Below are 57671 nucleotides of genomic sequence, written 5' to 3' on the forward strand. Positions count from 1 at the left end.
TCGTCACCCACGGCGGCTTCAACAGCATCCGGGAGGCCATGCGCACCGGCACGCCGCTGGCGGTCCTGCCGCACTTCGGGGACCAGCCCGCCAACGCGGAGCGCGTGGAGGAACTCGGCATGGGCCGTCACATCACGGACCGCAGCGCGACGGGCATCGCCGACGTGTGCCGCAAGCTCCTCGCCGATCCCGAGCCCCGGGCGCGGGCCCGCTCGGCCCAGCTGGCGATGCTGACACTGCCGGAGATCGGTCAGGCGGTCGAGGACCTGGCCGGCATCGCCGGCTAGCCGCCTCGGCGCGTGCGCGGAACGCACCGGGGTTCCCGGGCGGCCCGCGCCCGCGCGCCGTACCCGCCCCCCACCCCGAGGACGACACGTGACCTTCTCCGACACCCGCGAACCGGGCGCGGCCGGGGACATGCCCCCGCGGCTCAGTCACCGGCAGATCACCACCGTGATGTCCGGGCTGGTGCTCGGCATGTTCCTGGGCGCGCTGGACCAGACGGTGGTCTCGTCCGCGCTGCGCACCATCGCCGACGACCTGCACGGGCTGACCGCCCAGGCGTGGGTGACCACCGCGTACCTCATCACCGCCACCATCGCCACGCCGCTGTACGGCAAACTCTCCGACCTGCACGGCCGCAGGCCCGTCTACCTCGCCGCGATCGTCCTGTTCACCGTCGGCTCGCTGCTGTGCGGATGCGCCACCTCGATCTACGAACTCGCGGCGTTCCGCGCCGTGCAGGGGCTCGGCGGCGGCGGCCTGATGTCGCTGGCGATGACCATCGTCGCCGACATCACCACGCCACGTGAACGGGGCCGCTACCAGGGTTACTTCATGGCCGTGTTCGGCGGCGCCAGCATCGTGGGCCCGCTCGTGGGCGGTGCCTTCGCGGACCGGGCCGAGCTGCTGGGCATCGCCGGCTGGCGCTGGATCTTCCTGATCAACGTGCCGCTCGCCGCCGCGGCAGCGGTGGCGATCATGCGGGTGCTCCGCTTCCCGCACCGGCGGGTGCGGCACCGGCTCGACTACGCGGGGGCCCTCACCCTGGCCGTGGGGCTGGTGCCGCTGCTGACGGTCGCCGAGCAGGGCCGGGTCTGGGGGTGGGACTCGCCCCGGGCCCTGGTGATGTACGCGATCGGCGTGGCGGGACTGGCCGGGTTCGTCCTGGTGGAGCGCCGTTCCGGTGACGCCGCGCTGCTGCCGCCGCGCCTGTTCCGCATCCGGAGCTTCCGGCTGGGCGTCGGGCTGCACTTCGTCGTCGGCATCGGCATGTTCGGCGCGATGACGACGCTGCCGCTCTACCTCCAGCTCGTGCGCGGCATGAGCCCCATCGCGGCGGGCCTGGCGACCCTGCCCACGGTCGCCGCGAACCTCGCGGTGACCTTGCTGACGGGCCGGATGATCGCCCGGACCGGCCGGTTCAAGGTCCATCTCGTCGCCGGTGTCGGCTCGTTCACCGCCGCGATGCTCGTGTTCGCGACGCTGCGCGTGGACAGTCCGCTGTGGCACCCGGCGCTCGGCATGGCCCTGATGGGCGCGGGACTCGGCGCGTCGATGCAGACGCTCACCACGCTCGCGCAGTGCGAGGTGCCCCGTACGGACATGGGAGCGGCGACGGCGTCCGTCAACTTCTTCCGCTCCAACGGCGGTACGGTCGGCACCGCGGCGTTCCTGTCGATCCTGTTCACCACGGCGGCCGGCAGCATCGCCGAGCGGCTGGCCGAGGCCCGCCACGACCCGGCCTACCGCCGGCTCCTGGCCCAGCCCGACAACGCGCACGCCCTGACCGGTGTCCTCCGCCCCGGCGGCGGGGTCGACCTGGAGGATTCCGCCTTCCTGCACGCCCTCGACCCGGGCGTGGCGCTGCCGTTCCTGGAGGGTTACGTCGCCTCGATGCGCCTCGTCTTCCTCACCGGCGCCGCGGTGTCCCTGCTCGCCTTCGTGCTGGCGGCCTGGCGGGTTCCCGACCTCACGCTGTCCGACGAGTAGCGTCGGCACGGCGTCAGTCCGCCGTCTGTGCCGGGCCCGCCGTCACCTTCCGCAGCAGCGGCTTGCTGCCGGCGATCGCGGCGAACATGGCGAGCGCGCCGACGGCCACGCAGATCGCCAGTTGCACGGCACCGGAGGTGTTGATGGTGGTGCCGGCCGCCTTGTTGAGCTGCGTGGCGCCGAAGACACCCATCGCGGTGGTACCGCCGGCCAGGACCGTCAACGGGATGACCGTCTCGCGGATCCGAGCCCGGTCCAGCACCTGGAGCGGGGTGCCGGCCAGCCGCAGCAGGCCGTAGACCCGGCGCCGGTCGAGGACGTTCGCGGCGGCCGTGAGTCCGGCGGAGGCGGCCGCTACGAGGAAGCTCAGCACCAGGGTGGCGGTGCTGACGGTGGCGATGCGGTCGAGAGCGGTGTCGTCCGAGGCGGACACGTACTCCTGCGTGATCGGGTACCTGCCCGAGCCGAGGGGCGTCAGGGCGGTGACGGCGGTGTCGATCTGCTCCTGCCCGCCGGTGACCTGGGCGGTCACGCCGTTGATCCCGCCGAGCAGGCTCTCGTAGTCGTCCTCGCTCGTGACGGCGACGGTCGCCGTGACGCCCGCCTCGCGCAGGAGCGTGCGGGCCTCGGACGCGGTGTGCCGGGCGTCGGCGGCGTTCGCGGTGATCACCGCCACCTGGCCCTCATGGCGGGGGCCTTCGGAGCCGAGGGAGCTGACGGAGAAAAACCCGGCCACGAAGCCGGCGAGGACCAGGCCGCTGACGGTGCGCCAGGCGCCGCGCGGGTCGTCGCTGAGGCGGCGCGCGGCCAGCAGCGTGGCCGGGCGCTTGGCACGGCGGCCCACGATCCGTCCCAGCCGGTCCACGACCCACGGGCCGAGCAGCCAGAACGCGCCGTAGAAGAGCGCGAGCAGGGCCAGCAGTTGACGGGGCTTCAGCTGGCCGCCGCCCGTGGTCGACCAGATGTAGACCAGGACCGCGACGAACAGCAGCAGACGGATCAGGCGGGTCCGGCGGGGGTCGGCCTGCTGGGCGACGCCGAGGGGCGAGGTGGCCACCTGGCGGAGCAACGTCACCGCGCTGACGGTGATCAGTGCCGTGACGGCCAGCACCACCGCGGCGAGCCACGCGGGCCCCACCCACAGCTGACCGGTGTACCAGGCGCCGACGCCGTACGGGACTTCGGCGAGCGCGGGCAGCAGTGCCGTGTAGGCGAGCGCGCCCGCGAGCGCCCCGGCCGCGCCGACGGCGGCCGCCTCGACGGCGGTCATGGCGAGGATCTGGCGTGGGGTCGCCCCGGCCAGCCGCAGTGCGGCGAGCCGCTGCTCGCGCCGGGCCGCGCCGAGCCGTCCGGCGGCCGAGGCCGGCACGACGACCGGCATGACGAGGAGTACCACCCCCAGGAGCACGGTCCCCTGGTCGGTGCCGGTGAACACGCTCGCCTCGGTGCCGGAGAAACCGGCGATCGGGGCGCGCTCCGTCAGGTTCTCGTCGTAGTAGTTCTGCTCTCCGGCGGCCTTGGAGACGGCCGCGTCGCCGGGCGCCCGTCCGACCACCGCGACCAGTTCGTCGGGAGAGGCGAGACCGGCGGCGCCGATCGTGCCGTAGGACCTCACCTCCGGGAAGCGGCCGGCGAGTCGGTCCGCGGGCAGCTCGCGCAGGAGGTCGGCCAGGGCCGGGGAGACGTACACCTGGCCCTGCTTCGGGAAGCCGCTCAGGCCGGGCGGTGCGGGCGTCGGCCCCCGGCCGGGCAGCCGGGCCAGGTTCACGACGGTCACCGGTTCGTGGCGGACGTACGTCGTGGTCGTGGCCTGGACGGCCGTGGCCTTCCCGGCCGGAACGGCGTCGGGGGTGCGCCATGTGGTGTGGTCGGCGCGGGTGCCCGCGCCGAGGGAGGCGGCGATCATCAGCAGCAGGAGGAACGAGCCGACGGCGGCGGCCCCGGCGGCGAGCAGTTGGGAGTGCAGGCCGCGGCGGCCGGAGGACTTGGCGAGGTGCCAGGTCAGGGGCAGGACGGGGGAACGCATGGGGACTCCGGTGGGCTTCGGGCGAGGCGGCTCAGGCGACGGTGAACTGGCTGTGATCGCTGATGCGGCCGTCGCGGACGTGGAGGACGCGGTCGCAGTGGGCGGCGACGTCGGCGTCGTGGGTGACCATGACCAGGGCGGCTCCGGTCTCCCGGGTGGCGAAGGTCAGCAGCTGGACGACCTCCGTGCTGGTGCGCTGGTCCAGGGCCCCGGTCGGCTCGTCGGCGAAGACCACGTCCGGCTCGACGACCAGGGCGCGGGCGATGGCGACGCGCTGTGCCTGTCCGCCGGAGAGCTGGCCGGGGCGGCGCTGCTCCAGTCCCTCCAGGCCGAGCGGTGCGAACCAGTGGCGGGCCCGGGCGACGGCCTCCTTCCGCGGCACGCCTTCCAGCATCAGCGGCAGGGCGACGTTCTCCTCCGCGGGCAGTTCCGGCAGCAGCTGGCCGAACTGGAAGACGAAGCCGAAGCGCTTGCGGCGCAGCGCGCTCAGCCGGTTCTCGCCGAGGTCGTCGATGCGCCCCCAGCCTTCGGCCGGGGGGACCCCCATCTCGCTTCGCTCGCCGCGCAGCAGCACCTGACCGCCGTCGGGGCGGATGATCCCGGCGAGGGTGTGCAGCAGGGTCGACTTGCCGGACCCCGACGGGCCCATGATCGCCAGCGAGTCGCGCGCATGGACCGCCACGTCCACGCCGGCCAGGGCGGTGGTGGAGCCGTACTTCTTGACGAGGCCGTGTCCGGCCAGGACGGTGCTCATGGGGTGTCGTGGCTCCTTCTCAGCGCTCGAACGTCCAGGTGACGCTCTGGGCGCCGGCCTTGGTCACGCGGACGGGGATCTCGACGGTCGTGCCGTCGCTCTTCTTGCCGGTGCAGGTGAGGGCGGCTCCGGTCACGGCCTTGAGACCGGTCGGGCAGGAGACGCCGGAGAGCTTGTCGCCGACCCAGGGAAGCGGGTGGTACTTGCTCTGGGTGCGGCCCGCGACGATGTTCGCGGAGAGCGCCTTGTGGCCGTCGACCGACACCGTGCTGTACCCGTCCAGGCGGCTGGTCGACTCGGTGCCCGAGAGCAGATAGGTGCCGAGGCCGCCCAGCGCGACGACGGCGGTCGCGCCGCCGACGGCACCGATGAGGAACGTGCTGCGCTGCATCGCGTACTCCTGATGTCCGTGGTGAGGATGCGGCTCCACCCTCGCCCGCCGGCCCGCACGCGCGCCTCGGCCGAACGGTCGGCATCACGCGCCGCGTTCCGCGGGCCCCTCGACCGTTCGGCCGATCCCGCTGCCGGGGCCCCGACCTACGGTGATCGGCATGAAGCGTGTTTCCGCCCGGAGCCGGCCCCGTGGCCTCGCCGTGGGTGCCCTGCCGGCCACGTGTGTCGTCGACGTCCTCTTCGCCGGTGCCGACGGAACGAGTGTCCTGCCGCTGGCGGACCCCGTCTGGCCGACCCTGGCCGTGTTGCTCGTGGGGCTGGCCGCCGTGCTGTGGCCGGCCGGGCGGCGACCCGAGTGGCTGACCCGCTGGCGCGCACCGCCGTGCCCGCCGCCGTGTCGGTCCTCCTCACCTTCACGTCGCTGCTGATCCGGGGCCGGTCGTGTTCGGCCCGGGCGAGGTCGTGATCCCGCTGTGCCTGCTCTTCATCGCGGTGCGGCACTGCCCGCCGCGCTGGGCCATCGGGTGGGGCGTCCTCGACGCGGGCGCCCTGCGCGTCCTGCCGGTACGCGGCGACGTGACGCCGAGCAGCGACGCGGTGGGCCTGGAGGTGATCGCTCCGCTGCTGGTCGGCCTCGTCGCCGGACTCGCGGGCCATCTGCGCTCGTTGGACTACCGCCGGGCCGTCGCCGTCACGGAGTCCCGCCGCGGCGAACAATGATGGCGCGGTCCCGGCCGCAGGACCTCGACCCGGTCCTGGCCGGCATCGAACGCACCGCGACCGAGGCCCTCGCCTCGATGCGCCGCACGGTCGGCGTGCTGCGCGACACCGGAGAGGAGGCGGCCGACCGCCGCCCGATCGGTGACCTCGCGGGCATCACCGAACTGATCGACGGGTTCGCGACGCCGGGTCAGCAGGTCGTCCTGCGGCGCGATCCCGCCCTGTCCCCCGACGCCCTCCCCCACGAGGTGCAGGCCGCCGCCTTCCGGGTCGTGCAGGAACCCCTCACGAACATCCGCCGTCACGCGGCCGACGCCGCACACGTCGAGGTCCCGCTGCGCGACGACTCCGGCCGCCTGGAGGTGACGGTCGCGGACGACGGCCGCGGGGGCACCCGGGCGGGCTCGCGGATGCCGGACCGGGCCCGCCGCCTTGACGGCGGGCCCGGCGGGTGGGGAGGCCGGTGCCCCGGTGCCTCGTTGGATCAGTTGATGCGGACGATCTTCCAGAGCTGGTCGTCGACGTCGACGCTGTTCCACTGGACGACGGCCGCGCCGTCGGCGGTGGAGGACTGGGCGACCCCGGCGACGAGGGTGCTGTTCACGTTCCGGAGCCGGTAGTAGCCTTCGCCCGCGTCGACGAGGGTCCACTTCTGGGAGTCGGCGCCGGAGGCGGTGTTCTGGACGACGGCCGCGCCCGCGGTACCGGCGGAGTCGCGGATGTCCAGGTTGAGATTGCTGTTGACGTTCCTGATGTTCCAGGCTCCGTTGCCGGCGGACTGGAACGTGAACAGCTGGCAGCGGCAGGCGGAGTTGCGCCACTGGTTGGCCGCGGTGCCCGCGGTGGTGGAGGCCTGGGGGATGTCGAGGTACTTGCCCCTGTTCTTGTTGACCAGGACGTACTGACCGGTGCCCAGCGGCGGCAGAGCGGTCTGCGCGAAGTTCCAGCGCTGGCAGGCGCAGTCGGTGCCGCTCCACTGCACCGCGGTGGTGCCGACGGTGGTGGAGGCGTTCGGGATCTCGAGGTACTTGCCGGTCACGCGGTTGGTGATCGTGTAGCCACCGGCCTGGTGCGGTGCGACGGCCCATTCGTGGTCGAGGGTGCCGTTGTCGTCCCACTGAAGGATCCTGGCGCCGTTGGCGGTGGACTGGTTCTCCACACCGAGGACCTTGCCACTGGCCACGTTGAAGATCTTGAAGTAGCCGGAAGGCTGCTGTACGAAGCGCCACTGCTGGTCGGTGGCGGGCAGTGGGTGGACGACAGCGCCACGGGCAGCTGGAACCTCGTCAAGACCGCCGACGGGTTCTACAAGCTGCAGTCCGTCAAGAACCCGAGCCTGTACCTGACCGGCGCGTCCGCCGGGGCGCAACTGACCTTGCAGAACGCGCTCACGGACGGCTCCCAGGACTGGGAGCTCGTTCAGTAGGCACGGCGGCCGGGGCCTGACGGGCCCGGCGGCCGGGGCCCGGGCGAGGGAGCCGGGCCCCGGCCACTTCGCCGGAGCAGGTTGACCTGCCAGTAACCTAGTGGCGCGAAGACGCCCCCGGCGACGCGCCCAGCGGCCGGACGCAGCACGAAGGACCACCATGACAGTCGACGTACCTCCCCCCGGGGCGGAGGATGACCGGTTCTGGCAGGAACGCCGGATCTGCTTCCTCGTCACCCACCGCCCGGACGGCAGTCCGCATCTCGTCCCGGTGGGTGTCACCTTCGATCCCGAGACCGGCATCGCACGCATCATCAGCAGCGCGGGAAGCAAGAAGGTCCGCAACGTCCGGGCGGCCGGACCCGGCGCGAAAGTAGCGGTCAGCCAGGTCGAGGGACGCCGATGGTGCACCCTGGAAGGCGTCGCGCTGATCAAGGACGATCCGCAGTCCGTCGCCGAGGCCGAACGGCGCTACGCCGAGCGCTACCGGCCGCCCCGCCCCAACCCCGAGCGCGTGGTCATCGAGATCACCGTGACCCGCGTGATGGGCACGGTGCGCCCGCCTGGTTGGTGACGCGGCACGTCACTGGCGTTCCATGGTCCCGGCGCGCGGCGGAATGGATGGGCCGGCCAGGCTGGGGAGGTCGCCGGTCACCACGACCGTGTCCGCCTTCTCGGCGGTCAGCGTCTGACTGTCCACGGCGGGCAGCGCACGCTCGACGGCCGCCTCGGCCGACTTCATGAGTGACGTCGAACAGACGGCGGTCCAGCCGCCCGCTCGCCAGGGCGCACTGCGTCCGTGCGCAGTGTCGCCGGGGGTGGGGTGGGCGAATCCGGGTGGGCGAATCGCCCGCGGACACAGCAGATCGGCATGCGTTGTGGCCGTTGTGACATGGGGAAGGTGACAGGCGGAGAAGCGAGGCTCTGAGCAGCCGCACCGTGAAGGCGGCGGACTGTGAAGGAGCGATCTCATGGGCCGATACGATCTCGCCCTCATCGGATTCGGCGGCGTCAACCGCGCGCTGGCCGAGCTGATATCCCACAGCGGGGAGCGCCTGGCCAAGGAGCTGGGCTTCGCCCTGCGGGTGGTGGCGATCACCGATCTGCGGGCCGGTTCCCTGGTGGACACCGACGGCATCGATCTGGCGCCGCTGCTGGCCGCCGAGCCCGGGGAGCTGAGCTTCGCGGGCCTGGCCGGCGGCAGCGCGGATCCGCGCAACGAGTGGGTGATCCGCGAGGTCCCGGCCGACATCGTCGTGGAGGCGACGTTCACCAACCCCACCGACGGCGAGCCCGCCCTGTCCCATGTGCGCTGGGCCCTGGAATCGGGCAAGCACGTGTGCACCACCAACAAGGGACCGGTCGCCCTCGCCGGCCGCGCGCTGAAGCGGCTGGCCGCCGAGCGCGGCGTCAGCTTCGAGTTCGAGGGCTCGGTACTCAGCGGCACACCCGTCCTGCGCACCGCCGAGCGCATGTTCGGCGGCCTGGAGATCACCGGCGTCCAGGGCGTCATGAACGGCACCTCGAACTACATCCTGGGCCGCCTCGAAGAGGGCATCGAGCTGTCGGCGGCCATCGCCGAAGCCCAGGAGCTCGGGTACGCCGAAGCCGATCCCACCGCGGACATCGAGGGCCACGACGTCCAGCTCAAGGTCATGATCCTGGCCAACGAGGTCCTCGGCGCCGACCTGCGCCGCGAGGACGTCTTCTGCGAGGGAATATCGGCGATCACACCGAACGAGATGCGGGACGCGGCCTCGAAGGGGCTGCGCTGGAAGCTGGTCGGCTCCGCCACCCGCCACGAGGACGGCAGCGTCGACGCGCGCGTCGCCCCGCTCGCCCTGCCCGCCCAGCACCCGCTCGCCGGGATATCCGGTCCCCTCAACGCGGTCGCCTTCCACACCGACATCCTCGGCACCGTCACGGTGTCCGGGCCGGGCGCCGGCCGCATCGAGACCGCCTACGCCCTGCTGTCGGACATCATCGCCATCCACCAGCGCCACGCGGACGACGACACCGCCCCCACGCGCCCCGTTCTCCTGGAGACTCACCGTGTCTGACACCGACGTGCCCCCCGGCATCGAACTCGGCACCGACACCACGCCCGTGCACAACCCCTACACCGGCGAGGTCATCGCCTCGGTGCCCACCGTCGACGCGGGCGCCGTCGGCGGCATCCTGCAGCAGGCCAGGTGCGGGCGCCGCACCGCGGCCGCGCTGTCCCGTGCCTCCCGGGCCGCGGTCCTGGAACGCGCCGCCCGTCTGATCGAGCGGCGCGCCGAGTCCTTCGCCCAGCTGATCGTCAGCGAGGCCGGCAAGACCATCACCCAGGCCCGCAAGGAAGTCGCCCGCGCGGTCAACACCCTGTCCCTGTCCGGAGCCGAGGCACGGCGCAACGCCGGCGAGGTCATCCCCTTCGACTCCTATGAGGGCTCGGAGAAACGCCAGGGCTGGTTCACCCGCGAACCGCTGGGCATCATCGCCGCCATCACCCCGTTCAACGACCCCCTCAACCTGGTCGCCCACAAGCTCGGCCCGGCCATCGCCGGCGGCAACGCGGTCATCCTCAAACCGTCCGCCCTGACACCGCTGTCCGCGCTGCGCCTGGTCGACACCCTCATCGAGGCCGGCCTGCCCGAGGAGATCGTCACCGTCGTCAACGGCGACGCCGACATCGCCGCCGCGATCGTGGCCGCCCCCGACGTGCGCATGGTGTCCTTCACCGGCGGATTCGCCACCGGCGAGGCCATCTCCCGCACGGCCGGCTTGAAGAAACTCGCCATGGACCTGGGCGGCAACGCCCCGGTCATCGTCATGGACGACGCCGACCTCGACGAGGCCGTCGCCTCCTGTGTCTCCGGCGCGTTCTGGGCCGCGGGCCAGAACTGCATCGGCACCCAGCGCATCCTGATCGCCCACGAGGTCTACGACCGCTTCCGCGACGCCTTCGTCGCCCGCACCAAGGGGCTGCGCGTCGGTGACCCGCTCGACGAGCGCACCGACGTCGGCCCCATGATCACCCATCAGGCCGCGGCCGCCACCCGCGCCAAGGTCGACGCGGCGGTGGCCCAGGGCGCCGTGCTGCTGTGCGGCAACGACATCACCGGCGCCCTGTACACGCCGGCCGTCCTGGAAGACGTCCCGGCGACCTGCTCGATCTGGCAGGAGGAGGTGTTCGCCCCGGTCGTCGTGCTGCAGCCGTTCACGTCCTTCGAGGACGCCATCGAGCAGGCCAACGCCATCGAATACAGTCTCCACGCGGGCATCTTCACCTCGCGCCTGGACCGCGCCCTGAACGCGGCCCGGCTGCTGGAAGCCGGCGGAGTCATGATCAACGACTCGTCCGACTACCGCTTCGACGCCATGCCCTTCGGCGGGTTCAAGTACGGCAGCATGGGCCGCGAAGGCGTGCGCTTCGCCTTCGAGGAGATGACCCAGCCCAAGGTCGTCTGCGTCAACCACATCACCGACGTGGTGCAATGACCGCCTTCCGCGCCGAGCACGACTCCCTGGGCAGGCCGCGACCTGCCGGAGCATGTGTCCCGTACGTCCGGCATCTGGGCGATGGCTTCCCAGATGCCGGGCGTACCTGTTCCAGAACGGGCAACACCAACTCCACGCCGTCGAGCCACTGATCGGGCACCTGGTACTGACCTCGGTCCAGGGCTCACATGCGGCTGCGCTGCTCACCCCGGTGCCGTTGCGCTCCGCCCTCCTCGCGGGCGGTTGACGATGCTGGACAGGGTGAGCGCGGTGACCGTGTCCCGTACGCCGGGCATCTGGGCGATGTCCTCCCAGATGACTCGTACGCGTTCCAGCGAGGCAGCCTCCAGGCGCACCATGATGTCGAAGTCGCCGCTGAGGATCTCGCAGATGACGACCTCGGGGATGCGTTTGAGCGCGGCCAGGACGTCGCCGCCGCGCATGCGGTCCTGGCGGTAGACGAGGACCAGCGCCGAGACGACATCGCCGGTGTCGTCGCCCGCGCGGACGATGGTGTAGCCGGCGATGTGGCCCTGCCGCTCCAGCCGTTCGATGCGCTGGCGCACCGCGTTGCGGGAGAGCAGCACCTTGTCGGCCAGTTCGGAGTGCGAGATGCGGGCGTTGCGGGTCAGCTCGGCGATGATCTTCTCGTCGGTGGCGTCCACGGTAGACCGTCTCCTTCATGAAGTCGTTGGAGATGGCAGCACCCACGGCACGCGGATCGCGGGTGCCGTGGGTTCCTGCGGAGCATGGTGCGTGGTGGTTGCTGATCAGGCTCAGGATGTGCCCGGATCGGGATCATAGGCGGCAGCGCAAACGCGCGTGTCGGGCCTCTGGACGTCGAAAGCATCGTCCAAGGCGGTCCAGACCCGCGACATCAGGCTGCCAGAGGCTTTCGCGGCCACCAAGGTGAACCCAGCCGCGCTGCTGGTGGCCGTCGCCGAACGCCTCGTCACCACCGCCGCTCACCAGGACGCGGGCGAGCCCTGCGCCCGTGTGCTTGCTCAGCTGTGGAAGCCGGGCAGGGACAGGTACTTGAGCTGCTGGTACTCGTGGAGGCCCTCGGGTCCGCCCTCGCGACCCAGGCCGGACTGCTTGACGCCGCCGAAGGGTGCCGCGACCTCGGAGACCAGCCCGCGGTTGATGCCGACCATTCCGGCCTGCAGACGGGCGGCGACCCGGCGGGCACGGTCGATGTGGGACGTCATCACGTACGACGCGAGGCCGTGCTCGGTGTTGTTGGCCACCGCGATGGCCTCGGTCTCGGTGGAGAAGCGGTGGATGGCGGCGACGGGTCCGAAGACCTCCTCGTGCATGATCGCGGCGTCGGCGGGGACGTGGTCCAGCACGGTCGGGGCGGCCCAGTGGCCCGGCCCGTCAGGGACGTCCGCCTGGCCGATGACGACGGCACCACGGGCCACGGCGTCCTCGACGAGGCGGCGGACCTTGTCCACCGCACGGTGGTCGGCCAGCGGGCCGAGCTCGGTGTCCTCCCGGTCCGGGGCGCCCACCCGAATGGCGGCCATGCGTTCGCCCAGCGCAGCGGCGAACGCGTCGGCGACTCCCTCCTGGACCAGGAACCGGTTGGCGCCGACGCAGGACTGACCGCCCAGCCGCATCTTCGCGATCATCGCTTCGCGGACCGCGAGGTCGAGGTCGGCGTCGTCGAAGACCAGGAACGGCGCGTTGCCCCCAGCTCCATCGAGGTGCGCAGCACCCGGGCACCGCTCTGCTGAAGCAGCAGCCTCCCGACCGGGGTGGACCCGGTGAAGGACAGCTTGCGCAGCCGGGGGTCGGCCAGCAGAGCCGTGGTGACCGCTGCCGCGTCACTGCTGGTGATCACGGTCAGGACACCCGCGGGCGCGTCGGCCTCACGCGCCAACTCGCCCAGCAGCAGGGAGGACAGCGGGGTGAGCTCGGCCGGTTTGAGCACGGCGGTGCAGCCCGCGGCGAGGGCGGCGGCGGCCTTGCGGGCGGCCATGGCCAGCGGCACGTTCCACGGAGTGATCAGCAGGCAGGGCCCGACCGGTTCGGCGACGGTGACGATATGGCTCCTGCCGTCCGGGGAGGGCGTGCTGCGCGCGTGCGGGCGAACCGCCTCCTCGGCGTACCAGCGGAAATAGGCCGCGGCGTAGTCGACCTCGCCCCGGGCTTCGGCGATCGTCTTGCCGATCTCCAGGGTGATGATCCGGGCCAACCGCTCACGGTGCTCGATCAGGGCGTCGGTGAGCCGGTGCAGGACGGCCGCGCGGTCCCGCGGGCTGGTGAGGGCCCACTGGTCGGCGGCCCCGGCCGCCGCGTCCAGTGCTCGCAACGCGTCCTGTGGGCCGCAGTCGGCGACGGTGGCGATGACTTCTTCGGTCGCGGGGTTGCGCACCTCGAAGGTGCGCCCGCCGGTGGCGGGTTGCCAGTCGTGGGCCAGGAAGCCACGGGGGACGGATTCCAGGACTGCCGACTGCCATGAGGGAGCGGTGAGCGTGTCAGTCATGCGCGTGGCTCTTTCGCTGATCGCAGGGTGGTGTGTCGAGGGAACACGATCGGTGGCTGGTCACACGGCCTCGCCTCCGGGGTTGGCGACGCCGACCGTGTTCTCGACCGAGAGCAGGGAGTCCTGTCGTCCGGAGCCGAGCCAGCGCACCAGGGCCACCAGGCCGAGGGCGAGGATGGCGAAGGCGGTGAGGAGCGCGCTGACGGCGGTGACGCTGGGGTCGATCTCGAAGGTGAGCGAGTTGTAGACCTGCACGGGCAGGGTGACGGTGTCGACCGAGGAGAGGAACTGGGAGATGTAGAACTCGTCGAAGCTGGTGATGAAGGAGAAAATCGCCGCCGCGATCATGCCGGGTGCGGCGAGGGGGAAGGTGATCTTCCGGGCGATCGTGAGCCGGCCCGCGCCCATGCTCGCGGCGGCGTCCTCGAGGCGTTCGTCGATCCCGCGCAGGGTCGCGATCAGGATCAGCACCGCGATCGGTGAGGCCAGCACGGTGTGGCCGAGGGCGATGGCGATAGGGCTGCCCAGCATCGCGGCGGGCTCGAACAGCAGGAACAGGCCGAGCGCGGTGACGATCTGCGGGATGACCAGAGGGCCGAGGACCAGGGCGAAGACCGCTGAGCGCAGCGGGAGTTCGCTGCGGACCAGCGCGGTCGCCGCGGTCACCCCGATGATCAGGGAGAACACGGTACTCAGCGCGGCGACCAGGGCGCTCAGGGAGAGCGCGGCAGGCCATTTGCTGCCGTCGGCGAACAGGGCCTTGTACCAGTTCAGCGTCCACGCCTCGGGCGGGAAGGCGGCGAAGGCGTTGTTGCTGAAGGAGGTGACGAGGATGACGACGATCGGCAGCGCCAGGAACAGCAGGATCACAGTGGCGACCGCGGTCAGGGCGATGCGTCCGGTGAGGGACTTGCGCAGTTCCATCATGACGCACTCCTCTTTTTACGGCTGGCGCCCAGTGAGGTCACGGCCTTGACCAGGAGGAGTCCGGCCAGGGTGAGGACCAGCAGGATGACGCCTTGCGCGGCGGCGCCGTTCCACTGGTTCTCCTTGGTGACCTGCTGGTTGATGAGGGTGGCGATCATCGTCTGGTCGGGTCCGCCCATCAGGGCCGGGGTGATGTAGTAGCCCAGCGAGAGGATGAAGCTGAGCAGTCCGGCGCTGGCCAGGCCGGGGGCGACCAGCGGCAGGTAGACCCTGCGGAAGATGGTCACGCGTCCGGCGCCCATGCTGGCCGCGGCCGCCATCAGGCGGCGGTCCACGCCGCGCATCACGCCGTACAGCAGCAGCACCGTGTACGGCAGCATCATCGAGGTGGTGCCGATGACGACGCCGAGTTCGTTGTAGAGCAGCTGGAACGGCGCGCCGGGGACCGACATGGCGGCCAGCGTCTCGTTCACCAGGCCCTTGTCACCGAGCATGATGATCCAGCCGTAGGTGCGTACCAGGGCGGACACGAAGTGCGGGACGACGACGATCAGCATGGCCAGGCCCGCCAGGATGGGCTTGAGCCGGGTGATCGCCTGGGCCAGGACGAACCCGAACACCAGGCTCAACACGGCGGTCTCGGCGGAGATCCGCAGCGTAGTGAACAGCACCGACAGGTTCACGCCGGTCAGGGCGTCGGCGTACCAGTGCAGGGTGAACGATCCGTCGGCGTCCTTCAGGCTGAGCAGCAGCGTGCTGAAGATCGGGTAGACGAACAGCACCAGCAGATACACGACGACCGGCAGCGCGTAGAGGATCCCGACGCGTGTCCTGCGCGAAGCCAGGAGTTTGCGCGGGCGGGCGGGGGCCCCCGCGGTGAGGGTGGCTGCCATGGCTCACCCTGCCTGTTCGTCTGCGAAGAGGTTGACGTCGTCCGCATCGGCGGTGATCCCGACCCGCTCGCCCGCGACCGGGCCCCGGCCCGCCGGGACCTCCAGACGCAGCAGCGGTGCCTGACCGCCGTCGATGCGCACCCCGGCGCGGACCAGAGTGCCCACATACGTGGCGGTCTCGACAGTGCCGGTACAGAAGCCGTCGTCGGTGGCGCAGGCTCGCAGCCGGCCCGGCTGGACGGCGACCTTGACCTGGGTACCCACGGCGAGGTCGTGGCGGCGCGCCTTGATCAGGCCGCCGCTGTTGTCGAGGCGGACCAGGGTGTGCTCGCCGTCATGCTGTTCGACGCGGCCGGGCAGGAAGTTGGCCGCGCCGAGGAAGTCCGCCACGAACGGGGTCTTGGGCCGCTCGAACAGCTCCCTGGGGGTGTCGAACTGCTCGATCAGGCCGTTGCGCATCACCGCGATACGGTCGGACATGACCAGCGCCTCTTCCTGATCGTGCGTCACATAGATGACGGTCAGGCCGAGTTCCTGCTGGATGGTCTTGATCTCGACCTGGAGCTGGTCACGCAGCTTCTTGTCCAGCGCGCCGAGCGGTTCGTCCATGAGGATGACCGGCGGACGGTAGACCAGCGCCCGGCACAGGGCGACCCGCTGCTGCTGACCGCCGGACAGCTCACGCGGCTTACGCCCGCCGAACCCGGACAGGCCCGCGATCTCCAGCGTCTCCCCCACCCGGCGGCGAATCTCGTCCTTCGCCACTCCGCGCAGGGTGAGCGGAAAGGCGACGTTCTCGGCGACCGTCATGTGCGGGAAGAGCAGGTACTGCTGGAAGACGAAGCCCAGGCCGCGTTTCTGCGGCGCGAGCCGGGTGACATCCCGGTCCCCGACGGTGATGGTGCCGGAGTCGGGTTCGCAGAACCCGGCGATCATCATCAGCGTCGTGGTCTTGCCCGACCCCGAGGAGCCGAGGAAGGTGACGAACTCCCCGGCGGCGATCTCCATGGACGCCTCGTCGACGGCGACCACGTCGCCGTAGGTCTTGCGCAGGGCCACCACCGACAGCGATTTGCCGGTCGCGGTGGCCGGCTTGCCGCCGGCCACCTTGACGGACGGTGTGGCAACACCGAATTCAGCCACGAGCCCACTCCAACCAGCGCTTGGTGACGGCCGATTCGTTCTTCAGCCACCAGTCGACATCCGCGTCGAAACCCTTGTCGTAGTACTGCGGCGCGCCGGCGGAAGCGTTGCGCTGGTCCTCGGTGAGCTTTTCGTAGGCCACCGGCGAGGACGGGTTCGACGGAAAGAACTTGACCAGGTTGGCCTGGCTCTCGGCACGCAGCGAGAAGTCCATCAGCTGGTAGGCGTTGTCCATGTTGGCCGCGCCCTTGGCGATGGCGTAGCCGGAGAACTGGCGGCGCGTGCCGTTGAGCTGCCGCTCGACCGGGACGCCCTGCTTCTGCAGGTCGGCGAGCCGGCCGTCCCAGACGGTGGACATCGTCACTTCCTGGCGGCTGAGCAGCACGCCGGGCAGCGGGCCGCTGTCCCAGAACTTCTTGATGTCCGGCCGCAGCCGGGTCAGCACCTTGAACGCGCGGTCCACGTCCAGCGGGTACAGCTTGTCCATCGGGACGCCGTCGGCCAGCAGCGCGAACTCCAGCTCCGGCAGGTCACCGTCCGGGTGGACCATCGCACGGGAGCCCTGGAACGCCTTGGTGTCCCAGAAGTCCGCCCACGACTCGGGCTTCCGGCCCCCGAAGGCGTCGGTGCGGTAGCCGATGCACTGACCGTAGAAACTGTGTCCGATGGCATGGTCGGTGATCTGGGCCTTGGGGATCTTCGCGCTCCTCAGGCTCTTGACCCGGTCGAGGTCCAGCGCCTCCAGCGCGTCCTGCTTGACGTACTTGTAGTGAGACATCATCGAGTTGTTGATGAGGTCGCACTGCGGGCGGCCCTGCTTGATCTGCGCCAGCAGCGGGGCGTCGTCCAGGTTGAGCACCTTGACCTGGATGCCGGTCTCCTGGGTGAACGGCGTGTAGATCGCCTTCTGTAGGGCCGCCCCGTAGGAACCGCCGCTGTCACGGACGACCACCGTCTTACCGCCACCCTTGCCTCCGGCCGCGGCGCGGCTGGTGCCGGTGCCGCAGGCGGCCAGGGAGGGAAGAGCGGCGAGGGCGGCGAGGCCGCCTGCTCCGCGCAGGAGCGCTCTACGACCGATCTGGGCATCACTCATGGCAGTACTCCTCATATAGGGACGCGTGGGACCAGCTGTGCGGGGGCTTTACCTCGCAGGTGGGGGGTGGGATGTGCAGGGCGGCGAACGCGGACGGAAGAATTGCCCGCTTGCGTTGTCGGTCGCCTCTTTGGGCGCGTGTTCGCCGTGGATCGGGTCCCCGACGACCGTGTTGTCGGGGCGACTCCGGCTGGAAGACCGGATGAGTGGCGGCGGCGTCGGTCTTCGACGTTGCTCAGCAGGCAGCTTCGCGAGAGGTCTCGAAGACGATCGGGTCGCGCGGTACCGGCGTCACATCACGGTCACGTAGATCTTGCGGACGGTTTCGATGGCGGCACGTACGCGCAGGCGGGGCCCGTTCGCGAGGTGCGGAGGCCGGCGACGCCTCGCGGCCGGCGTCGGGGTGGCCAGGGTTGCGCGGATGTGCTCTTCGGCACGGGCGCAGCGGGTAGCGCAGTCCGAGTGCGGCGATCGGGGCATGCGCTCGACTCGTGGTCGATCAGGCATGCCACAAGCGGCGGTTGCCGAAGGCAGAAGACGAGACGGAGAACAGGTCGTTCAGCCGATGCTGGTGGTGATGCCCAGCAGGGATGCTCAGAAAGCGGTGTAGCCGCCGTCGACGGTCAGGACCGATCCGGTCACGTACGACGACTCCGAGGACGCGAAGAAGAGCACCGCGTCGGCGACCTCTTCAGGGGTGGCGAGGCGCTGGAGCGGGATCGTGCTCTCGCGCTCGCGGCGGTAGCCCTCGGGGTCGGGCCTGCGTTGGAACGCCGCTTCGATGATCGGGGTGGCGGTCAGACCCGGAGCGACGACGTTGACACGGATGTTGCGCGGGGCCCATTCGATCGCGGCGCCCTTGGCGAGCATGATGAGGCCACCCTTGGCGGCGGAGTACAGGACCTGTCCGGCCATGCCGACCATGCCCAGCCGTGAACTGACGCAGACGAACGAGCCGCCGGTCTCAGGCATCAGCGGCGCGAAGTGCTTCATCACCAGGAACGCGCTGAGCAGGTTGCTCTCGAGCACGTTCTTCGCGTCGTCGTAGGCCATCTCGGTGAGCGGACTGGCAGCCTGCAGGCCGTGGTTGAGGACGACGACGTCGACGGTGCCGAAGGACTCGGCGGCCTGCTTGGCCAGGTGCTCGACGAACGCCTCGTCGTTGAGGTCTCCGGGAACGTACAGGTCGTCGGGCTCAGCACTGTCGAGCCGCTCCCTGCGTCCGGTCAGCAGCAGCCGCGCGCCCTCGCGGCGGAAGTGGGAACTCACGGCCTGCCCGATGCCACTGCTGGCGCCGGTCACCAGGGCCGTGACGTTGTTGAGTCTCATGTGGGGCATTCCTTTGCGGTGGAGGTAGGTCGGATTGCGGGCTCGGCCACGAACATCTCGTCCCGTGCCGGTCAGTTGAGGAATCCGCGGGCGTCGACCGGCCACCGCTCCAGCGACGTGCCCGTGCTGTCGGTGACGATCAGTTCCTCGAAACCGAGGACGACCGGGCACACGTGGTTCGGCACCACCGGTACGACGGTGCCGACGCTGGGGCGGAACTCGCCGTCTGGCAGCGGGAGGAATCCGTGGTACTCGTTGACCTTGGACAGGACCGCCTTCGTGCCGGCGATGCCGCCGTAGCCGATCTCGGGGCTGCCTTCTTTGCTGAGGGCCTTGTTGCCCACATCGACGATGACCTGGCCGGGGACCCAATCGCTGACCACGGTGCCGGCGACGAACAGCGCGATCTGGTCCTCCGTGCAGGAGCCCAGCCGGGCGTTGTTCAGATCGCCGAAGACATACTCGCCGGGACGGATCTCGGTGATCACGCCGCTGGTGGAGAACTCGAGGGTGGGAGTGGACCCGGCGCTGACCACCTCAGCGGTGACCCCGACGTCGGCGAGGCTGCGTACCGCGGTGATGAGCGCGGCCTCCTGGTCCTGCGCAGCGCGCCCGCGAGCGTCCCGACCGGCACCACCGTGACCCGGATAGGTGAAGACACCCACTGGTACCAGACCGCGCTTGCGGGCGGCGAGCGCGAGGTCGGCCGCAGCCTCGGGCGGCGCCCCGGAACGACGGGCGCCGCAGTCGACCTCGACCACGACCTGCAGCCGGTCCGGTTCGTCCCCCATCGCGTCGGCGAGGGCCTCGATCGCCAGCACGTTGTCGACACCGACCCGCAGTCGGGCGGACTCGGCAAGCCGGCGGATCCGGGGACCCTTCGTTCCCGCCGGCCAGACCGGGTAGGCGAGGAAGATGTCGTCGAATCCGGCCGCGGCAAAGACCTCGGCCTCACCGACGTTTCCCGCGGTGATCCCGACCGCGCCGGCCTCGATCTGGCGTCGCCCGATCTCCACGCACTTGTGCGTCTTGATGTGCGGCCTGACCTTGAGGTTGTGCTGGTCGGCGAAGCTCTGGATGCGGTCGATGTTGCCTTGCATGACGTCGACCAGCACGATCGGGGCGGGGGTGTCGATCCGCTCGACCACAGCGTCGAGTGCTCGTTGCAGCCGGTTCACGCTGCCCTCCTTGTGATTCTGCCTGGAATGATCGAGGGGCGCGAGTGCTGACTCCCCTTGGATGCCGACGGCGCGCGGCCCGCGATATCGCGCGTCCTTGCGTACACCGCCGTCGAGACCGCCCTATACGGCGGTGCAGACCATCTGGATCTCGACCGGACTGTTGAGCGGCAGCCCGGCGACACCGATCGCGGTGCGGGCGTGCCGTCCCTTCTCCCCCAGCACCTCGATGAGCAGTTCACTGGCCGCGTTGGCGACCTTCGACTGCTCACCGAAGTCCGGCGTACTGGCCACGAAGACCAGCATCTGCACGATCCGGACCCGGTCCAGATCGCCCACCGCCTGCACAGCGGCAGCGAGGCAGTTGAGCACGGCATGGCGCGCGAGTGACCGCGCCGTCTCCAGCTCGACGTCCCGGCCGACCGTGCCCTGACCCTGCAGCCAACCGTCCTGGTAGGGCAGCTGGCCCGAAATGTAGATGCTGGAGCCCACGGTCCGGTGGTGGACGTAGTACGGGTTGTCACCGAGCTCGGGAAGGGCCAGACCCAGGGCCTGGAGCCGGTCGGAAGCCGAGCCGGTGTTCGCTGCCGAAGTCATGGACTGGCTCATCGAGCCACCTCCCGCTTCGCATGAATCTTGATCATCTGCACTCGGTTCTCCTCTCGAGTAACAGCGGCGACATATCGCCGTATGGTGGCTTAAAACTGCCACCACATTGTCGTTTGTCGACCATATGGCTGCCTGTCGAGCAGTGTCAATACGAACTTCAACCTGGCTCGCCGGTCTCATCCAGGTTCGACATGGACGAGCATGCGCAGGACACCCGTCCGCGACGATCCAGCAGCAAGAAGGCCGTGACGGAGCAACTCACCGACACGGAGAGTAAGTTGACTGCACTGTCCTGGTCGGCTCTTTGGGTCTTGAGGCCGATCACGACAGCACGTGCGCCTTGCGGGCGCAGGCACCACCGGGTGCTCGCGACCTCCTCGATCACGCAGCCCCGGGGCCCCGGGTTCAGGCGGCGCGCCCCGCCCACGCATCAGCCGACGCCCTGGACACGCGGCAACCGATCCGCCCTCGTTCTGCTCCTACGGCAACTCCCCGTCCGCGGTTGCGCCTCCGTCATGACGCACCAGCCGTGGCCACGACTGAGGCCCGGACGCCGCACCAGTGATCCGGGGCGGCGTCCGGGCAGGCCGAGAAGGGTTGCTCGGACGGGCGGCGCTCGATCGGCGACCGATGATGCGATGCGACAAGCGCACCATCCGGGTCAGTGCGCCGTCTCGGCCATGTCGCAGGTGTGGCATACCACCCTGCGGGCCGGGATCCGGCCGTACGCAGCGCCCATGCCGAGCTGGCGGGTGACCTGTACCTGACGTACGCGGGCATGGTTCTCGCAGGTGGCCAAGCCGCAGCGCGAGCACACACCGATGCCGGTGGTGTCGCTGCGCGCCTCCTGAAGGCAGTCGTAGCACCTCATGTTCAACTCCGATTTCAGCGGGGGCCAGGTGCGGCGGCCGACCAACATGAACAAACCCACCTAGGCCACGCACACCTACTCAAGGAGCTTGAAAAGTATGCGCCAGTTTAGACTTTGTCAAGACTGAGACTCGATCGCGCTCGTCCGGCCAGGGTCCTCGTCCGGCCAGGGTCCTCGTCCGGCCAGGGCGCGATGCGGTGCGGGTGGTGGACGGCGGCGGGCCGGTGACCGCGACACTCCGCGAGCGGGCACCTCCGTGGCCTCGCCCGGCTGCTGACTGCGGGCAGTTGCCTCCACATTCGGGCCGGCCATGCGCCAGCTCGTGGGCGGCTGCCACCACCGCGCACCGGCCGTTGGGTGCGGTTCGTCAGCGAGCAGATCCGCCGGCCGCCCGCTGGGGCCCCTGCCGGCGGGCACGCCGCTGCCGGCGGACCGAAGGGCTTCTCCGGTATCTCCACCGTGCCCCGCAGCCACAGCGAAACGGGCATCGACCGGCTGTGGCAGGGCAAGAATGCCGTGGTGCCACTGGTGCGCCAGGCCGTCCAGCTGCCGCGAGTTCTCCAGGGGAAGGCCACGGCCGAGCGCGACGTCGATCCCCGGCGTGCCCCTGGCCGAGGTCCTGCCCCTGGTCGCCACCGCGCCCCGCCGTCCGGTGAAGGAACGGCCCCGCCCGCGCGACTGCCCGCCCGGCGGCACGGCCTCACACCTGCCCTGGCAGGCGTTACCCCGAGTCCCCCGTTCGGCCTCCCAGTCCCACGGGGAAGTGGGCAGCCAGTTCCTGGCGGAACGCGTCGGTGTCGCCTTCCAGGGCAACCGCGGCCAACCGCTCGTGCTCGACGACCAATTGCTGCGGGTCGTCGCTGTAAGTGCGGTGATCGACGCTGAGGTGAAGGCGCAGCTTGGTCTCCCAGCCGTTCCAGAGACTCTGCAGGACGCCATGACCGGAGAGATCGTAGAAGAGCCTGTGGAAGCGAAGATGCGCGTCGATGCTGGCCGGGATGTCGCCCTTCTCCATCGCCCGGCGGAGGTCCTCGACGGTTTGCAGCAACTGAGGCCGCTCGGAACCACGCAGCTTTTCGGCCGAGAGCTCGGCGGCGTACGGCTCGACCCGCAGCCGGACCGAGTCGATCTCGGCGACCTCACGAGCGCTCACCTCTACGACGAACGCCCCGCGGTAGGGGATCTTGACGACGAGCCCTTCCTCCTCCAGCTTGGTCAGCGCTTCCCGCAGCGGGGACCGGCTGATGCCGAGATCCGCGGCGATGTGCGCCTCACGCAGCTGGCCACCAGGAGGCACGGTGCCGTCGAGGATGGCGGCACGCAGTGTGCGGTAGACGCCGTCCGGCGTCGTCATCCGCTGCTCCTGCCACTCGAACTTGTGGTCCACCCCGTCGTCCTCCCTCAGTGCCCTGCCGACCACTTGGTCGTTTGTCGACTATAGCGCCCGCCCTGCACGGAGCTCCCTGGATTCAGGGGCCCGCACCCTGTCCGGCTCGCCGGTCGCGACGCCAGGTCCGGGCCCGCTTCTCCGACTCTATTGACAGTCGTGATTCATTTGGTCGACAATCGACCACGAGGCAGATGGTCGACAATCGACCAAACGCAAGACTGTTCCACTGACACACCAGGAGGACCCAGTGGGATTCGACGTCAAGCCCAAGTTCGTGACGTTCGACATGAACGGAACGCTGATCAACTTCCGCATCAACGACACGATGCGTGAGGTCCTGGGTGACCGGCTGCCGGCCGAGGTCGCCGATGAGTTCCTGCGGATCTGCAAGGCGTACCGGATCGACGAGTGCACGGGCGCGTACCAGCCCTTCCACCAGGTCGTCGCGCGCTCGATGGAGCGCGCCCTGCACAAGGTCGGTCTCGAGTACCGCGAGGACGAGGCGCGGGCGGTGTACGAGCGCATCCCCACCTGGGGCCCGCACCCCGGTGTCACCGAGGCGCTGAACCGCCTGGCCGAGGAGGTCCCGCTGGTCATCATCACCAACAGCGACACCGCGCACGCCGTGCGCCTCGCGGAGAACCTCAAGGCCCCGTTCGAGGTCGTCATCAGCGCCGAGGAGATGGGCGTCTACAAGCCGCGACTCCGCGCCTTCGAGTACATGTTTGACAAGCTCGGCGTGACACCCGACGAGCTCGTGCACGTCTCCGCGAGCCCGATGTACGACCTGCGCTCCGCGGCCATCATGGGCATCGAGAACAAGGTGTACGTCGACCGCGGCTGGGAGCACGACGAGCACTGGCTCGGCTACGAGCGGATCACCGACATCGCCGACCTCCCCGTCCTCTTCGGCCTGCCGCGCCCCTGACGCCTGAGCCTGAGCGGAGAACCGAGGAAATGATCCACAGCAAGACGGTGGCGGAATGAGTCAGCCCCTGCCTCAAACCGTCAAGGGTGACTCGGCTTCAGAAAGGCTCCGGGCCCTGGGACTGGAGCTACCCGTCCTCGCCGGCACCACGTACCTCGTGCCCCACCGGACGGTGGGCTCCACCATCCACCTCTCCGGCCAACTCCCCTTCAAGGACGGCGAGCTGCTGGGGCAGGGCGTTGTCGGCCGGGACGTGGAGCTGGAGACCGCGCAGGAGCTCGCACGCCATGCCGTGCTCAACTGCCTCGCCGCTGCTGTGCAGGCGGTGGGCGATCTGGACCGGGTCCGGATCGTGCAGATGCTGGTCTTCGTGGCCAGTACGCCGGACTTCGGTGAGCAGTCGAAGGTCGCCAACGCGGCCAGTGAACTGCTCATCGAGGTACTGGGGGAGAACGGACGGCACGCCCGCACCGCGATCGGTGTCGCCGGGCTGCCGCTCAACACCCCTGTCGAGATCCAGGTCGTCTGCACCGCCGTATAGCGGCGAGCCACTCATGAGCAGCGCGGCGGTGGCCCGGCATCGACAGGCACTCGACGCCCTCGGCCAGCACGATCGACACCCCGGTGCGGATCCTGCTGGCCGACGGGAGGGGCGATTTCGCTCAGGCACCTCGCCGCTCCCGAGGAGATCGCCGACGCCGTTCTGTTCCTCGCGTCGTCGGAGTCCTCGTACATCACCGGGGCAACCCACCCCGTCGACGGCGGCCACACCGCCTTCCGGCAGTGGTCCACGCGGTTCCCAGAGACAGATGAAGGACACACCATGAACGCCCCAGCGGCACCACCCCGCAACGGAGAGCTCGGCTTCTGGGTGGCCCAACTGGCCGACAGGAAGCCCTCGTTCCCCCGCTTCACCGGCCAGGACTCCGTCGACGTGGCCATTGTGGGCGGCGGCTACACCGGCCTCTGGGCGGCGTACTTCGCCAAGAAGCTCGAACCCTCGCTCTCGGTCGCCGTCTTCGAGGCCGAGCAGGTGGGCTACGGCGCGTCAGGGCGCAACGGTGGCTGGCTCTCGGCCATGCCGCCGGGAAACCGTGCCACCTTCGCCCGCGCCGGGGGAGGGCTGGAGGCGAGCCGGGCGCTGCAGCAGGAGTTCGTCGCCGGCGTCGACGCTGTCCTGGACATCCTTGAGGCCGAGGGCATCGATGCCGATCAGCACAAGGGCGGCGCGCTCGTCGCCGCTCACACTCGGGCGGGGCTGGGCCGACTGGTCACCAGGCGTGACGCCGAACTGAAGTACGGGCTGACCGACGACGAAGTCCACCTGCTCGACCGGGACGAGTTCCAGTCCCGGATCAACATCTCCACCGTTCACGGCGGACTCTTCTACAAGCACTGCGCGCGGATCCACCCCGCGAAACTCGTCTACGGCCTCGCCGACACCCTGACCTCCATGGGGGTCAGGATCTACGAGAGCAGCCGCGTGGACCGTGTCGAGGGCAAGACCCTCACCCTGGCCGACGGGCGTGTCACCGCGGCGAAGACATTCATCTGCACCGAAGGCTATTCGGGACAGCTGCTGGGCCGCCGGAGCCTGATCCCGGTCAATTCCTCGATGATCGTGACCAAGCCCCTGCCGGAGGAGGCCTGGCAGCAGATCGGCTGGGACGGGCCCCAGTGCCTCAACGACTCCGCGCACACGTTCATCTACTCCCAGCGGACATCCGACGGCCGTATCGCCATGGGGGGCCGTGGTGTCCCCTACCGCTTCGGGTCCGGCACGGGGGGAGCCGGTGCGACTGCCCAGTCCACCATCGACCTGATCTCGCACAAGCTCAGTACCTTCTTCCCGGGCATCTCCTTCGAGGTGGATCACGCCTGGTCGGGAGTCCTGGGCGTCACGCGTGACTGGAACGGCGGTGTGCACTGGGACCCGGCATCCGGGATCGGGTCGTCCACCGGCTACGCGGGACACGGTGTCACGGCGGCCTACGTCGGCGGCAGGACTCTCGTGGAGCTCGCCTTCGAGAAGGAAACCGAACGGACCACCCTTCCCTGGGTCGGCTACCGGGCACGGAAGTGGGAACCGGAACCCATCCGCTGGCTGGGCGTTCACGCCATGTACCGGCTCTTCGGCATTGCCGACCAGTGGGAGGAGCGCAGGGGATCCACCGCCACCTCGCTCCTGGCCAGATTCGGCAGCAGGCTCGCCGGACTTCACGAGTAGACGAAAAGGACAATTGCTCACATGGACGCACAACTCGCCGTCATCGGCCTGGGCAGCATCGGAAGCATGGCCCTATGGCAGGCCTCCCGGCTGGGCGGCTCGGTCGTGGGCTTCGAGGCCGCCACGCCGGCCCACGGCCGGAGTGCCGTGGGCGGGGACACCCGGCTGTTCCGCATGGTCTACCTCGGCAAGCCCGACTACTACCCCATCATCGAACGCTCCCGCAGCCTGTGGGCCGAACTCGAAGCGGAAACCGGGCAGGAAATCCTCACCCCTACCGGGGGCCTGTCCATCGGGACGGTGAACGGCAGCTTCATCAACGGCCTCCTCGAGACAGCGCGCGCCAACGGAGCCGAGCACCGCGTCCTCAGCCGGGAGGAATTGGCGAAGCGCTACCCCCAGCACAACCTGCGCCCCGACGACTGTGCCCTCTATGACCCCCGCGCCGGCGTTCTGCGCACCGACCGCGCCGTCAGCGCTGCCGTCACGGCGGCCCAGGCCAACGGCGCCACAGTCCTCCAGAACACACCCGTGGACAGCATCACCGAAACCGACCACGGCGTGGTCGTCACTTCGGGCGACAGGAGCTGGACGTTCGAGAAGGTCATCGTCGCCTCGGGCGGCTGGTCCCGCAGGCTCATGCCCGACCACCTCAAGGCCGTCACAGAAACCCATCGGATCGTCCTGACCTGGTTCGTCGCCCAGGACGCCACACAGTTCTCGCCGGAGAACTTCCCCGTCTTCAGCCGGCTGTACGGCGATCGCTCCCTGTACGGCGCACCCGCCGTCGACGGCGTGACGGTCAAGGCATCGGTGGACGGACCGCTGGACGGACGCGGAAGGGAAACTCCCGACCCGGACTCCGTGCCCAGGGAACTCACCCGGCGCGAAATCGAGAAGGTCACCGAGATCGTCACCGACTTCTTTCCCGGCCTGATCCCCACCATCGTGCGCGCCGACGCCTTCCCCGACCTCTTCACCGAGGACAGGCACCCCCTCCTCGGCTGGCTGGACGAGAACAGCAGAGTCTACTGCGCCACCGGATTCTCCGGGAAGGGCTTCAAGATGGCCACCGGCTACGGTCACATCGCCGCACACGAGGCGCTCGGCAAACAGACCATAGGGGGCCTGGATTTCGTGCGTCCGGACCGGTTCAAGATCAGGTAGCCCACCCACGTCCGCTGCCGCGGCACGCGGTAGCGCCGGTATCGCGCCGTTCGGCTGATGTTCGTGGCGGGACTCATCTCGTGATGTCCCGCCACGATGCCGAGAACCAGCCGTATGCCGAACGCGCTCCCCAGCGACGCCACGCTGATCGCGCCACCGCACCTTCGGCTTCAGTCCGCGCGTCCAGCAGCTCGCCCTCGGGCGAGAACAGCCCGGCGGCATACAGTCCGCCGGTCCGGTCGAACACCCGCTGTGCGGCCCGCAGTCGGTCGGGGAGGGCGGCCAGCAGCTCGGCGGTGACACGGACCGGAGGCGTGTCGGCGATCGGCCACCGCGCCGTGGTCCGTACGGCGTTCGCCACTTCCTCGGCCCGCCCGGCCCAGACCAGCGTGTCCGGGCGCGTGCTCGGCGCACCGTCCCGGATCCGCAGCACGCGCCGTCGCTCGGTGACCCGTCCCATGCTCCGTCCGTCTCCTCAGCACTCGATGACGTTGACGGCCAGGCCGCCGCGGGCGGTCTCCTTGTACTTGACCTTCATGTCGGCGCCGGTCTCCTTCATCGTCTTGATGACCTTGTCGAGGGAGACGTGGTGGCGGCCGTCGCCGCGCAGCGCCATCCGGGCGGCGGTGACGGCCTTGACCGCGGCCATGCCGTTGCGTTCGATGCAGGGGATCTGGACGAGGCCGCCGACCGGGTCGCAGGTCAGGCCGAGGTTGTGTTCCATGCCGATCTCCGCGGCGTTCTCCACCTGTTCGGGGCTGCCGCCGAGGACCTCGGCGAGACCGCCGGCGGCCATCGAGCAGGCGGAGCCGACCTCGCCCTGGCAGCCGACCTCGGCGCCGGAGATGGACGCGTTCTCCTTGAAGAGCATGCCGATGGCGCCGGCCGCGAGCAGGAAGCGGACGATGCCGTCCTCGTCGGCGCCGGGCACGAAGTCGAGGTAGTAGCGCAGCACGGCCGGGATGATGCCCGCCGCGCCGTTCGTCGGCGCGGTGACGACCCGGCCGCCGGCGGCGTTCTCCTCGTTCACCGCCATCGCGTAGAGGGTCACCCACTCCAGCGCGCGGACCGCCGCGTTGCCCTCGCTGCGCAGTGCCCGGGCCGCCGCCGCGGCCCGCCGACGGACCTTCAGGCCGCCGGGGAGGATGCCCTCACGGCCCAGTCCGCGCGCGACACAGGCCTCCATGGCCCGCCAGATCTCCAGCAGGCCCGCGCGGATCTCGTCCTCGGTGCGCCAGGCCTTCTCGTTCTCCAGCATCAACGCGGAGATCGACAGACCGGTCTCCTTCGTCAGGCACAGGAGTTCGTCGCCGGTGCGGAACGCGTGGGGCAGCACCGTGGCGTCGGGGGTGACGCGGTCCGCGCCGACCGCGTCCTCGTCGACGACGAAGCCGCCCCCCACCGAGTAGTACGTCTTCTCCAGCAGCGGCACCCCGTCGGCGTCGTACGCGAAAAGGATCATGCCGTTGGCGTGGTACGGCAGCGAGCGCCGACGGTGCAGGACCAGCTGGGTCGAGGCGTCGAAGCCGATCTCGTGGGCCGGGCCGATCTCGGCGCCGAGGAGCCGGATGCGTCCGTTGCCGCGGATCCGGTCGACGTCCAGGTCGGCCCGGGCGACGTCGACCGTGTGCGGTTCGTTGCCCTCCAGCCCGAGCAGCACCGCCTTCGGGGTGCCGTGACCGTGGCCGGTGGCACCGAGGGAGCCGAACAGCTCCGCCCGGACCGCGGCGGTCTGGGCAAGCAGCCCGTCCTGCTTCAGCCGGGCGACGAACATCCCGGCGGCCCGCATCGGGCCGACGGTGTGCGAACTGGACGGACCGATGCCTATGGAGAACAGGTCGAAGACGCTGATTGCCACGCCACACTCCGTGGGATCGGCAGGGGCGTGACGCGCTGTCACGGCACGCCCCTGCGGGAGGTTGTCGCCTACAGGCCGGGGTACAGCGGGTGCTCGTCGGCCAGGGCCTGCACCCTGGCCTTGAGGGCCTGTGCGTCGTACGACGGCTTGAGCGCCTCGGCGATGACGTCGGCGACCTCGGCGAAGTCCGCCGCCGTGAAGCCCCGGGTGGCCAGGGCCGGGGTGCCGATGCGCAGGCCGGAGGTGACCATCGGGGGGCGCGGGTCGTCGGGGACGGCGTTGCGGTTGACCGTGATGCCGACCTCGTGGAGGCGGTCCTCGGCCTGCTGTCCGTCCAGCTCGGACGCGCGCAGGTCGACCAGGATCAGGTGGACGTCGGTGCCGCCGGACAGCACGTTCACCCCGGCTGCCCGTACATCGGGCGCGGTCAGCCGCTCGGCGAGGATCTTCGCGCCCTCGACCGTACGGCGCTGACGCTCCTTGAACTCCTCGCTCGCGGCGACCTTGAAGGAGACCGCCTTGGCCGCGATCACGTGCTCCAGGGGGCCGCCCTGGAACCCCGGGAAGACCGAGGAGTTCAGCTTCTTCGCGAAGTCCCGCTTCGCCAGGATGATGCCGCCGCGCGGCCCGCCCAGGGTCTTGTGCGTCGTGGACGTCACCACGTCCGCGTACTCCACCGGGTTCGGGTGCAGCCCCGCCGCGACCAGACCCGCGAAGTGCGCCATGTCCACCCACAGGTACGCCCCGACCTCGTCGGCGATCCGCCGGAACTCCGCGAAGTCCAGCTGCCGCGGGTACGCCGACCACCCGGCGATGATCACCTTCGGCCGGTGCTCCTTCGCGAGCCGCTCCAGCTCCGCCATGTCGACCAGGCCGGTCGCGGCGTCCACGTGGTACGGGACCACGTCGAACTGCTTGCCCGAGAAGTTGATCTTCATGCCGTGGGTGAGGTGACCTCCATGGGCCAGGTCCAGGCCCAGGACGGTGTCGCCGGGCCGGGCCAGGGCGAACAGAGCCGCCTGGTTGGCCGAGGCGCCGGAGTGAGGCTGGACGTTGGCGTACTCGGCCCCGAACAGCTCCTTGACCCGGTCGATGGCGATCTGCTCGGTGACGTCGACGTGCTCGCAGCCGCCGTAGTAGCGGCGTCCCGGGTAGCCCTCGGCGTACTTGTTGGTCAGCACCGAGCCCTGCGCCTGAAGCACCGCGACGGGCGCGAAGTTCTCCGAGGCGATCATCTCCAGGGTCGACTGCTGGCGCTCCAGCTCGGCGTCGACCGCGGCGGCCACCTCCGGGTCGAGCTCGTGCAGGGGCTGGTCGAACAGGGTCATCGGCGGTCTCCTTGCGTGTGGGCGCGGTGGGCGGCGCGGGCACCGGCGGTCAGCACACGACGGCCGGGGCGGCGGGGACGAGGGTGCGGCGGAGGCGGTTGAAGAACTTCGGCTGGTTCAGGGAGAGGACGGCGAGGGGAGTGCCCTCGTACCGGTAGACGGCCGTGAAGGTGCGGCTGTCGATGTCGCCCTCGACGACCTCGGGTTCGGCACCCGGGGTGACGTGTCCGGCGAACTGGATCCGCACCCGGTACTGGTCGGACCAGAAGTACGGAGGCGTGAGCGGGGCCTCGGCCGGCACACCGGTCAGCAGCGTGCGGGCGGCGGTCTTCGCCTGCTCGGTGGCGTTGCTCCAGTGCTCGACGCGGGCGTGCAGTCCGGTGAACGGGTCGGGGCAGCGGGCGACGTCACCGACGGCGACCACGCCCGGTACGCCGGTCGCGCAGCCGGCGTCGCACACGACGCCGTCGTCCACGCGCACACCGGAGCCGACGAGCCAGTCGGTGTTGGGCCGCACGCCCACGCCGGCCACGACGATGTCGGCGGGCAGCACCCGCCCGTCCGCCAGCCGTACGCCCGTGACCCGGCTCTCGCCGATCAGTTCCGCCACGCCGGTTCCGCACAGCAGCCGGACCCCGTGGTCGCCGTGGAGCGAGGAGACCACCAGCCCCATCTCGCGCCCGAGCTGACGCTCCAGGGGGACGGGGAGCGCCTCGACGACGGTGACGTGGAGTCCGAGCCGGTGCGCGGTGGCGGCCACCTCGGCACCGATGAACCCCGCGCCGATCACGACGACCCTGGGCAGGCCGTCCAGCAACTCGGCACGCAGGGCCCGGGCGTCGTCCAGAGTGCGCAGGGTGTGGACACCGGCCTTCCCGGCCGCGCCGGGGAGGGTACGAGGGCTCGCGCCGGTCGCCACGACGACGCCCTCGGTGCGCACGTGCCGCCCGCCGGCCAGAGTGACGGTGCGGGTGACGGGATCGAGCCCTACCGCACGCTCGCCGAGCAGCCACTGCGCGTCCAGGATCTCGAACTCGTCCGCGTCGCCGAGCGCGAGCGCCTCGGCATCGACGTCTCCCGTGAGGAAGTCCTTGGACAGCGGCGGGCGGTCGTAGGGAGCGTGGCGCTCCTCCCCCACGACGACGATCTCGCCGTCGTAGCCCTCTGCGCGCAGCGCGCGGACGGCGCTCAGGCCCGCCAGCGACGCTCCGACGACGGTGATGCTCCTCATGCCGGCTCCTGACGGGAGGGTGTCTCGCGGATGTCTCGCATAACACAACGACATTCGCTATACGCAACATGCTTTCGGCGCGGCACAGGTGTTGTCAAGGGAGGTGCCGCAGACGCGCGCACGACGCGGGATGACCACCGAGCGCAGGACGTCCCCGTGGCGCATCCTGGTGAACGCGGCCTCCACGTCGTCCAGGGCGATCGTCTCGGTGACGAAGTCGCCCAGGGCGAAGCGGCCTTGGAGGTAGAGGTCGATCAGGGCGGGGAAGTCCCGGGCGGGCAGACAGTCGCCGTACCAGGAGGGCTTCAGAGCCCCGCCGCGGCCGAACACGTCCAGCAGGGGCAGGTCGAGGGTCGGTTCCGGGGCGGGGACGCCGACCAGGACGGCGGTGCCGGCCAGGTCCCGGGCGTAGAAGGCCTGCCGGAAGGTCTCGGGGCGACCGACCGCGTCCACGACGACATCGGCGCCGAAACCGCCGGTGAGCGCGCGGATCGCCTCGACGGCGTCGGTGCGCGAGGAGTCGACGGTGTCGGTGGCGCCGAACCGTTCGGCCAGCTTCAGCTTCCGCTCGTCGACGTCCACGGCGATGATCCGGCTCGCACCGGCCACCTTGGAGCCCGCGACAGCGGCCATGCCGACGCCGCCGCACCCGATCACCGCGACCGAGTCGCCGCGGCCCACACCGCCGGTGTTGACCGCGGCTCCGAACCCGGCCATCACCCCGCAGCCGAGCAGCCCGGCCGCGGCGGGCGCGGCGGCAGGGTCGACCTTGGTGCACTGGCCCGCGGCGACCAGGGTCTTCTCGGCGAAGGCACCGATGCCGAGGGCCGGGGACAGCCGGGTTCCGTCGGCCAGGGTCATCGGCCGGGCGGCGTTGCGGGTGGCGAAGCAGTACCACGGCTTGCCCCTGCCGCAGGCCCGGCAAGAGCCGCAGACGGCACGCCGGTTGAGGACGACGAAGTCGCCGGGTGACACGTCCGTGACGCCCTCACCGACCGACTCGACGACACCGGCCGCCTCATGGCCGAGCAGGAACGGGAACTCGTCGCCGATCCCGCCCTCCCGGTAGCGCAGGTCGGTGGGGCAGACACCGCAGGCCCGTACCCGCACCAGCGCCTCACCGGGGCCGGGGTCCGGCACCAGGACGGTCTCGACCGAGACCGGTGCGCCCGCCTTCCGGGCGACGACGGCGCGTACCTCGTGTGTCACGGTCGATCTCCTCGTCGATGTCCAGCCGGATGTGATCTTGAGCGATCGAGGGGAACCTTCGTTGCGTATAGCGCAACATTGTTCGCTATGGGCGACAACCGCCCAAACTGTCTCCCCGCGGACACGCACTGTCAAGGGGCGGCCGGAGCGAAGTCGCGCACCTCGCGAGCGCCCGGGCCACTTCCACCGCCCGACCTCTTGACCGTCCGGTCACCCCCATTCGATGATGTTGCGCATAGCTCACCGCGTTGCGCCATCCGCACCACCGACATCGGAGGAAGGCATGTCTCCTCGACCGCAGCCCGGCCGTGAGTTCATCCTCACCCTTTCCTGTCCCGACCAGGCCGGCCTCGTCCACGCCGTGACCTCCTTCCTCGTGAGCCATTCCGGCAACATCCTGGAGAGCCAGCAGTTCGACGACCGCCTGCACGACCGCTTCTTCATGCGGGTGCACTTCGACGTCTCGGAGTCCGGCATCTCCCTGGAGGACCTGCGCACCGGCTTCGGCCCGGTCGGCCAGGCGTACGGCATCACCTGGCAGCTGCGCGACGCGTCGATCCCGACGCGCACACTGATCATGGTGTCGAAGTTCGGCCACTGCCTGAACGACCTGCTGTTCCGCAGGTCCACGGGCGCCCTCGACATCGAGATCCCGGCGATCGTCTCCAACCACCGCGACTTCGAGGCGCTGGCGCGGAGTTACGGCATCCCCTTCCACCACATCCCGGTGACCAAGGAGAACAAGGCGCAGGCCGAGGCGCGGCTGCTGGAGCTGGTGCGCGAGCTCGACATCGACCTGGTGGTGCTGGCCCGCTACATGCAGATCCTCTCCGACGACCTGTGCAAGCAGCTCGACGGCAAGGCCATCAACATCCACCACTCGTTCCTGCCGAGCTTCAAGGGAGCCCGGCCGTACGTCCAGGCGCACGAGCGCGGCGTGAAGCTCGTCGGCGCCACGGCGCACTACGTCACGCCCGACCTCGACGAGGGCCCGATCATCGAGCAGGACGTCGTCCGTGTGGACCACTCCCGCACCCCCGACGAGTTGGTCACCATCGGCCGCGACGTCGAGGCCCAGGTACTCGCCCGCGCCGTCGAATGGCACAGTCGGAGCCGGGTGCTGGTGAACGGACACTGCACCGTGGTCTTCCGCTGACGCGACGGGCCGTGCGACCATGCGGGCGGCCGAGAACCGCCCGTTCCACCCCGCCGTCCGGGGCTCGTGGGGCCGGTGCGGCCTCTTGAAGATCCGGGGATACCCCTGCCTATAGTTGCGTTATGAGCAACTACACCGCAGATGGCGAAACAGCAGGTCCCGCGGTGAGTGGGGTGCAGTCCGTCGACCGGGCCGTCAGCGTCCTGGAGATCCTCGCCCAACGCGGCGAGGCGGGCGTCAGCGAAGTGGCCGCCGAGATCGATGTCCACAAGTCGACCGCGTTCCGCCTGCTCGGGGCTCTGGAGGCACGCGGCCTGGTCGAACAGACGGCGGAGCGGGGCAAGTACCGTCTGGGTTTCGGCATCGTCCGCCTGGCCGGCGCGGTCACCGGCCGCCTCGACATCACCCAGCAGGGCCGGCCCGTGTGCGAGCGGCTCAGCGAGGAGATCGGCGAGACCGTCAACATCGCCGTCCTGCAGGAGCACTTCGCCGTCAGCCTGTGTCAGGTACGCGGCCCGGGAGCCGTCGGCACCCACAACTGGGTCGGCCAGCTCACCCCGGTCCACGCCACGTCGAGCGGCAAGATCCTGCTGGCCCACCTGCCGGCGGACGAGCGCGCCGGCGTGCTCGCGGAGTCCGGGATGCGCAAGCTCACGCCGCACACCCTGACGGCCAGGACGAAGCTGGAGAAGAACCTCGCCGAGGCGCGGGAGCGCGGATACGCGTGGACGCTGGAGGAGTTGGAGATCGGTCTGCACGCCATGGCGGCCCCGATCCGCTCCCGTGACGGCGAGGTCATCGCCGCGCTCAGCGCCTCCGGCCCCGCGTACCGCTTCACCGAGGAACGCATGCACGAGCTGGCACCCGCGCTGATCGGCGGCGCGCAGGAGATCAGCCACCGGATGGGCCATCCGGGCTGACACCCCTCAGCGGCACCAGGCCCGGCGGCGTTTCAGCGCACGCGGCTCAGCGACGACCGTGCCGGCGCACGAGCAGGCACCAGGCGCCCTGTGCCGCGGCGAGGACGGACCCAGCGGTCGTCCGGGCCGCGCAGTCCGTGCGGGTGAACAGGGTGGGAGCCCCTCGACGGGGCTCCCACGGGGCGGACGGGCGAACCCGTCCACGGCCCCCGACGTATGGCGTCAGACGTATTCCGTCGCCGCGTCGAGCAGCCAGTCCGCCAGGTAGCCGGCGAACGTCGAGCGCACCAGGACCCAGAACCCGGCCCTCGGATCGTCGCGGGCGACCAGGACGACCTGCGTGCGGCCCAGGGTCGTCTGGGCGCAGCGTCCGGGCCCGAAGGCCCGCGGGTGCAGGTCCAGCGGACAGCCGTGGGCCAGCAGGTCGCGGGCGCGGGGGCCCGTGACCAGGAGTGTGGTGCGCTGCGCGGAGACGTCGATCACGGAGACGAACTCGTCGCCCGCGGCCTCACGGATCCGGCCCTCGAGGTCCCGCTCGGTCCCCGGCGGTCCCACCAGCAGCCACTCGTCCGGGCCGAGCCACAGCGCGGTCAACTCCCCGGCGCGCACGGTGGTGTTCGGCTGGAGGGGCAGTTGGAGGTCCAGTGCGAGCCCGACGGCGGCCGCCGCCGCTCCCTTGGCGTCGAGGCGCAGGTTGATCTGGGTCAGGAAGGGGAGTTCGGCCAGCCGGATCGCGCCCCCGGACGCACGTGTCGCGGTGGCGAGGCGGTCCGCGGCCTGCGACAGCGGGCTGCGGAGCGGGGCGGTCAGGGCGTTGTCAGCCATCGCGGCGGGCTCCCTCGGGGTCGTAGAGGACGGGGCTGGCGACGGTCACCGGGACGAGTCGGTCGCCGACGGGGGCGTACAGGCGCTGGCCGATGCGGTCCCGGCCGCCCTTGATCAGGGCGAGCGCGAAGGTCCGGCCGAGGGCGGCGCTGCGATAGCTGGAGGTGACGTGGCCGAGCATCGGGACGGGCGGAGCCGGCAGCACGCTCTCGGAGACCAGGTGGGTGCCTTCCGGGAGGAAGGTGTCCGGGTCCTCGGGAAGGAGACCGACCAGGTGCTTGCGGTCGGGGCGGGCGGTGTCGGCGCGGGCGTGGGACCGCTTGCCGATGAAGTCCGCCTTCTTCTTCGACACCACCCAGTTCATCCCCAGGTCCTGGGGCGTGACGGTGCCGTCCGTGTCCTGGCCGATGATGGGGTAGCCCTTCTCGGCGCGCAGGACGTGCATGGTCTCCGTGCCGTACGGGGTGATGCCGTACGGGGCACCGGCCTCGTACACGGCCTCCCACAGGGCGAGCGCCTGCCAGGGCGACACGTTGATCTCGTAGGCGAGTTCACCGGAGAAGCTGATCCGGCAGACTCTGGCCCCGATGCCCGCGACCGTCGTCTCGCGCCAGGCCATGAACGGGAAGTCGTCGTTGGCCACGGCGAGTCGGGGCGCGAGCGCGCCGAGGACCGCCCGGGACTTCGGGCCGACCAGGGCGACCGTGGCCCACTGCTCGGTCACGGACGTGCAGTGGACCCTCAGCTCCGGCCACTCGGTCTGGAGCCACTCCTCCATCCAGTCCAGTACGGCGGCGGCGTTGCCCGTCGTCGTGGTGACCAGGAAGCGGTCCTGGGCGAGACGGATGACCGTGCCGTCGTCGAAGACCATGCCGTCCGGGCGGCACATGACGCCGTAACGGATCATGCCGACCTTCAGGGTGCTCATCATGTTGGTGTAGAGCCGGTCGAGGAAGACGCCGGCGTCCGGCCCCTGCACATCGATCTTGCCGAGGGTGGAGGCGTCCATGAAGGCCACGCCGTCGCGGGCCGCCCGGCACTCGCGCAGCACGGCGGCTGCCATGTCCTCGCCGTCCTGCGGGTAGTACCAGGGGCGCTTCCACTGGCCGACGTTCTCGAACAGGGCGCCGTGCGCGACGTGCCATTCGTGGAGGGCGGTCGTGCGGACCGGGTCGCTCAGCGTGCCTCGGTCGCGGCCCGCGAGGGCGGCGAAGGAGACCGGCGTGTAGGGCGGGCGGAACGTGGTCGTGCCGAGCGCCGAGATGTCCACGCCGAGGAGTTCCGCGACGACGCCACTGGCCAGGACACCGGACGTCTTGCCCTGGTCGTTGGCGGTGCCGGCCGTCGTGTAGCGCTTGGTGTGCTCGACCGAGCGCAGGCCGGCGCCGGTCGCGCGGGCCAGGTCGTCGACGGTGACGTCACGTTGGAGGTCGACGAAACGGGGGGCGTCCGAGTCGCCCGGGACGACGTACACGTGCATGGGGGGCGTCGGCCGCGGCTGTTCGGCCACCTCGGGGAGGCGGGGCGCCGCAGCCGTGTAGCCCTCGGCCTCGACGGCGCGGGCACCGGCGGCAGCGCCCTGTGCCAGGACGGTGGCCGGGTCGAGGGCACCGCTCGCGCTGCCGACGACCTCGACGGCCTGGCGGGTGGTGTCGGGGACGAAGGAGCCCAGCGTGTCGTCGTAGCGCAGTTTGCCGCCCGACTGGCTGAACAGGTGCGCCACCGGGTTCCAGCCGCCGGAGACCAGCAGCAGGTCGGCGGCGAACTCCCGTCGGCCCACGGACTCTCCGTACGGGGCGACCGTCACCGCGGTGAGGCGCGCGTCGCCGCCTTCCGTGCCGGTGACGGCGTGGCCGGGCAGAACTTCGATGCCGGCCGCCCTCGCGTGCTCGGCCCACTCGCCCGGTTCAGGGCGGGTGTCGACGATCGCCCCGATGGCGAGGCCGGCCTGGGCCAGGTCCAGCGCCGCCGCGTACGCGCTGTCGTTCGTCGTGAAGACGACCGCGTGACGGCCGGGCAGGACGCCGTGCCGGTTGGCGTACGCGCGGGCCGAGGCGGCCAGCATCACGCCCGGGCGGTCGTTGTCCGCGAAGGCCAGCGAGCGCTCGTGGGCGCCGGTGGCGAGGACGACCCGGCGGGCACGGATGCGCCAGATGCGTTCGCGGGAGACGTTCTCGGGGGCGTCGGCGCCGAGGTGGTTCGTGCGGCGCTCGACGGCGAGGAGGTGGTTGTCGTCGTAGTAGCCGAAGACGGTGGTGCGGCGCAGGACGCGGACCTCGGGGGCGGCGTCGAGCCGGCCGGTGACGTCCTGGACCCAGTCGAGGTGTTCGCCGGTGCCCAGGAGGCTGCCGCCGAGTTCCGGTCGGTCGTCGGCGAGGATGACGCGGGCGCCGCTGTGCGCTGCCGCCGCCGCTGCCGCGAGGCCGGCCGGGCCGCCGCCCACGATCAGCAGGTCGCAGTGGGCGTGTACGGCGTCGTAGCGGGCGGGGTCCGGGTCGGTGGCGAGGCGGCCCTGGCCGGGGAGGCTGCTCGCGACCAGGCCGTCGTAGAGCTCGACGGTGGTGGCCGGGAGCATGGGCTCCGGGAACGGTTCCTCGATCTGGACGACGGCGTTGGGCTCCTCCACGCCGGCGGAGAAGATGCCGCGGGGGCGGCCGAGCTTGATGCTGGTGCCGGCCTGGATGACGCCGTTGGCGAGGAGGGCGGAGGCGAGGGTGTCGCCCCTGTAGCCCTGGTATGCGGTGCCGTCGAAGGTGAAGGTGAGGGGGGTGTCGCGGTGGATTCGGCCGCGGGTCGCGTGGCGGAACGGTTGTGTCTCGCCCCCGCCGCCCCTACCCGTCCCATCCTGAAGGGGCTCCGCCCCTTCGACCCCGCCAGGGGGCTCTGCCCCCTGGACCCCCGTCGGCCCCGAAAGGGCCTCGTCCTCAAACGCCGGACGGGCTGGGACAGCCGACCTCGGCTCACTGGTCACCGGGCGCTCCTCCCCCGCCCGATACACCGTCAGGATCTCGTTCGTCGACGTGTCCCGCACGGCGTTGAACCAGCGGCGGCAGCCCGACGCGTGGGTCCAGCGCTCGGCGAAGGGGCCCTTGGGGTTGTCGCGGAAGAAGAGGTAGCGGGCCCATTCCTCGTCGGAGAGGGACGCCGGGTCCTCCGGGTACGGCACGTGGGCCTGACCGCCGTAGTGGAACTCGGCCTCGTCGCGGGGCCCGCACCACGGGCAGGGGATGAGCAGCATGGATCGGCTCCCAGATTCCAGTGGTCCTAGTGGGCCACCGCGGCCGCGCCGTGCTCGTCGACGAGCGCGCCGGTGGTGAAACGGTCGAGCGAGAAGGGGGCGTTGAGGGCGTGCGGGGTGTCGTGGGCGATGGTGTGGGCGTAGACCCAGCCGACGCCCGGCGTGGCCTTGAAACCGCCCGTTCCCCAGCCGCAGTTGAGGTAGAGGTTGTCGACGGGGGTGAGCCCGATGATCGGTGAGGCGTCGGGGCTGACGTCGACGATGCCGCCCCAGGTGCGCAGGACGTGGGCGCGGGCGAAGACCGGGAAGAGTTCCAGGGCCGCCGCCATCTGCTCCTCGATGATGTGGAAGGCGCCGCGCTGGGTGTAGGAGTTGTAGGCGTCGATGCCAGCGCCCATCACCAGCTCGCCCTTGTGGGCCTGGCTGACGTACACGTGGACCGCGTTGGACATGACCACCGTGGGGTGGACGGGCTCCAGGAGCTCCGACACCAGCGCCTGCAACGGGTGGCTCTGGAGCGGGAGTTCGATGCCCGCCATGGCGGCGAGGACCGAGGTGTGGCCCGCCGAGCACAGTGCCACCTTGCCGGCCGCGATGGGGCCCAGGTTCGTCCGGACCCCCACCACCCGGTTGCCGACCACCTCCAGGCCGGTGACCTCGCAGTTCTGGATGATGTCGATGCCGGCGGCGTCCGCCGAGCGGGCCAGGCCCCAGGCCACGTGGTCGTGCTTGGCGATCCCGGCGCGCGGCTGGTAGGTGGCGCCGAGGACCGGGTAGCGCACGTCCGGGGAGGTGTTGACGATCGGGCAGACGTCCTTGACGCCGTCCGCGTCGAGCCATTCCGCGTCCACGCCGTTGAGGCGGTTGGCCTCCACGCGGCGCACGCTGTCTCGGACGTCCTGGAGGCTGTGCGCGAGGTTCAGCACGCCGCGCTGGGAGAAGAGGATCGGGTAGTCGAGTTCCTCCGCCAGGCCCTCCCACAGCTTGAGGGCGTGCTCGTAGATGCCGGCGCTCTCGTCCCACAGGTAGTTGGAGCGGATGATGGTGGTGTTGCGGGCCATGTTGCCGCCCGCCAGCCAGCCCTTCTCCAGCACGGCGACGTTCGTGATGCCGTGGTTCTTCGCCAGGTAGTGGGCGGTGGCGAGGCCGTGTCCGCCGCCGCCGACGATGACAACGTCGTACGAGCGCTTCGGCTCGGGGGTGCGCCACAGCCAGTCGGGGTGCTCGGGGAGCTCGGCGCCGGGGGTGCGGGGGCTCATCGGATGTCTCCAGCCAGTGGGGTGTTCAGCGCGTTCATACGGCGGTGGCGTTCCTCTCGGCGGCCTCGACGACGTTGGCGAGCAGCATCGCCCGGGTCATGGGGCCCACACCGCCGGGCATGGGGGCGAGCCGGCCGGCGACCTGGGCGGCGTCCGGGCGGATGTCGCCGACCAGCCCGTGGTCGGTGCGGGTGATGCCGACGTCCAGCACGGCCGCTCCGGGGCGCAGCATGTCCTTGGTGATCAGCCCGGGTGAGCCGGCGGCCGCGACGACGATGTCCGCCTCGCGTACGTGCCAGGCCAGGCCCTTGGTGCCGGTGTGGCAGAGGGTGACGGTGGCGTTCTCGGAGCGGCGGGTGAGGAGCAGTCCGATGGGGCGTCCGACCGTGATGCCCCGGCCGATCACACAGACCCGCGCCCCGGCGAGGGGCACCTCGTGGCGGCGGAGCAGTTCGACGATGCCGCGCGGGGTGCACGGCAGCGGGGCCTCGACGCCCAGGACGAGCCGGCCGAGGTTGACGGGGTGCAGGCCGTCGGCGTCCTTGGCCGGGTCCATGCGTTCCAGTACGGCGTTCGCGTCCAGGTGGCGCGGCAGCGGGAGCTGGACGATGTAGCCGGTGCAGGCCGGGTCGGCGTTGAGTTCGTCGATGACCTCCTCGACCTGCTGCTGGGAGGCGTCGGCGGGCAGTTTCCGGCGGATGGACGCGATGCCCACCTGCGCGCAGTCGCGGTGCTTGCCGGTGACGTAGGCGTGGCTGCCGGGGTCGTCGCCGACCAGGACGGTGCCGAGCCCCGGCGGGCGGCCGACGGTGGCGGTCACCTTGGCGACGCGCTCCGCGAGTTCACGGCGGATGCCGGCGGCGGTCGCCTTGCCGTCAAGGAGTTGTGCGGTCATGGGCGGCACCTCTTCGCACGGTCAGCCACGGAGGCGGGACATGGTCGGGTCGAACAGGGGTTCCTCGGCGACGGTCGCCTCGACGCGCTGGTCGAAGTAGCCGATGTGGACGGTCGTGCCGGGGGCGGTGAGCTCGTCCGGGAGCCAGGCGTAGGCGATGCCCTTGCCGATCGTGTAGCCGTGGGCGGCGCTGGTGACGTAGCCGACCGCGCGGTCGCCGTCGTACACCGGCTCCTTGCCCAGGACGACCGACCGGGGGTCGTCGATGGTCAGGCAGGTCAGCCTGCGCCGCACGTTCTCCTTGCGGCGTTCCAGCGCGGCCTTGCCGATGAAGTCGTCCTTGTCGAGCCTGACGGCGAAGCCGACGCCCGCTTCGTAGGGGTCGTGCTCGTAGGTCATGTCGGTGCCGAAGGAGCGGTAACCCTTCTCCAGGCGGAGGCTGTTGAAGGCGCCACGGCCGGCGATGACCCCGCCGAGGGGCTTCGCCGCCTGCCACAGGGTGTCCCAGAGTTTCAGGCCCTGGTCGGCGGTGGTGTACAGCTCCCAGCCGAGTTCGCCGACGTAGCTCAGGCGCATCGCCGTCACGGGGACGCTGCCGACGTAGGCGCGCTTGGCGCGGAAGTACTTCAGGCCGTCTTTGGAGAAGTCCTCGTCCGTCAGGGGCTGGAGGACCTCGCGGGCCAGCGGGCCCCACAGGCCGATGCAGCAGGTGCCGGGGGTGATGTCGCGGACCTGGACCGTGCCGTCGGCGGGGAGGTGGCGGGTGAACCAGTCGAGGTCCAGGTTGCCGTTGGCGCCGACCTGGAAGAGGTCACGGGCGAGGCGGGCGACGGTGATGTCGCTGCGGATGCCGCCGTCGTGGTCGAGCAGCAGGGTGTAGGTGACCGAGCCGACGGACTTGGCGACCTTGCCGGTGCACAGGCGCTCCAGGAAGTCGGCGGCTCCGGGGCCGCTCACCTCCAGGCGCTTGAGGGCGGTCATGTCGTACATCGCGACGGTCTCGCGGGTGGCCTGTGCCTCGGCGCCGACGATGGGTGACCAGAACCGGGCGGCCCAGTCGTTCGGGGTGGGGATGGAACGGCCCTCGACGAGCCCCGCGTTGGCCTCGTACCACTGCGGGCGCTCCCAGCCGTTCGCCTCCAGGAAGAAGGCGCCGTGCTCCTGCTGGCGGGTGTGGAAAGGGCTGGTGCGGATCGGGCGCGGGTCGCCGGACGGCTGGAGGGGGTGGAGGATGTCGTAGACCTCGACGAAGTTCTGGCAGTCGCGGGCCAGGACGTACTCCGGGGACAGCTGGTGCGGCTCGAAGCGGTTGACGTCGCACTCGTGCAGGTCGAAGGACGAGCAGTGGCCGTCGACCAGCCATTCGGCCATCGCCCTGCCCACGCCCGCGGAGTGGGTGACCCAGACGGCCTCGGCGACCCAGAAGCCCTTGACGTCCGGGGACTCGCCGAGCAGCGGGAAGTTGTCGGTGGTGAAGGAGAACAGGCCGTTGAGGCCCTCCTCGACCTTCGCCTCCTGCGTGGCGGGGAGGAGGGACCGGGTCTCGGTCCAGGCGTCCTCGAAGTCCTCCTCGGTGAACTTCAGGACCGAGGGCATGTCGTCGGCCTCGTCGACCGAGAGGATCTCGTCGGCGGTGATCGGCATCGGGCGGTGGCCGTAGTAGCCGATGCCCAGGCCGTCGAAGCGGTCGCGGTAGTAGAGGTCGGCGTCCTGGTGGCGCAGGATCGGGCGGACCGCCTCCTCGGTCTGGCCGGCGAGGGCCGGGACGGGGCCGGTCCAGGCGAGCTGGTGGGCGAGCGGCGTCAGCGGCAGGTTCATGCCGACCATGCGGGCGATCTTCGGGCCCCAGATGCCGGCGCAGCACACGACGATGTCGGCTTCGAGGTCGCCCTGGTCGGTGCGGACGCCCGTCACCTCGCCGTCGGCCGTCAGGACGTCGAGGACCTCGTGGCGGGCGAGGAAGCGCACGCCGCGCTCGGTGGCGCGGCGGATCTGCGCCTCGACGGCGAGGACGGCCTTGGCGAGGCCGTCGGTCGGGACGTGGAGGCCGCCGAGGACCTTGTCGCGGTCGAGCAGCGGGTGTTTCTCGACGCACTCGTCGGCGGTGAGGATCCGCGACTCGATGCCCCAGGCGGTGATCCAGCCGTGCCGGCGGTGCAGTTCGGCGAGGCGCTCCGGAGCGGTGGCCACTTCGAGGCCGCCGACCTGGAGGAAGCAGGGCTTGCCGTCGACGTCGAGGGAGCAGAACTTCTCGACGGTGTAGCGGGCCAGCTCGGTCATCGTCTTCGAGGAGTTGGTCTGGAAGACCAGGCCGGGAGCGTGCGAGGTCGAGCCCCCGGTGGCCGGGAGCGGGCCCTGGTCGACCACCGTCACCTCGGTCCAGCCCCGCGCCGAGATCTCGTCCGCGAGAGCCGCGCCGACGACTCCCGCTCCGATGATGACCACACGCGGTCCCGCCATCGCCGCACCTCCGGTTGAGTTGCTTTCTGCGCAACCTGATTCAGGTTGCGCAACTCAATGTGCCTGCCGTCCAGGTGGGTGTCAAGAGGTCCGGTGACGTCGGAGAACGGCGTGGAAAACAGGAATGCCCGGCGGGCGGCGCGTGTCCGTGCGCACCGCCCACCGGGCATCCGTGCAGGGCCTACTTGAGCCAGGCGTCCACCTTGGCGCGGTTGGCCTCGACCCACTTCTTCGCCGCCGCCTCGGGGGCCATCTTGTCGACCGCGATGTACTTCGCCACGACGTTCTGGTCGTCGTTGGTCCAGGTGAAGTTCTTCACCAGGTCATAGGCGGGGCTGCCCGACTTGGCGAACTTCGCACTGACGATCTTGTCGAGCTTGTACACGGGGTAGTCGCAGGCGACCTTCTCCGCGTCGGCGTCGCAGCCCTCCTTGTACTCGGGCAGCTTGACCTTCTTCAGCGGCACCTCGGACATGAACCACTGCGGCTCGTAGAAGTAGCCGATCACCCATTCCCTGTCCTTCTCCGCCTTGCGGAAGGCCTGGATGAGGGCGGTCTCGCTGCCCGCGTACACCACCTTGTAGTCGAGCTTCAGGTTCTTCACCAGGGCCTCGTCGTTGGTGACGAACGACGGGTCGCCGTCGAGGAGTTGGCCCTTGCCGCCGGACTCGGAGGTCTTGAACTCGGCCGCGTACTTGTTGAGGTTCTTCCAGTCGAGGATGTCCGGGTGCTCCTTGGCCAGCCACGGCGGCACGTACCAGCCGATGAGGCCTTCGTTGCCGGTCGGGCCGGCGTCGACGGCGGTCTTCTGGTCGGTGATGTACTTCTTCTTCAGGTCATCGTGACCCCAGTTCTCGACGACGGCGTCGACCTCGCCCGTGCCGAAGCCCTGCCAGGCGATCTCCTCCTTCAGGTCCTTCTGGGTGACCTTGCAACCGAGGTCGTGCTCCGCCACGTACGCGATGACCGCCGCGTTGGCCTCGTAGCCCACCCACGGGTTGACCGCGAGGTTGAAGGTGCCGCACTTGGCGGAGCCGCCCGAGCCGCCGGCCTCCGAGGAGCTGTCACCGACCTTCGCGCCGCCGCAGGCGGTGAGGGTGAGCCCGAGAACGGCCACGCCCGCTATGCCGGCCGCGCCGACTCTCCAGTGTCTTGCTTGCCTTGCCATGGTCAGTTGCTCCTTACGCGCTGGTACGCCGCGCCGCTGCCTGAGTGATCCGGTCGAACATGACTCCGAGAAGGACGATGGCGAGCCCTGCGGCCAGTCCCTTCCCGAACAGCTGCCCCTGTGAGAAGCCGGCCACGACGTCGTAGCCGAGGGCGCCCGCTCCTACCAGGCCGCCCACCACAACCATCGACAGCACGTAGATCAGGCCCTGGTTGGTCGCGAGAGTCAGGGCGCCGCGTGCCATCGGCAGTTGGACCTTGGTGATGATCTGCCAGGTGTTGCACCCGGCGGAGGTGGCCGCCTCCACGGTCGTCGCGGGGACGTTCCGCACCCCGTCCGCGATGATCTTCATGGCGACGGGGGCCGCGTAGACGACGGCGGCCACGATCGCCGTGAAGCGGGTCGCGCCGAACAGCGCGAGGAACGGTACGAGATAGACGAACGGCGGCATGACCTGTGCCGCGTCCAGGCTGGGCCGCAGCATCCGGTCCACGAGTGCGCTGCGTCCCATCCACACGCCGAAGACGATGCCGAGAAGCATCACGAGCACCGTGGCGACGAGGGTCGAGGCCAGCGTCGTCATGCCGTCCGACCACACGCCGGTGGCGACCAGCAGCCCCACGCACACCGTCGTGGTGAGACCGGCGCGCACCCCGCCGAGGACGACGCCGAGCGCGATCAGCACGGCGCCGACGAGCCACCACGGGGAGTCGGTGAGCAGGGACTGGAACGGGTTGAGCAGCCCGTTGGTGATGACGTCGCGGACGGCGTTGGTCAGGCCCGAGAGGTTGTCCTGCACCCAGGTCGTCGCGGTGTCGGCCGCGCTCGCGATGGTGCTGCCGGTCCCGCCCTCGCCCGGGAACTCCGCCGCCCACACGTAGGTGTGCGACATGTAGATCAGGACGGCCGTCGCCGCGGCGCCCGCGCCCAGCAGCGGCCGCCGCCACGCCAGGAAGCGGTTCTTCGATCGCCGGGCCGCCTCCTCGCGCGCGCTGGCCGCGGTCGTGACCCGGTCCAGCACGATCGCCATGACGACGATGGACAGTCCCGCGTTGAAGGCCGTGCCCACATCCAGCGACTGCAGCGCCTGTACGACGGTCTTGCCGAGGCCGGGCGCGTCGATGAGGGCCGCGATGGTCACCATGGCCAGGGCGGCCATGATGGTCTGGTTGACGCCCATCACCACGGTTCGCTTGGACATCGGCAGCAGGACCTTCAGCAGGGCCTGGCGTCGCGTCGCCCCCAGCGAGTCGGCCGCTTCCACCGTGGCCTCGGGCACGGAACGGATGGCGTGGGCGGTGATGCGGATCGCCGGCGGTGCCGCGTAGATCACCGTGGCGATGGTGGCGGAGGCTCCGCCGATGAGGAAGAACAGTGTCAGCGGGGCCAGGTAGACGAAGGTGGGCATCGTCTGCATGAAGTCCAGCACGGGCGTGATGATCCGGTTGAACCGGTCGGACAGCCCCGCGAACACGCCCAGCGGGAGGGCGAACAGCAGCGCCACGAAGACGGCCGAGAGGGTGAGCGCCAGGGTGTCCATGCTCTCCTGCCACAGCCCCTGGAGCCCCAGGAAGGTGAAGCCGGCCACCGCCAGCAGCGCGACGCGCCAGTTGCCCACGGCCCAGGACACATAGCCGGCGATGCCGACGACACCCAGCCACCCGATCTGCGGGGCGGGGCGGTCGGCGGAGGGCTGTGAGATCAGCTCCTGCACGAAGGTCACCAGGGTGTCGATGACCAGGCGGATCTCGTTGAAGAAGTACAGGAAGAGGGGGTTGGAGTTGCGGTTCGCGCCGATGGAGTCGTTGACGTCGTTGAACCACCGGTGCAGGTCGGTCAGGTCCGCCGCGGCCAGGGCGAGGGTCTGCTTCCCGCGCAGGACGGCGAAGAGCACCAGCCAGACGACCAGGATGGCGCCGACCACCATGGACCTGCTGACCTTGCGTGCCGCTTCGGCGGCGGGAGCGGGCTGCGCCGTCCGCGTCTCGTCGGGCTTCTCGACGGCGACGGTCATCACGCGCCGCCTTCCTGCCCGGCGACCACCGCGAGGATCTCCTCGTCGCCGACGATGCCGAGCAGCTTGCCGTTCTCGACGACCTTGACCGGCTTGTCGGCGGCCAGTACCGCCCGGGTGGCCTCCTTCACCACGACGTCCGGGCCCAGCTCGGGACCGTCCAGGGCGTCGCCGTCCTCCAGGGGCCGCATGATCCACCGCAGGGTCAGCACGTCGCCGCGCGGGACGTCCTTGACGAACTCGCGCACGTAGTCGTCCGCCGGGGCTCCCACCAGTTCGTCGCCGGTGCCGCACTGGACCATCGCGCCGTCGCGCATGATCAGGATGCGGTCGCCGAGTTTGAGGGCCTCGGACAGGTCGTGGGTGATGAACACCATCGTCTTGCCGACCTCGTGGTGCAGCCGGATGACCTCGTTCTGCATGTCCCGGCGGATCAGCGGGTCGAGCGCCGAGAACGGCTCGTCGAAGAAGAGCACGTCGGGATCACCGGCCAGCGCCCGGGCCAGGCCGACGCGCTGCTGCATGCCGCCGGAGAGCTGGTCGGGGTAGGAGTTCTCGTAGCCCGCGAGGCCGACCAGTTCGACGACCTCCTGGGCCCGCCTGACGCGCTCGGCCCTGCCGACGCCGCGGATCTCCAGCCCGAACGCCACGTTGTCGACGACGCGGCGGTGGGGCAGCAGACCGAAGTGCTGGAAGACCATGGAGAACTTCCGGCGTCTGAGGTCGCGCAGGCGCCTGTCGTCGGCCTGGCGGATGTCCTCGCCCTCGAAGACGATCTCACCGGCGGTGGGTTCGATCAGCCGGGTCAGGCAGCGCACCAGGGTGGACTTGCCGGAGCCGGACAGCCCCATGACGACGAAGACCTCGCCGGGCGAGACGTCGAAGTGGACGTCGCGCACGGCGGCGGTGCATCCGGTGCGGTCCATCAGCTCGCGGCGGGTCAGCCCGCACAGCTCCTCGGAATCCGGGACCTGGTCGGCCTTCGGTCCGAACACCTTCCACAGCCTGCGCACGGAGATGACCGGGGTGGAGCCCGAGTCCTGGGACGTGCCGCGCCGCTGCGGCACCTCGGTCTGTGTGGTCACGTTCGACCTTCTTTCGGCGTTCAGCCGCGGAACCAGTGCTGCGGCCGGGGTTGGATGTTCTGCCAGATGTGTTTGGGCTCGCGGTACTCGTTCAGGCCGGTCGGTCCCAGCTCCCGGCCCACGCCCGATTGCCCGAAGCCACCCCATTCCGCCTGCGGCACATAGGGGTGGTAGTCGTTGATCCAGACCGTTCCGTGACGCAGCCTCCGGGCGACCCGCTGGGCCTTGCCGGCGTCCTGCGTCCACACGGCTCCGGCGAGTCCGTACGCGGTGTCGTTCGCGATGCGTACGGCGTCGTCCTCGTCCGTGAAGCGCTCCACGGTGAGCACGGGCCCGAAGGACTCCTCGTGCACCACGCGCATGTCCTGCCGGCACTCGTCGAGCACGGTCGGCAGGTAGTAGTGGCCGCCTGCCAGCGCCGGGTCGTCGGGCCGGGCGCCCCCGCAGCGCAGTACGGCGCCTTCGGCGAGCCCGGCCTCGACGTAGGCCTCGACCTTCCCCAGGTGCTGCGCGGAGATCAGCGCTCCGGTCTCGGCCGCGGGATCGAAGGGGCCGCCGAGCCGGATCCGCCGGGCCCGGCGCACCACCTCGTCGACGAAGCGGTCGTGCAGGGAGTCCTCGACGATCAGCCGGGCCCCGGCCGAGCAGACCTGTCCCGAGTTCAGGAAGACGGCCGTGAGCGCGAAGTCCACGGCCGTGGCGAAGTCGGCGTCGGCGAAGACGACGTTGGGGTTCTTGCCGCCCAGCTCCAGCGCCACCTTCTTCACGGTCGCGGCGGCGGTGGCCATGATCCGCCTGCCGGTCTCCAGACCCCCCGTGAAGGACACCATGTCGACGGCCGGGTCCTCGGACAGCGGCGCGCCCACCTCGGGCCCGGTGCCGAGGACGAGATTGGCGACGCCGGCCGGGAGCCCCGCCTCCTGAAGTGCCTTCATCAGCAGGATCGAGGTGGAGGGGGTGAGCTCGCTGGGCTTGAGGACGATCGTGTTGCCGGCGAGGAGCGCCGGGGCGACTTTCCAACTGGCCTGCAACAGCGGGTAGTTCCAGGGGGTGATGAGCCCGCACACGCCGACCGGCTCGTACACGACGCGGCTGACGGCGTCGTCGCGGCCGGTGTCGATCACACGGCCGGCGTCGGTGCCGCCGAGCCGGCCGTAGTAGCGGAGGCAGGAGACGACGTCGGCGATGTCGTACTCGCTCTCCACCAGCCGCTTACCGGTGTCGAGGGACTCGGCGCGGGCGAATTCCTTGGCGTCGCGTTCGAGGATGTCGGCGGTGCGCAGCAGCAGCGCGCCGCGCTCCCGCTCGGGGGTGCCCGGCCAGATCCCCGTGTCGAAGGCGCGCCGTGCGGCGGCGATCGCCGCCTCGGCGTCGGGGCGTGCGCCTTCCGAGACGGTCGCCGCGAGCGTCCCGTCGGCGGGACATCGGATCTCCCGGCGACCGCCGTCCACCGAATCCCGCCATTCGCCGTCCACATACAGGTCTGCCACGCGACGAGCCTTTCGATGGAATTCGTTGCGCATCGTGCACCCGATTGCTTGTGGTGGAACACAGTGTCGAATGGGAGTACCCACGTCAAGAGGGGACGGATGACGATTTCGCCATGCGCGTGGTGGACGGCAACCGCACGGTGGTCTTCCGCTGAACCGAGGTCACGAAGGCGTCGGGACCGGATTCCGGTCCCGACCTTTCGTATACGGCGCGAGTCGGTCTCCGTCTCCTGCCTTCTCCCGGTTCAGCCGCCCAGCCGGTCCAGCAGCGCACGGCGCCACCGCTCCGTTTCGGCGATCTGGTTGAACGTGAACAGGTGCAGGCCCGCCACGCCCGCCGAGGGTGCGGTGAGGGCCTCCTCGGCACGGGACAGCAGCCGCTCGGGGGCGTACCCGCCGGGAGCCGCGAAACGCACGAACCAGGAGGCGTGCTTCGTCAGGAAGCGCGTCGACTCCCCCACCCCGATCCTGGTGGCCATGGCCAGCAGCTTCGCCCGCTGCACGGGCCCGGCGACCCCCATGTACACGGGCAGGGTGATGTCACGGCGCCGGACGCGCACGAGCCATTCCCCGAGCACCCGTGGGTCGAAGCACAGGTTGCTCACGATGTAGGTGGCGTGCTCGCGCTTGTCCCACATGGCCTGGACGGTGACGTCGTCGTCGATGAGCGGATGGCTCTCCGGGTAGCCGGTGATCCCGACGCGGGCGAAGGGACTGCCCAGCTCGCTCAGCCTGCGCAGGACCGGGAGGGCGCCGCCGTAGGCCCCGGCGGGCGGGTCGCTGTCACCGGCGGGGACGAACACGTCGTCCACGCCCGCCTCCAGGAGCCGGCGAGTGACCTCCTTCAGGTGGAGGTCGTCCCGCAGCAGCCGGGCCGGCACGTGCGGGACGACCCGGTATCCCTGCGCGGCGAGCCTGGAGGCGAGGGTCAGGGTCGGTTCCAGGCCCTTGACCGGCGACGCCGTCACGGTGACGACGACGTCGCGCGGGACGTGGGCGAGGACCTTGCCCTCGGTGGCCTTCGCGGGCAGCACCTCGTAGCGGACGCTCTCCAGCAGCGCCCTCAGACCTGTCGCGCTCAACACCTACTCCGTCTGCTCCTGGACGTCACGATGGCGGTAGTACGCGGCCTTCGACGGCGCCGGCGGCTCCTTGCCGAGGATCAGGTCGGCGGCCTTCTCGGCGACCATCATCACCGGGGCGTAGATGTTGCCGTTGGTGACGTACGGCATCACCGACGCGTCGACGACGCGCAGGCCGTCCACGCCGTGCACCCGCATGCTGGTGGGATCGACGACGGACATCTCGTCGGTGCCCATCTTGCAGGTGCAGGACGGGTGCAGGGCGGTCTCGCCGTCCTTGGCGACCCAGGCGAGGATCTCCTCGTCGGTCTCCACCGACGGACCGGGTGAGATCTCCCCGTCGTTGTAGGGGGCGAGCGCGGGCTGGTTGAGGATCCTGCGCGCGACCCTGATCGCCTCGACCCACTCGCGGCGGTCCTGTTCGGTGGAGAGGTAGTTGAAGCGCAGCGCCGGGTGCTCGCGCGGGTCCCTGCTCTTGATCTTCACGGAGCCGATGGCGTCGGAGTACATGGGTCCGACGTGCACCTGGTAGCCGTGGCCGCCGGCGGGCACGGAGCCGTCGTAGCGGACCGCGATGGGCAGGAAGTGGAACATCAGGTTGGGGTAGTCCACGTCCTCGTTGCTGCGGGCGAAGCCGCCGGCCTCGAAGTGGTTGGTCGCGGCCGGGCCCTTCCTGAACAGCCACTGCAGACCGATGAAGGGGGCCCGCCACTTCGCCAGGTACGGCTGCATGGAGACGGGCTGCTTGCAGGCGTACTGGATGTACACCTCCAGGTGGTCCTGCAGGTTCTCGCCGACGCCCGGCAGGTCGTGGACGACGTCGATGCCGAGGGCGCGCAGCTCCCCGGCGTTGCCGACGCCGGACAGCTGGAGCAACTGCGGGGAGTTGATGGCGCCGCCGCACAGGATGACCTCCTTGGCGCGGACCTGCTGGAGGGCGCCCCGGCCGCGCTGGTACTCGACTCCGACCGCGCGCTTGCCCTCGAAGAGGACGCGGGTGACGAGACAGCGGGTCCTGACGGTGAGGTTGGGCCGCTTCATCGCGGGCTTGAGGTACGCCTTCGAGGCCGACAGCCGGCGTCCGCGATGGACATTCCGGTCGAACTTGGCGAAACCTTCCTGCCGGTAGCCGTTGACGTCGTCCGTGGGCGCGTAGCCCGCCTCCTCGGTGGCCTTGAGGAAGGCGTCGAAGAGGGGGTTGGACGCCGGGCCGCGTTCGAGGACGAGAGGGCCGTCGTGGCCACGGAACTCGTCGTCGGGGTCGGCCGCGAGGCAGTTCTCCATGCGCCGGAAGTACGGCAGGCAGTGCGCGTAGTCCCAGGTCTCCATGCCGGGGTCGGCCGCCCAGCGCTCGTAGTCCATGGGGTTGCCGCGCTGGAAGATCATGCCGTTGATGCTGCTGGAGCCGCCCAGCACCTTGCCGCGCGCATGGTAGACGCGCCGGCCGCCCATGTGGGGCTCGGGCTCGGACTCGTACTTCCAGTCGTAGAAACGGCTGCCGATCGGGTAGGTCAGCGCCGCGGGCATGTGGATGAAGACGTCCCACGGGTAGTCCGGCCGGCCCGCCTCCAGTACCAGTACCCGGTTGGCCGGGTCGGCGGAGAGCCGGTTCGCCAGCGCACTGCCGGCCGAACCGCCACCGACGATGACGAAGTCGTACTGCAGGGGAGCCATGGTGCCTCGTCTCGCTCGCGCCGTAGATGTGCGAGGCATGCTAGACCTGGTCCCGCTATGCGCACCAGGTTGCGAACAACGCAACTTGCCGAGCATCGTTTCGGCAGCGTTACTTGCAGGTGTGTTGTTTACTGCGCGTATAGTTTTACTGTGAGCAACTACAGCCCTGACACAGAAGCGTCGAATTCGCACGCCGGCGGCGTGCAGTCGGTGGACCGCGCCATCAGCGTTCTGGAGATCCTCGCTCAGCGTGGCGAGGCGGGGGTCAGCGAGGTGGCGGGCGAGATCGACGTCCACAAGTCCACCGCCTTCCGTCTGCTCGGCGCCCTGGAGGCGCGCGGTCTGGTGGAGCAGGCCGGCGAGCGCGGGAAGTACCGGCTCGGCTTCGGCATCGTGCGCCTGGCCGGCGCGGTCACGGGCCGTATCGACATCACCCAGCAGGGCCGTCCGGTCTGCGAGCGTCTCGCCGAGGAGATCGGCGAGACGGTCAACATCGCCGTCATGCAGGAGCACTACGCGATCAACCTGTACCAGGTGCGCGGCCCGGGCGCGGTCACCGCGCACAACTGGGTCGGCCAGCTGACCCCGCTGCACGCCACGTCCAGCGGCAAGATCCTGCTGGCCCACATGCCCGCGAAGGAGCGCGCCGCGCTGCTGGCCGCCGCCGGGATGAAGAAGGTCACCCCGCGGACCATCACCGCGAAGACGAAGCTGGAGAAGAACCTCACCGAGGCCCGCGAGCGCGGCTACGCGTGGACGCTGGAGGAGCTGGAGATCGGCCTGCACGCCATGGCCGCGCCGGTTCGCAACCGGGACGGCGAGGTCATCGCGGCGCTCAGCGCCTCCGGACCCGCGTACCGGTTCACCGAGGAGCGTCTGCACGAGCTGGCCCCGGTGCTGCTCAAGGGCGCCGAGGAGATCAGCCACCGGATGGGCTACCTGGGCTGAGTCCCGGCCGAGTCACCCCTGAGGGGTGCCCAGGCGCTCGTTCACCCAGTCGTGGAAGGCGCCGATGTGGTGCTCGCTGGGCACCAGCACGCCGCCCTTGGCGTACATCCGGGAGCCCATTCCGGGCTGTGTGCGTTCGCAGGCGTCGAAGTCCTGTTGATTGACCCGGTGGAACAGTTCCACGGACCGGCTGACGTCCTTGCCGCTCTCGACGACGTGCGGCAGGTACAGCCAGTCGCACTCGACGACCGTGCGGTCCACGGACACCGGATACATCCGGTGGAAGATCACGTGGTCGGGCACCAGATTGATGAACACCTGGGGCTTGACGGTGATCGCGTAGTAGCGGCGGTCCTGGTCCTCGGCGACGCCGGGAATGCGGTCCAGGCCCTCGGAGCCGTCGACGGTGAAGCCCTGGACCTCCTCGCCGAACTCGGCGCCGTGGCCGACGTAGTACTGGGCGGCGTAACCGTCCGCGAACTCCGGCAGCACCTCGGTGAGTTCGGGGTGGATCGTGGCGCAGTGGTAGCACTCCATGAAGTTCTCGATGATGAGCTTCCAGTTCGCCTTCACGTCGTAGACGATCCGCTTGCCGACGGAGAGGTCCTCGATGCCGTAGCGCTCGATCGACTCGACGTCGCCGAGGCGGGCGACGATCTCGCCGATGACCTCCTTCTCGAAGGAGGGCGGGTTCTCCGCGAGGCAGACCCAGACGTAGCCGAGCCATTCGCGCACGGCCACGCTCGCCAGGCCGTACTCGGTGCGGCCGATGTCGGGCATCTTGGTGAGGTTGGGCGCCGCGACGAGCTTGCCGTCCAGGCCGTACGTCCAGGCGTGGTACGGGCACTGGAAGGCCCGCTTGACCTCACCGGTCTCCTCGGTGCAGAGCTTGGCACCGCGGTGCCGGCACACGTTGAAGTACGCCCGGACGCTGTGGTCCCTCGCCCGGGTGACGAGGATGCTCTCGCGGCCCACGTCGACGGTGCGGAAGGCACCGGGCTTCGCCAGCTCGGAGGCACGCGCCACGCAGAACCACATGGTCTCGAATATGCGCTCCTGCTCCTGGGCGAAGATCCCCGGGTCCGTGTAGGAGGAGCCGGGGAGGGTGGCGATCAGACTGTCCGGCAGGCTGGTCGAGGTCACGTTGCACTCCTCGGAAGACGTCATGGAGGGGTCGTTCACGCGCCGAGAACAGTCAGGACGCGGCGGCGGCGAGTTGCTTGCGCCAGCGCATGAACAGCCGCGGCTGGTTCATGCCGAGCACGGCGACCGGGTCCCCGGCCCGCCGGTAGACGGCCAGGACATCGCGGTCGTCCGCGGTGCCCGCCTCGATGGTCACGCTGTCGGCGCCGGTCGCGTGACCGGCGAACTGGATCTTGACGCCGTACTGGTCGGACCAGAAGTACGGCGGCCGGGGCGCCCCCGGTTCCACCGCACCCCCCGCCAGCAGCGTGGCGACGGCTGCGTCGGGGCGCTCGCGCGCGCCCGTCCAGTGCTCGACGCGTCGGTGCCGGCCCGTGCGCGGGTCGTACCAGTTGGCACAGTCACCGACCGCGACCACGCCGGCCAGGGAGGTACGGCCGTCGGCGCCGCACTTGACGCCGTCGTCGAGAGCGATGCCGGAGCCTGCCAGCCACTCGACGTTGGGGCGGGCACCCACGCCGACCACCACGATGTCGGCGGGGACGCTGCGGCCGTCCTCCAGCAGGACGGCGTCGACACGCCGCTCCCCGCTCAGTCCCTTGACGCCCGCACCGCACTCCAGTCGTACGCCGTGGTCGGCGTGGAGGGCGGAGACGATGGCCCCCATGGCCTCGCCCAGCGGTCCGGCGAGCGGCGTCCGAGCGGCCTCGACGACGGTCACGTCCAGTCCGAGGGAGGACGCGGTGGAGGCGACCTCGGCTCCGATGAAGCCTCCGCCGATCACCACCAGGCGTCCACCGCGGAGCAGTTCGTCCCGCAGGGCGCGGGCGTCGTCCAGGGTGCGCAGCGTGTGCACGCCGGCCAGGCCCTCGGAGCCGGGGAGCGTGCGTGCCGCGGCACCCGTCGCGATGACGACCCCGTCGGCCTGCACCTCCCGCCCGTCACCCAGCCGGACGGCACGCCGCGCGTGGTCGAGTCCCGTGGCGCGGACGCCGAGCAGCCAATCCGCCCCGAGGTCCTCGTCGTCCGTCTCCAGCGCGAGTTCGGCTTCGCCCAGCGTGCCGACCAGGAACTCCTTGGACAGCGGGGGCCGGTCGTACGGGCGGTGGAGTTCGTCGCCGATGACGACGAGCCGGCCGTCGTAGCCCCGCTTGCGCAGGGAGCGCGCCGCCGACAGGCCGGCCAGCGAGGCGCCGACCACGGCGACCGTCCTCACGCGGGACCTCCGGCGAGCCGGGCCGCGATGCAGGGCGGCAGGTTGGGCGCGTCCGTGGACAGCCGGACGTAGATCATGCCGGCCTCGACGAAGACCTCGTGCGTCCGGACCGGAAGCTTGGCCGGCGGGGCGTCGACCGCACCGGTCCGCAGGTCGAACTTCGAAGCATGCAGCGGGCATTCCACCTCGCAGCCCTCCAGCCAGCCGTCGGCGAGCGACGCGTCCTGGTGGGTGCAGGTGTCGTCGATGGCGAAGAGTTCGCCGTCGTCGGTGTGGAACACCGAGACCGGCGGATCGATGTCGAGCCGGTGGGCCTCGCCCCGGGGGAGATCCTCGAGACGGCACGCGGGAATCATCATGACACCTCGGTGCGTATAACGAAACGGATTGCGGTAAGCGCAACATCAGTCTGGGGTTGCCCAGAACCCTTGTCAAGGCATTCAGAGGCCGCTCTGGGCGGTTCCTTTTGTTGCGTCAGACAAAACTCAACTCACATACAACAACAGCCCGTCCCATCGGATCGCGATCGCCGCGAGCCGATGGGACGGGCCTGCGTGGGACCCCCGAGGGCGTCAGAAGCCGCGGTCGATCCACTCCTGGAGGTGCGGGGCCTCGGCGCCGACGGTGGTCGTGTCCCCGTGTCCGGTGTGCACGACGGTCTCTTCGGGCAGCGTCAGCAGCCGGTCCCGGATCGATTCCACGATGGTCGGGAAATGGCTGTACGACCGCCCTGTGGCCCCTGGCCCGCCGGCGAACAGCGTGTCGCCGCTGAAGAGCGCGCCGAGGGCCGGCGCGTACAGGCAGACCGCCCCGGGGGCGTGGCCGGGCGTGTGCAGCACGGTCAGCTCGATCCCGGCGACCGAGAGGTCCTGGCCGTCGGTCAGTTCGGCGTCCGGCGCCCTGTCGGGGTGGGTCTGTTTCCACAGCGGCAGATCGTCCGGATGGAGGAGGACCGGGGCGCCGGTGCGCGCCGCGAGTTCGGGGGCGGCGTCGATGTGGTCGTTGTGGGCGTGGGTGCACACGATCGCGGCCAGACGCCGGTCGCCGACGGCCTCGGCGATGGCGCCGGCGTCGTGGGCGGCGTCGATGACGATCGCCTCGGTGTCGTCGCCGACGATCCAGACGTTGTTGTCGACGTCCCAGGTGCCGCCGTCGAGGGTGAACTGCCCCGAGGTGACCAGGCGGTCGATGCGGGCGGCCATCAGAGGACCACCACCGAGCGCAGGACGTCACCGTGGTGCATGCGCTCGAAGGCCTTCTCGACCTCGTCCAGTGCGATGGTCTCGGTGACGAAGGCGTCCAGGTCCAGCCGGCCCTGCAGATACAGGTCGATGAGCATCGGGAAGTCCCGGGAGGGCAGGCAGTCGCCGTACCAGGACGACTTCAGGGCACCGCCGCGGCCGAAGACGTCCAGCAGCGGCAGTTCGAGCTTCATCTCCGGGGTGGGCACACCGACCAGGACGACCGTGCCGGCGAGGTCGCGGGCGTAGAAGGCCTGCTTGTACGTCTCCGGGCGGCCGACCGCCTCGATCACCACGTCGGCGCCGAAGCCGCCGGTCAGCTCGCGGATCGCCTCGACCGCGTCGGTCTCCTTGGAGTTGACGGTGTGGGTCGCGCCCAGCTTCGCGGCCGTCTCCAGCTTGCGGTCGTCGATGTCGACCGCGATGACCTTCGCCGCACCCGCCAGGTTCGCCCCCGCGATCGCCGCAGCCCCGACACCACCGCAGCCGATGACGGCGACCGAGTCGCCCCGTCCGACGTTCCCGGTGTTGATGGCCGCGCCGATGCCCGCCATCACTCCGCATCCCAGCAGACCGGCGGCGGCCGCCGACGCGGTCGGGTCGACCTTGGTGCACTGCCCGGCGGCGACCAGCGTCTTCTCCGCGAAGGCGCCGATGCCCAGGGCCGGGGACAGCTCGGTGCCGTCGGTCAGAGTCATCTTCTGCTTCGCGTTGTGGGTGGCGAAGCAGTACCACGGCCGTCCGCGCAGACAGGCCCGGCACTGCCCGCACACAGCACGCCAGTTGAGGATGACGAAGTCGCCGGGCGCGAGGTCGGTGACGCCCTCCCCCACCGACTCCACGACACCCGCGGCCTCGTGGCCCAGCAGGAACGGGAAGTCGTCGTTGATGCCGCCCTCGCGATAGTGCAGATCGGTGTGGCACACCCCGCAGGCCTCGATCTTCACCAGCGCCTCACCGGGGCCCGGGTCGGGCACGATGATCGTTTCCAGGCTGACGGGGGCGCCCTTGCCCCGCGCGACGACAGCACGGACCTGGTGCGTCATGGCCACTCCTCGACTGATGGAGACTCGAACAGGATGTTGCTTATTACGGCACGCATCTCACTTGTCGCAACACAGCATGATTGAGGGCCGAGCGGGGGTCAAGGAGCGCGACGAGGTTCCCTCAGCGGGGCGGATCGTGGCCGGAACA

General features: G+C 70.4%; 47 protein-coding genes and 5 pseudogenes (1 of these 52 only partly in view). 15 read left to right on the top strand and 37 right to left on the bottom strand.

The genetic code is table 11. From position 1 onward, the window contains the following. On the top strand, positions 1-287 hold the 3' portion of the coding sequence (locus tag ACSUPV_RS03650; protein WP_436946896.1) for a glycosyltransferase. 922 nt of this gene lie to the left of the window's left edge; only the last 287 of its 1209 coding nucleotides appear in the window; its start codon lies off the left edge, out of view; it ends in the stop codon at positions 285-287. A gap of 88 nt (positions 288-375) precedes the next feature. Further along, a complete protein-coding gene (locus tag ACSUPV_RS03655) occupies positions 376-1992 on the top strand; it encodes an MDR family MFS transporter (protein ID WP_436946897.1) in 1617 nt (538 codons plus the stop codon). A 13-nt stretch (positions 1993-2005) separates the two neighbouring features. Here the strand turns inward: ACSUPV_RS03655 and ACSUPV_RS03660 are convergent, their stop codons facing one another. The 3 genes from ACSUPV_RS03660 to ACSUPV_RS03670 are packed head-to-tail and all read right to left on the bottom strand — an operon-like array spanning position 2006 to position 5163. Continuing rightward, positions 2006-4018: an FtsX-like permease family protein gene (locus ACSUPV_RS03660; protein WP_436946898.1), complete on the bottom strand. Its 2013-nt coding sequence runs from the start codon at positions 4016-4018 to the stop codon at positions 2006-2008. 31 nt (positions 4019-4049) lie between these two features. Beyond that, positions 4050-4772, bottom strand: coding sequence for an ABC transporter ATP-binding protein (locus tag ACSUPV_RS03665; RefSeq protein WP_382609155.1), 723 nt, complete (start codon positions 4770-4772; stop codon positions 4050-4052). Positions 4773-4791: 19 nt separating this feature from the next. Then, positions 4792-5163, bottom strand: coding sequence for a DUF4333 domain-containing protein (locus ACSUPV_RS03670; RefSeq protein WP_037764582.1), 372 nt, complete (start codon positions 5161-5163; stop codon positions 4792-4794). Positions 5164-5323: 160 nt separating this feature from the next. Between ACSUPV_RS03670 and ACSUPV_RS03675 the strand changes: the two genes are divergently transcribed. Beyond that, entirely contained in the window at positions 5324-5593 is a 270-nt protein-coding gene (locus tag ACSUPV_RS03675; protein ID WP_436946899.1) for a hypothetical protein, read from the top strand. 13 nt (positions 5594-5606) lie between these two features. Beyond that, a complete protein-coding gene (locus ACSUPV_RS03680; protein ID WP_436946900.1) occupies positions 5607-5885 on the top strand; it encodes a hypothetical protein in 279 nt (92 codons plus the stop codon). 484 nt (positions 5886-6369) lie between these two features. Here ACSUPV_RS03680 and ACSUPV_RS03685 read toward each other — a convergent pair. After that, positions 6370-7128 (bottom strand): annotated as a pseudogene (locus ACSUPV_RS03685) (RICIN domain-containing protein); the annotation flags it as partial. On the opposite strand from ACSUPV_RS03685, the pseudogene ACSUPV_RS03690 reads away from it, so the two are divergent. After that, a pseudogene (locus ACSUPV_RS03690) lies at positions 7129-7311 on the top strand (RICIN domain-containing protein); the annotation flags it as partial. Positions 7312-7471: 160 nt separating this feature from the next. Then, complete coding sequence (locus ACSUPV_RS03695) at positions 7472-7885, top strand: pyridoxamine 5'-phosphate oxidase family protein (RefSeq protein ID WP_031121335.1); 414 nt, start codon at positions 7472-7474, stop codon at positions 7883-7885. 9 nt (positions 7886-7894) lie between these two features. Here ACSUPV_RS03695 and ACSUPV_RS03700 read toward each other — a convergent pair whose 3' ends face one another. After that, positions 7895-8053 carry a hypothetical protein gene (locus ACSUPV_RS03700; RefSeq protein ID WP_436946901.1) on the bottom strand — a complete coding sequence of 53 codons (159 nt, stop codon included), beginning with the start codon at positions 8051-8053 and terminating at the stop codon, positions 7895-7897. 229 nt (positions 8054-8282) lie between these two features. On the opposite strand from ACSUPV_RS03700, the gene ACSUPV_RS03705 reads away from it, so the two are divergent. Further along, the gene (locus ACSUPV_RS03705) at positions 8283-9371 is read left to right on the top strand and encodes a homoserine dehydrogenase (protein ID WP_037764584.1); all 1089 of its coding nucleotides are present in this window, start codon (positions 8283-8285) and stop codon (positions 9369-9371) included. Continuing rightward, complete coding sequence (locus ACSUPV_RS03710; protein WP_436946902.1) at positions 9364-10794, top strand: aldehyde dehydrogenase family protein; 1431 nt, start codon at positions 9364-9366, stop codon at positions 10792-10794. The genes ACSUPV_RS03705 and ACSUPV_RS03710 overlap by 8 nt, the downstream gene beginning before the upstream one ends. A gap of 203 nt (positions 10795-10997) precedes the next feature. Here ACSUPV_RS03710 and ACSUPV_RS03715 read toward each other — a convergent pair whose 3' ends face one another. The 11 genes and pseudogenes from ACSUPV_RS03715 to ACSUPV_RS03765 form a co-directional block, all read right to left on the bottom strand. Next, positions 10998-11459 carry an Lrp/AsnC family transcriptional regulator gene (locus ACSUPV_RS03715; RefSeq protein ID WP_031121338.1) on the bottom strand — a complete coding sequence of 154 codons (462 nt, stop codon included), beginning with the start codon at positions 11457-11459 and terminating at the stop codon, positions 10998-11000. Positions 11460-11798: 339 nt separating this feature from the next. After that, positions 11799-13282: pseudogene (locus ACSUPV_RS03720) on the bottom strand (NAD-dependent succinate-semialdehyde dehydrogenase). Positions 13283-13342: 60 nt separating this feature from the next. Beyond that, complete coding sequence (locus ACSUPV_RS03725) at positions 13343-14209, bottom strand: ABC transporter permease (protein WP_436946903.1); 867 nt, start codon at positions 14207-14209, stop codon at positions 13343-13345. Continuing rightward, positions 14206-15102 carry an ABC transporter permease gene (locus ACSUPV_RS03730; RefSeq protein ID WP_037768954.1) on the bottom strand — a complete coding sequence of 299 codons (897 nt, stop codon included), beginning with the start codon at positions 15100-15102 and terminating at the stop codon, positions 14206-14208. Before ACSUPV_RS03730 ends, ACSUPV_RS03725 begins: the two co-directional genes overlap by 4 nt. Positions 15103-15105: 3 nt before the next feature. Beyond that, the gene (locus ACSUPV_RS03735) at positions 15106-16245 is read right to left on the bottom strand and encodes an ABC transporter ATP-binding protein (RefSeq protein WP_436946904.1); all 1140 of its coding nucleotides are present in this window, start codon (positions 16243-16245) and stop codon (positions 15106-15108) included. Further along, on the bottom strand, positions 16238-17338 hold the full coding sequence (locus tag ACSUPV_RS03740) for an ABC transporter substrate-binding protein (protein WP_436946905.1): 1101 nt from the start codon (positions 17336-17338) through the stop codon (positions 16238-16240). Before ACSUPV_RS03740 ends, ACSUPV_RS03735 begins: the two co-directional genes overlap by 8 nt. A gap of 594 nt (positions 17339-17932) precedes the next feature. Next, entirely contained in the window at positions 17933-18667 is a 735-nt protein-coding gene (locus tag ACSUPV_RS03745) for an SDR family NAD(P)-dependent oxidoreductase (protein ID WP_037764604.1), read from the bottom strand. Positions 18668-18738: 71 nt separating this feature from the next. Further along, complete coding sequence (locus ACSUPV_RS03750; protein WP_436946906.1) at positions 18739-19845, bottom strand: alanine racemase; 1107 nt, start codon at positions 19843-19845, stop codon at positions 18739-18741. 123 nt (positions 19846-19968) lie between these two features. Further along, positions 19969-20442: a RidA family protein gene (locus ACSUPV_RS03755; RefSeq protein ID WP_037764605.1), complete on the bottom strand. Its 474-nt coding sequence runs from the start codon at positions 20440-20442 to the stop codon at positions 19969-19971. 673 nt (positions 20443-21115) lie between these two features. Beyond that, positions 21116-21373 (bottom strand): DUF2180 family protein, encoded by a 258-nt coding sequence (locus ACSUPV_RS03760; protein ID WP_382609303.1) that lies wholly within the window; start codon positions 21371-21373, stop codon positions 21116-21118. 673 nt (positions 21374-22046) lie between these two features. Continuing rightward, positions 22047-22712 carry a GntR family transcriptional regulator gene (locus ACSUPV_RS03765; RefSeq protein ID WP_037764998.1) on the bottom strand — a complete coding sequence of 222 codons (666 nt, stop codon included), beginning with the start codon at positions 22710-22712 and terminating at the stop codon, positions 22047-22049. A 250-nt stretch (positions 22713-22962) separates the two neighbouring features. Between ACSUPV_RS03765 and ACSUPV_RS03770 the strand changes: the two genes are divergently transcribed. The 4 genes from ACSUPV_RS03770 to solA all read left to right on the top strand — a co-directional run bounded on the left by ACSUPV_RS03770 (position 22963) and on the right by solA (position 27037). Then, entirely contained in the window at positions 22963-23643 is a 681-nt protein-coding gene (locus ACSUPV_RS03770) for a haloacid dehalogenase type II (RefSeq protein ID WP_031121660.1), read from the top strand. A gap of 55 nt (positions 23644-23698) precedes the next feature. Further along, complete coding sequence (locus ACSUPV_RS03775; RefSeq protein ID WP_359787940.1) at positions 23699-24184, top strand: RidA family protein; 486 nt, start codon at positions 23699-23701, stop codon at positions 24182-24184. Between the two features lie 282 nt (positions 24185-24466). Beyond that, positions 24467-25870, top strand: a complete 1404-nt coding sequence (locus ACSUPV_RS03780) for an NAD(P)/FAD-dependent oxidoreductase (protein WP_031121643.1) — start codon at positions 24467-24469, stop codon at positions 25868-25870. Between the two features lie 21 nt (positions 25871-25891). Continuing rightward, complete coding sequence (gene solA / locus ACSUPV_RS03785) at positions 25892-27037, top strand: N-methyl-L-tryptophan oxidase (RefSeq protein WP_436946907.1); 1146 nt, start codon at positions 25892-25894, stop codon at positions 27035-27037. Positions 27038-27206: 169 nt separating this feature from the next. Here solA and ACSUPV_RS03790 read toward each other — a convergent pair. The 5 genes and pseudogenes from ACSUPV_RS03790 to ACSUPV_RS03810 form a co-directional block, all read right to left on the bottom strand. Beyond that, positions 27207-27497, bottom strand: a pseudogene (locus ACSUPV_RS03790) (hypothetical protein); the annotation flags it as partial. Positions 27498-27512: 15 nt separating this feature from the next. Next, positions 27513-28895 carry an L-serine ammonia-lyase gene (locus ACSUPV_RS03795; protein WP_436946908.1) on the bottom strand — a complete coding sequence of 461 codons (1383 nt, stop codon included), beginning with the start codon at positions 28893-28895 and terminating at the stop codon, positions 27513-27515. A gap of 68 nt (positions 28896-28963) precedes the next feature. Beyond that, a complete protein-coding gene (glyA, locus tag ACSUPV_RS03800) occupies positions 28964-30223 on the bottom strand; it encodes a serine hydroxymethyltransferase (protein WP_359787935.1) in 1260 nt (419 codons plus the stop codon). A 49-nt stretch (positions 30224-30272) separates the two neighbouring features. Next, a complete protein-coding gene (locus tag ACSUPV_RS03805; protein WP_436946909.1) occupies positions 30273-31454 on the bottom strand; it encodes an NAD(P)/FAD-dependent oxidoreductase in 1182 nt (393 codons plus the stop codon). 129 nt (positions 31455-31583) lie between these two features. Further along, positions 31584-32663: pseudogene (locus ACSUPV_RS03810) on the bottom strand (S-(hydroxymethyl)mycothiol dehydrogenase); the annotation flags it as partial. A gap of 283 nt (positions 32664-32946) precedes the next feature. Here ACSUPV_RS03810 and purU point away from each other — a divergent pair. Together purU and ACSUPV_RS03820 are read left to right on the top strand one after the other, a co-directional pair. Continuing rightward, positions 32947-33819 carry a formyltetrahydrofolate deformylase gene (gene purU, locus ACSUPV_RS03815; protein WP_037764619.1) on the top strand — a complete coding sequence of 291 codons (873 nt, stop codon included), beginning with the start codon at positions 32947-32949 and terminating at the stop codon, positions 33817-33819. A gap of 122 nt (positions 33820-33941) precedes the next feature. Then, positions 33942-34739, top strand: a complete 798-nt coding sequence (locus tag ACSUPV_RS03820) for an IclR family transcriptional regulator (protein WP_051851533.1) — start codon at positions 33942-33944, stop codon at positions 34737-34739. 222 nt (positions 34740-34961) lie between these two features. Here the strand turns inward: ACSUPV_RS03820 and ACSUPV_RS03825 are convergent, their stop codons facing one another. The 11 genes from ACSUPV_RS03825 to betA all read right to left on the bottom strand — a co-directional run bounded on the left by ACSUPV_RS03825 (position 34962) and on the right by betA (position 51929). Continuing rightward, on the bottom strand, positions 34962-35564 hold the full coding sequence (locus ACSUPV_RS03825) for a sarcosine oxidase subunit gamma (RefSeq protein ID WP_037764625.1): 603 nt from the start codon (positions 35562-35564) through the stop codon (positions 34962-34964). Beyond that, positions 35557-38802: a sarcosine oxidase subunit delta family protein gene (locus ACSUPV_RS03830; RefSeq protein WP_436946910.1), complete on the bottom strand. Its 3246-nt coding sequence runs from the start codon at positions 38800-38802 to the stop codon at positions 35557-35559. Before ACSUPV_RS03830 ends, ACSUPV_RS03825 begins: the two co-directional genes overlap by 8 nt. Before the next feature lie 26 nt (positions 38803-38828). Continuing rightward, the gene (locus ACSUPV_RS03835) at positions 38829-40061 is read right to left on the bottom strand and encodes a sarcosine oxidase subunit beta family protein (RefSeq protein ID WP_037764634.1); all 1233 of its coding nucleotides are present in this window, start codon (positions 40059-40061) and stop codon (positions 38829-38831) included. Between the two features lie 34 nt (positions 40062-40095). Continuing rightward, positions 40096-40956: a bifunctional methylenetetrahydrofolate dehydrogenase/methenyltetrahydrofolate cyclohydrolase gene (locus ACSUPV_RS03840; protein ID WP_436946911.1), complete on the bottom strand. Its 861-nt coding sequence runs from the start codon at positions 40954-40956 to the stop codon at positions 40096-40098. 21 nt (positions 40957-40977) lie between these two features. After that, complete coding sequence (locus tag ACSUPV_RS03845) at positions 40978-43416, bottom strand: GcvT family protein (RefSeq protein WP_436946912.1); 2439 nt, start codon at positions 43414-43416, stop codon at positions 40978-40980. A gap of 181 nt (positions 43417-43597) precedes the next feature. Next, the gene (locus tag ACSUPV_RS03850; RefSeq protein ID WP_037764639.1) at positions 43598-44584 is read right to left on the bottom strand and encodes an ABC transporter substrate-binding protein; all 987 of its coding nucleotides are present in this window, start codon (positions 44582-44584) and stop codon (positions 43598-43600) included. Positions 44585-44597: 13 nt separating this feature from the next. Further along, positions 44598-46598 carry an ABC transporter permease gene (locus tag ACSUPV_RS03855; RefSeq protein WP_031120020.1) on the bottom strand — a complete coding sequence of 667 codons (2001 nt, stop codon included), beginning with the start codon at positions 46596-46598 and terminating at the stop codon, positions 44598-44600. Next, complete coding sequence (locus tag ACSUPV_RS03860; protein WP_037764643.1) at positions 46598-47683, bottom strand: quaternary amine ABC transporter ATP-binding protein; 1086 nt, start codon at positions 47681-47683, stop codon at positions 46598-46600. Before ACSUPV_RS03860 ends, ACSUPV_RS03855 begins: the two co-directional genes overlap by 1 nt. 20 nt (positions 47684-47703) lie before the next feature. Then, positions 47704-49173, bottom strand: a complete 1470-nt coding sequence (locus tag ACSUPV_RS03865) for an aldehyde dehydrogenase family protein (RefSeq protein WP_359787916.1) — start codon at positions 49171-49173, stop codon at positions 47704-47706. Between the two features lie 245 nt (positions 49174-49418). Continuing rightward, positions 49419-50255, bottom strand: a complete 837-nt coding sequence (locus ACSUPV_RS03870) for a 5,10-methylenetetrahydrofolate reductase (RefSeq protein WP_436946913.1) — start codon at positions 50253-50255, stop codon at positions 49419-49421. Between the two features lie 3 nt (positions 50256-50258). Next, the gene (gene betA / locus ACSUPV_RS03875; RefSeq protein WP_031120027.1) at positions 50259-51929 is read right to left on the bottom strand and encodes a choline dehydrogenase; all 1671 of its coding nucleotides are present in this window, start codon (positions 51927-51929) and stop codon (positions 50259-50261) included. A gap of 201 nt (positions 51930-52130) precedes the next feature. On the opposite strand from betA, the gene ACSUPV_RS03880 reads away from it, so the two are divergent. Further along, the gene (locus tag ACSUPV_RS03880; protein ID WP_031120028.1) at positions 52131-52877 is read left to right on the top strand and encodes an IclR family transcriptional regulator; all 747 of its coding nucleotides are present in this window, start codon (positions 52131-52133) and stop codon (positions 52875-52877) included. 12 nt (positions 52878-52889) lie between these two features. On the opposite strand, the gene ACSUPV_RS03885 is transcribed toward ACSUPV_RS03880, so the two are convergent. From ACSUPV_RS03885 to ACSUPV_RS03905, 5 genes are all read right to left on the bottom strand, one after another. Next, entirely contained in the window at positions 52890-54020 is a 1131-nt protein-coding gene (locus ACSUPV_RS03885; RefSeq protein ID WP_037764649.1) for an aromatic ring-hydroxylating oxygenase subunit alpha, read from the bottom strand. A 52-nt stretch (positions 54021-54072) separates the two neighbouring features. Continuing rightward, the gene (locus tag ACSUPV_RS03890) at positions 54073-55236 is read right to left on the bottom strand and encodes an NAD(P)/FAD-dependent oxidoreductase (RefSeq protein ID WP_359787909.1); all 1164 of its coding nucleotides are present in this window, start codon (positions 55234-55236) and stop codon (positions 54073-54075) included. Continuing rightward, entirely contained in the window at positions 55233-55595 is a 363-nt protein-coding gene (locus tag ACSUPV_RS03895; RefSeq protein ID WP_031120031.1) for a bifunctional 3-phenylpropionate/cinnamic acid dioxygenase ferredoxin subunit, read from the bottom strand. Before ACSUPV_RS03895 ends, ACSUPV_RS03890 begins: the two co-directional genes overlap by 4 nt. A gap of 213 nt (positions 55596-55808) precedes the next feature. Then, positions 55809-56438, bottom strand: coding sequence for an MBL fold metallo-hydrolase (locus tag ACSUPV_RS03900; protein ID WP_382609213.1), 630 nt, complete (start codon positions 56436-56438; stop codon positions 55809-55811). Beyond that, on the bottom strand, positions 56438-57523 hold the full coding sequence (locus ACSUPV_RS03905; RefSeq protein WP_037764671.1) for an S-(hydroxymethyl)mycothiol dehydrogenase: 1086 nt from the start codon (positions 57521-57523) through the stop codon (positions 56438-56440). The genes ACSUPV_RS03900 and ACSUPV_RS03905 overlap by 1 nt, the downstream gene beginning before the upstream one ends. Between the last annotated feature and the right edge of the window lie 148 nt (positions 57524-57671).

This window comes from Streptomyces sp. SudanB52_2052, from assembly GCF_964272415.1.
Taxonomy (GTDB): Bacteria; Actinomycetota; Actinomycetes; order Streptomycetales; family Streptomycetaceae; genus Streptomyces; species Streptomyces olindensis.

What these genes read in the sequence shown, in the direction of transcription:
- ACSUPV_RS03840 (WP_436946911.1), bottom strand. Translation starts at nt 40,956, where the DNA reads ATGACCGCACAACTCCTTGACGGCAAGGCGACCGCCGCCGGCATCCGC.
- ACSUPV_RS03660 (WP_436946898.1), bottom strand. Translation starts at nt 4,018, where the DNA reads ATGCGTTCCCCCGTCCTGCCCCTGACCTGGCACCTCGCCAAGTCCTCC.
- ACSUPV_RS03825 (WP_037764625.1), bottom strand. Translation starts at nt 35,564, where the DNA reads ATGGCTGACAACGCCCTGACCGCCCCGCTCCGCAGCCCGCTGTCGCAG.
- betA (WP_031120027.1), bottom strand. Translation starts at nt 51,929, where the DNA reads ATGGCTCCCCTGCAGTACGACTTCGTCATCGTCGGTGGCGGTTCGGCC.
- ACSUPV_RS03745 (WP_037764604.1), bottom strand. Translation starts at nt 18,667, where the DNA reads ATGAGACTCAACAACGTCACGGCCCTGGTGACCGGCGCCAGCAGTGGC.
- ACSUPV_RS03855 (WP_031120020.1), bottom strand. Translation starts at nt 46,598, where the DNA reads ATGACCGTCGCCGTCGAGAAGCCCGACGAGACGCGGACGGCGCAGCCC.
- ACSUPV_RS03670 (WP_037764582.1), bottom strand. Translation starts at nt 5,163, where the DNA reads ATGCAGCGCAGCACGTTCCTCATCGGTGCCGTCGGCGGCGCGACCGCC.
- ACSUPV_RS03895 (WP_031120031.1), bottom strand. Translation starts at nt 55,595, where the DNA reads ATGATGATTCCCGCGTGCCGTCTCGAGGATCTCCCCCGGGGCGAGGCC.
- ACSUPV_RS03835 (WP_037764634.1), bottom strand. Translation starts at nt 40,061, where the DNA reads ATGAGCCCCCGCACCCCCGGCGCCGAGCTCCCCGAGCACCCCGACTGG.
- purU (WP_037764619.1), top strand. Translation starts at nt 32,947, where the DNA reads ATGTCTCCTCGACCGCAGCCCGGCCGTGAGTTCATCCTCACCCTTTCC.
- ACSUPV_RS03700 (WP_436946901.1), bottom strand. Translation starts at nt 8,053, where the DNA reads ATGAAGTCGGCCGAGGCGGCCGTCGAGCGTGCGCTGCCCGCCGTGGAC.
- glyA (WP_359787935.1), bottom strand. Translation starts at nt 30,223, where the DNA reads ATGACCCTGTTCGACCAGCCCCTGCACGAGCTCGACCCGGAGGTGGCC.
- ACSUPV_RS03755 (WP_037764605.1), bottom strand. Translation starts at nt 20,442, where the DNA reads ATGACTTCGGCAGCGAACACCGGCTCGGCTTCCGACCGGCTCCAGGCC.
- ACSUPV_RS03665 (WP_382609155.1), bottom strand. Translation starts at nt 4,772, where the DNA reads ATGAGCACCGTCCTGGCCGGACACGGCCTCGTCAAGAAGTACGGCTCC.
- ACSUPV_RS03905 (WP_037764671.1), bottom strand. Translation starts at nt 57,523, where the DNA reads ATGACGCACCAGGTCCGTGCTGTCGTCGCGCGGGGCAAGGGCGCCCCC.
- ACSUPV_RS03705 (WP_037764584.1), top strand. Translation starts at nt 8,283, where the DNA reads ATGGGCCGATACGATCTCGCCCTCATCGGATTCGGCGGCGTCAACCGC.
- solA (WP_436946907.1), top strand. Translation starts at nt 25,892, where the DNA reads ATGGACGCACAACTCGCCGTCATCGGCCTGGGCAGCATCGGAAGCATG.
- ACSUPV_RS03695 (WP_031121335.1), top strand. Translation starts at nt 7,472, where the DNA reads ATGACAGTCGACGTACCTCCCCCCGGGGCGGAGGATGACCGGTTCTGG.
- ACSUPV_RS03730 (WP_037768954.1), bottom strand. Translation starts at nt 15,102, where the DNA reads ATGGCAGCCACCCTCACCGCGGGGGCCCCCGCCCGCCCGCGCAAACTC.
- ACSUPV_RS03725 (WP_436946903.1), bottom strand. Translation starts at nt 14,209, where the DNA reads ATGATGGAACTGCGCAAGTCCCTCACCGGACGCATCGCCCTGACCGCG.
- ACSUPV_RS03675 (WP_436946899.1), top strand. Translation starts at nt 5,324, where the DNA reads ATGAAGCGTGTTTCCGCCCGGAGCCGGCCCCGTGGCCTCGCCGTGGGT.
- ACSUPV_RS03900 (WP_382609213.1), bottom strand. Translation starts at nt 56,438, where the DNA reads ATGGCCGCCCGCATCGACCGCCTGGTCACCTCGGGGCAGTTCACCCTC.
- ACSUPV_RS03805 (WP_436946909.1), bottom strand. Translation starts at nt 31,454, where the DNA reads ATGAGGAGCATCACCGTCGTCGGAGCGTCGCTGGCGGGCCTGAGCGCC.
- ACSUPV_RS03760 (WP_382609303.1), bottom strand. Translation starts at nt 21,373, where the DNA reads ATGTTGGTCGGCCGCCGCACCTGGCCCCCGCTGAAATCGGAGTTGAAC.
- ACSUPV_RS03775 (WP_359787940.1), top strand. Translation starts at nt 23,699, where the DNA reads ATGAGTCAGCCCCTGCCTCAAACCGTCAAGGGTGACTCGGCTTCAGAA.
- ACSUPV_RS03780 (WP_031121643.1), top strand. Translation starts at nt 24,467, where the DNA reads ATGAACGCCCCAGCGGCACCACCCCGCAACGGAGAGCTCGGCTTCTGG.
- ACSUPV_RS03830 (WP_436946910.1), bottom strand. Translation starts at nt 38,802, where the DNA reads ATGCTGCTCATCCCCTGCCCGTGGTGCGGGCCCCGCGACGAGGCCGAG.
- ACSUPV_RS03850 (WP_037764639.1), bottom strand. Translation starts at nt 44,584, where the DNA reads ATGGCAAGGCAAGCAAGACACTGGAGAGTCGGCGCGGCCGGCATAGCG.
- ACSUPV_RS03845 (WP_436946912.1), bottom strand. Translation starts at nt 43,416, where the DNA reads ATGGCGGGACCGCGTGTGGTCATCATCGGAGCGGGAGTCGTCGGCGCG.
- ACSUPV_RS03820 (WP_051851533.1), top strand. Translation starts at nt 33,942, where the DNA reads ATGAGCAACTACACCGCAGATGGCGAAACAGCAGGTCCCGCGGTGAGT.
- ACSUPV_RS03740 (WP_436946905.1), bottom strand. Translation starts at nt 17,338, where the DNA reads ATGAGTGATGCCCAGATCGGTCGTAGAGCGCTCCTGCGCGGAGCAGGC.